At 38.3% G+C, this 56,146-nt stretch carries 65 protein-coding genes, 2 pseudogenes and 1 riboswitch; of the genes and pseudogenes, 40 read left to right on the top strand and 27 right to left on the bottom strand.

Going from position 1 to position 56,146, the window contains the following annotated elements; all coding sequences use genetic code 11:
- Nucleotides 1-207: 207 nt before the first annotated feature.
- The 3 genes from ACTJKA_RS16110 to ACTJKA_RS16100 are packed head-to-tail and all read right to left on the bottom strand — an operon-like array spanning nt 208 to nt 2,259.
- The gene (locus ACTJKA_RS16110; protein WP_035390643.1) at nt 208-1,128 is read right to left on the bottom strand and encodes an ABC transporter ATP-binding protein; all 921 of its coding nucleotides are present in this window, start codon (nt 1,126-1,128) and stop codon (nt 208-210) included.
- The gene (locus ACTJKA_RS16105) at nt 1,128-1,817 is read right to left on the bottom strand and encodes an ABC transporter permease subunit (RefSeq protein WP_035704355.1); all 690 of its coding nucleotides are present in this window, start codon (nt 1,815-1,817) and stop codon (nt 1,128-1,130) included. The genes ACTJKA_RS16110 and ACTJKA_RS16105 overlap by 1 nt, the downstream gene beginning before the upstream one ends.
- A 13-nt stretch (nt 1,818-1,830) precedes the next feature.
- Nucleotides 1,831-2,259, bottom strand: coding sequence for a DUF4064 domain-containing protein (locus ACTJKA_RS16100; RefSeq protein WP_035704358.1), 429 nt, complete (start codon nt 2,257-2,259; stop codon nt 1,831-1,833).
- Nucleotides 2,260-2,449: 190 nt separating this feature from the next.
- Here ACTJKA_RS16100 and ACTJKA_RS16095 point away from each other — a divergent pair, with 190 nt between their 5' ends.
- Together ACTJKA_RS16095 and ACTJKA_RS16090 are read left to right on the top strand one after the other, a co-directional pair.
- Nucleotides 2,450-2,746 carry a DUF2089 family protein gene (locus ACTJKA_RS16095; protein WP_017358893.1) on the top strand — a complete coding sequence of 99 codons (297 nt, stop codon included), beginning with the start codon at nt 2,450-2,452 and terminating at the stop codon, nt 2,744-2,746.
- On the top strand, nt 2,747-3,040 hold the full coding sequence (locus ACTJKA_RS16090; RefSeq protein WP_100325758.1) for a hypothetical protein: 294 nt from the start codon (nt 2,747-2,749) through the stop codon (nt 3,038-3,040).
- 102 nt (nt 3,041-3,142) lie between these two features.
- Here ACTJKA_RS16090 and ACTJKA_RS16085 read toward each other — a convergent pair whose 3' ends face one another.
- From ACTJKA_RS16085 to ACTJKA_RS16075, 3 genes are read right to left on the bottom strand one after another with little or no spacing between them, the layout of a single operon-like run.
- The gene (locus tag ACTJKA_RS16085; RefSeq protein WP_171464905.1) at nt 3,143-3,292 is read right to left on the bottom strand and encodes an aureocin A53 family class IId bacteriocin; all 150 of its coding nucleotides are present in this window, start codon (nt 3,290-3,292) and stop codon (nt 3,143-3,145) included.
- 25 nt (nt 3,293-3,317) lie between these two features.
- On the bottom strand, nt 3,318-3,467 hold the full coding sequence (locus tag ACTJKA_RS16080; protein ID WP_171464965.1) for an aureocin A53 family class IId bacteriocin: 150 nt from the start codon (nt 3,465-3,467) through the stop codon (nt 3,318-3,320).
- Nucleotides 3,468-3,510: 43 nt separating this feature from the next.
- Complete coding sequence (locus tag ACTJKA_RS16075) at nt 3,511-3,660, bottom strand: aureocin A53 family class IId bacteriocin (RefSeq protein WP_035390638.1); 150 nt, start codon at nt 3,658-3,660, stop codon at nt 3,511-3,513.
- Nucleotides 3,661-4,053: 393 nt separating this feature from the next.
- Here ACTJKA_RS16075 and ACTJKA_RS16070 point away from each other — a divergent pair, with 393 nt between their 5' ends.
- From ACTJKA_RS16070 to ACTJKA_RS16005, 14 genes are all read left to right on the top strand, one after another.
- A complete protein-coding gene (locus ACTJKA_RS16070; RefSeq protein WP_350386575.1) occupies nt 4,054-5,181 on the top strand; it encodes a DUF418 domain-containing protein in 1,128 nt (375 codons plus the stop codon).
- A gap of 174 nt (nt 5,182-5,355) precedes the next feature.
- Nucleotides 5,356-5,727 carry a GntR family transcriptional regulator gene (locus ACTJKA_RS16065; RefSeq protein ID WP_171464908.1) on the top strand — a complete coding sequence of 124 codons (372 nt, stop codon included), beginning with the start codon at nt 5,356-5,358 and terminating at the stop codon, nt 5,725-5,727.
- A gap of 5 nt (nt 5,728-5,732) precedes the next feature.
- Nucleotides 5,733-6,608, top strand: coding sequence for an ABC transporter ATP-binding protein (locus ACTJKA_RS16060; RefSeq protein ID WP_019744071.1), 876 nt, complete (start codon nt 5,733-5,735; stop codon nt 6,606-6,608).
- Nucleotides 6,592-7,197 (top strand): ABC-2 transporter permease, encoded by a 606-nt coding sequence (locus tag ACTJKA_RS16055; protein ID WP_035702971.1) that lies wholly within the window; start codon nt 6,592-6,594, stop codon nt 7,195-7,197. The genes ACTJKA_RS16060 and ACTJKA_RS16055 overlap by 17 nt, the downstream gene beginning before the upstream one ends.
- A gap of 184 nt (nt 7,198-7,381) precedes the next feature.
- Nucleotides 7,382-7,600: a helix-turn-helix transcriptional regulator gene (locus ACTJKA_RS16050; protein WP_048001364.1), complete on the top strand. Its 219-nt coding sequence runs from the start codon at nt 7,382-7,384 to the stop codon at nt 7,598-7,600.
- Nucleotides 7,597-7,896, top strand: coding sequence for a hypothetical protein (locus tag ACTJKA_RS16045; RefSeq protein WP_017366494.1), 300 nt, complete (start codon nt 7,597-7,599; stop codon nt 7,894-7,896). The genes ACTJKA_RS16050 and ACTJKA_RS16045 overlap by 4 nt, the downstream gene beginning before the upstream one ends.
- Before the next feature lie 55 nt (nt 7,897-7,951).
- Nucleotides 7,952-8,896: an alpha/beta fold hydrolase gene (locus ACTJKA_RS16040; protein WP_171464909.1), complete on the top strand. Its 945-nt coding sequence runs from the start codon at nt 7,952-7,954 to the stop codon at nt 8,894-8,896.
- A 105-nt stretch (nt 8,897-9,001) separates the two neighbouring features.
- Nucleotides 9,002-9,892 carry a helix-turn-helix domain-containing protein gene (locus ACTJKA_RS16035; RefSeq protein WP_171464910.1) on the top strand — a complete coding sequence of 297 codons (891 nt, stop codon included), beginning with the start codon at nt 9,002-9,004 and terminating at the stop codon, nt 9,890-9,892.
- A gap of 395 nt (nt 9,893-10,287) precedes the next feature.
- Nucleotides 10,288-10,587 carry a circular bacteriocin, circularin A/uberolysin family gene (locus ACTJKA_RS16030; RefSeq protein ID WP_017366497.1) on the top strand — a complete coding sequence of 100 codons (300 nt, stop codon included), beginning with the start codon at nt 10,288-10,290 and terminating at the stop codon, nt 10,585-10,587.
- Between the two features lie 41 nt (nt 10,588-10,628).
- Nucleotides 10,629-12,119, top strand: coding sequence for a hypothetical protein (locus ACTJKA_RS16025; protein ID WP_171464911.1), 1,491 nt, complete (start codon nt 10,629-10,631; stop codon nt 12,117-12,119).
- Nucleotides 12,109-12,717, top strand: coding sequence for an ATP-binding cassette domain-containing protein (locus ACTJKA_RS16020; protein ID WP_051626190.1), 609 nt, complete (start codon nt 12,109-12,111; stop codon nt 12,715-12,717). Before ACTJKA_RS16025 ends, ACTJKA_RS16020 begins: the two co-directional genes overlap by 11 nt.
- The gene (locus ACTJKA_RS16015; protein WP_017366500.1) at nt 12,695-13,210 is read left to right on the top strand and encodes a stage II sporulation protein M; all 516 of its coding nucleotides are present in this window, start codon (nt 12,695-12,697) and stop codon (nt 13,208-13,210) included. The genes ACTJKA_RS16020 and ACTJKA_RS16015 overlap by 23 nt, the downstream gene beginning before the upstream one ends.
- Nucleotides 13,211-13,240: 30 nt before the next feature.
- Nucleotides 13,241-13,750, top strand: a complete 510-nt coding sequence (locus tag ACTJKA_RS16010) for a hypothetical protein (RefSeq protein WP_017366501.1) — start codon at nt 13,241-13,243, stop codon at nt 13,748-13,750.
- A 573-nt stretch (nt 13,751-14,323) separates the two neighbouring features.
- Nucleotides 14,324-15,712: an amino acid permease gene (locus ACTJKA_RS16005; protein WP_171464912.1), complete on the top strand. Its 1,389-nt coding sequence runs from the start codon at nt 14,324-14,326 to the stop codon at nt 15,710-15,712.
- Nucleotides 15,713-15,752: 40 nt separating this feature from the next.
- Here the strand turns inward: ACTJKA_RS16005 and ACTJKA_RS16000 are convergent, their stop codons facing one another.
- The 5 genes and pseudogenes from ACTJKA_RS16000 to ACTJKA_RS15980 all read right to left on the bottom strand — a co-directional run.
- A complete protein-coding gene (locus tag ACTJKA_RS16000; protein ID WP_265153608.1) occupies nt 15,753-16,634 on the bottom strand; it encodes a glycerophosphodiester phosphodiesterase in 882 nt (293 codons plus the stop codon).
- A 92-nt stretch (nt 16,635-16,726) separates the two neighbouring features.
- The gene (glpT, locus tag ACTJKA_RS15995; RefSeq protein WP_008343899.1) at nt 16,727-18,061 is read right to left on the bottom strand and encodes a glycerol-3-phosphate transporter; all 1,335 of its coding nucleotides are present in this window, start codon (nt 18,059-18,061) and stop codon (nt 16,727-16,729) included.
- Nucleotides 18,062-18,279: 218 nt separating this feature from the next.
- Nucleotides 18,280-19,050, bottom strand: a complete 771-nt coding sequence (locus ACTJKA_RS15990) for a SurA N-terminal domain-containing protein (RefSeq protein ID WP_008359353.1) — start codon at nt 19,048-19,050, stop codon at nt 18,280-18,282.
- Nucleotides 19,051-19,202: 152 nt separating this feature from the next.
- Nucleotides 19,203-19,994: an AGE family epimerase/isomerase gene (locus tag ACTJKA_RS15985; RefSeq protein WP_268357680.1), complete on the bottom strand. Its 792-nt coding sequence runs from the start codon at nt 19,992-19,994 to the stop codon at nt 19,203-19,205.
- 780 nt (nt 19,995-20,774) lie between these two features.
- Nucleotides 20,775-21,266: pseudogene (locus ACTJKA_RS15980) on the bottom strand (thioredoxin domain-containing protein); the annotation flags it as partial.
- 401 nt (nt 21,267-21,667) lie between these two features.
- Here ACTJKA_RS15980 and ACTJKA_RS15975 point away from each other — a divergent pair.
- The 3 genes from ACTJKA_RS15975 to ACTJKA_RS15965 all read left to right on the top strand — a co-directional run bounded on the left by ACTJKA_RS15975 (nt 21,668) and on the right by ACTJKA_RS15965 (nt 23,964).
- Nucleotides 21,668-22,636 carry a S8 family peptidase gene (locus tag ACTJKA_RS15975; protein WP_265153607.1) on the top strand — a complete coding sequence of 323 codons (969 nt, stop codon included), beginning with the start codon at nt 21,668-21,670 and terminating at the stop codon, nt 22,634-22,636.
- Nucleotides 22,637-22,650: 14 nt separating this feature from the next.
- Entirely contained in the window at nt 22,651-23,430 is a 780-nt protein-coding gene (locus tag ACTJKA_RS15970) for an SAR2788 family putative toxin (RefSeq protein ID WP_171464915.1), read from the top strand.
- 75 nt (nt 23,431-23,505) lie between these two features.
- Nucleotides 23,506-23,964 carry a stage III sporulation protein AH gene (locus tag ACTJKA_RS15965; protein WP_171464916.1) on the top strand — a complete coding sequence of 153 codons (459 nt, stop codon included), beginning with the start codon at nt 23,506-23,508 and terminating at the stop codon, nt 23,962-23,964.
- A gap of 96 nt (nt 23,965-24,060) precedes the next feature.
- On the opposite strand, the gene ACTJKA_RS15960 is transcribed toward ACTJKA_RS15965, so the two are convergent.
- The 3 genes and pseudogenes from ACTJKA_RS15960 to fabF form a co-directional block, all read right to left on the bottom strand.
- Nucleotides 24,061-24,603 (bottom strand): hypothetical protein, encoded by a 543-nt coding sequence (locus ACTJKA_RS15960; RefSeq protein WP_171464917.1) that lies wholly within the window; start codon nt 24,601-24,603, stop codon nt 24,061-24,063.
- Nucleotides 24,604-24,733: 130 nt separating this feature from the next.
- Nucleotides 24,734-24,913 (bottom strand): annotated as a pseudogene (locus tag ACTJKA_RS15955) (DUF255 domain-containing protein); the annotation flags it as partial.
- Between the two features lie 157 nt (nt 24,914-25,070).
- The gene (fabF, locus tag ACTJKA_RS15950; RefSeq protein WP_411238487.1) at nt 25,071-26,303 is read right to left on the bottom strand and encodes a beta-ketoacyl-ACP synthase II; all 1,233 of its coding nucleotides are present in this window, start codon (nt 26,301-26,303) and stop codon (nt 25,071-25,073) included.
- Nucleotides 26,304-26,406: 103 nt separating this feature from the next.
- On the opposite strand from fabF, the gene ACTJKA_RS15945 reads away from it, so the two are divergent.
- Nucleotides 26,407-27,243 (top strand): helix-turn-helix transcriptional regulator, encoded by an 837-nt coding sequence (locus tag ACTJKA_RS15945; protein ID WP_008359338.1) that lies wholly within the window; start codon nt 26,407-26,409, stop codon nt 27,241-27,243.
- Between the two features lie 322 nt (nt 27,244-27,565).
- Here the strand turns inward: ACTJKA_RS15945 and ACTJKA_RS15940 are convergent, their stop codons facing one another.
- The 6 genes from ACTJKA_RS15940 to ACTJKA_RS15915 all read right to left on the bottom strand — a co-directional run bounded on the left by ACTJKA_RS15940 (nt 27,566) and on the right by ACTJKA_RS15915 (nt 31,491).
- Nucleotides 27,566-28,075, bottom strand: a complete 510-nt coding sequence (locus ACTJKA_RS15940) for a hypothetical protein (RefSeq protein WP_171464921.1) — start codon at nt 28,073-28,075, stop codon at nt 27,566-27,568.
- Nucleotides 28,072-28,740 carry an ATP-binding cassette domain-containing protein gene (locus tag ACTJKA_RS15935; protein WP_008359334.1) on the bottom strand — a complete coding sequence of 223 codons (669 nt, stop codon included), beginning with the start codon at nt 28,738-28,740 and terminating at the stop codon, nt 28,072-28,074. Before ACTJKA_RS15935 ends, ACTJKA_RS15940 begins: the two co-directional genes overlap by 4 nt.
- 14 nt (nt 28,741-28,754) lie before the next feature.
- A complete protein-coding gene (locus tag ACTJKA_RS15930; protein ID WP_440607842.1) occupies nt 28,755-29,567 on the bottom strand; it encodes a hypothetical protein in 813 nt (270 codons plus the stop codon).
- Complete coding sequence (locus ACTJKA_RS15925; RefSeq protein WP_008359329.1) at nt 29,554-30,360, bottom strand: hypothetical protein; 807 nt, start codon at nt 30,358-30,360, stop codon at nt 29,554-29,556. The genes ACTJKA_RS15930 and ACTJKA_RS15925 overlap by 14 nt, the downstream gene beginning before the upstream one ends.
- A gap of 106 nt (nt 30,361-30,466) precedes the next feature.
- Entirely contained in the window at nt 30,467-30,904 is a 438-nt protein-coding gene (locus ACTJKA_RS15920; RefSeq protein WP_008359326.1) for a hypothetical protein, read from the bottom strand.
- A gap of 11 nt (nt 30,905-30,915) precedes the next feature.
- A complete protein-coding gene (locus ACTJKA_RS15915) occupies nt 30,916-31,491 on the bottom strand; it encodes a hypothetical protein (protein ID WP_171464923.1) in 576 nt (191 codons plus the stop codon).
- Between the two features lie 147 nt (nt 31,492-31,638).
- Between ACTJKA_RS15915 and ACTJKA_RS15910 the strand changes: the two genes are divergently transcribed.
- The 8 genes from ACTJKA_RS15910 to ACTJKA_RS15875 all read left to right on the top strand — a co-directional run bounded on the left by ACTJKA_RS15910 (nt 31,639) and on the right by ACTJKA_RS15875 (nt 36,768).
- Entirely contained in the window at nt 31,639-32,472 is an 834-nt protein-coding gene (locus ACTJKA_RS15910; protein ID WP_268357677.1) for a hypothetical protein, read from the top strand.
- Between the two features lie 201 nt (nt 32,473-32,673).
- Entirely contained in the window at nt 32,674-32,934 is a 261-nt protein-coding gene (locus ACTJKA_RS15905; RefSeq protein WP_440607841.1) for a metal-sensitive transcriptional regulator, read from the top strand.
- A 127-nt stretch (nt 32,935-33,061) separates the two neighbouring features.
- Complete coding sequence (locus tag ACTJKA_RS15900; protein WP_052320710.1) at nt 33,062-33,544, top strand: DsrE/DsrF/DrsH-like family protein; 483 nt, start codon at nt 33,062-33,064, stop codon at nt 33,542-33,544.
- Between the two features lie 14 nt (nt 33,545-33,558).
- A complete protein-coding gene (locus tag ACTJKA_RS15895) occupies nt 33,559-33,915 on the top strand; it encodes a rhodanese-like domain-containing protein (protein WP_182489555.1) in 357 nt (118 codons plus the stop codon).
- A 52-nt stretch (nt 33,916-33,967) separates the two neighbouring features.
- Nucleotides 33,968-34,525, top strand: a complete 558-nt coding sequence (locus tag ACTJKA_RS15890; protein WP_008343883.1) for a sulfurtransferase TusA family protein — start codon at nt 33,968-33,970, stop codon at nt 34,523-34,525.
- Between the two features lie 15 nt (nt 34,526-34,540).
- Nucleotides 34,541-35,668 (top strand): MBL fold metallo-hydrolase, encoded by a 1,128-nt coding sequence (locus ACTJKA_RS15885; RefSeq protein ID WP_440607840.1) that lies wholly within the window; start codon nt 34,541-34,543, stop codon nt 35,666-35,668.
- 34 nt (nt 35,669-35,702) lie between these two features.
- Entirely contained in the window at nt 35,703-35,933 is a 231-nt protein-coding gene (locus ACTJKA_RS15880) for a sulfurtransferase TusA family protein (RefSeq protein ID WP_008343881.1), read from the top strand.
- Between the two features lie 58 nt (nt 35,934-35,991).
- Nucleotides 35,992-36,768 (top strand): sulfite exporter TauE/SafE family protein, encoded by a 777-nt coding sequence (locus ACTJKA_RS15875; RefSeq protein WP_060832026.1) that lies wholly within the window; start codon nt 35,992-35,994, stop codon nt 36,766-36,768.
- A gap of 52 nt (nt 36,769-36,820) precedes the next feature.
- Here ACTJKA_RS15875 and ACTJKA_RS15870 read toward each other — a convergent pair whose 3' ends face one another.
- Nucleotides 36,821-36,997, bottom strand: a complete 177-nt coding sequence (locus ACTJKA_RS15870) for a hypothetical protein (RefSeq protein ID WP_164071373.1) — start codon at nt 36,995-36,997, stop codon at nt 36,821-36,823.
- 175 nt (nt 36,998-37,172) lie between these two features.
- Complete coding sequence (gene proS, locus ACTJKA_RS15865; protein ID WP_008359313.1) at nt 37,173-38,606, bottom strand: proline--tRNA ligase; 1,434 nt, start codon at nt 38,604-38,606, stop codon at nt 37,173-37,175.
- 400 nt (nt 38,607-39,006) lie between these two features.
- Nucleotides 39,007-39,106, top strand: a riboswitch (purine riboswitch).
- Nucleotides 39,107-39,183: 77 nt separating this feature from the next.
- Here proS and ACTJKA_RS15860 point away from each other — a divergent pair.
- Entirely contained in the window at nt 39,184-40,356 is a 1,173-nt protein-coding gene (locus ACTJKA_RS15860; RefSeq protein WP_017358727.1) for an MFS transporter, read from the top strand.
- Between the two features lie 42 nt (nt 40,357-40,398).
- On the opposite strand, the gene ACTJKA_RS15855 is transcribed toward ACTJKA_RS15860, so the two are convergent.
- Nucleotides 40,399-40,776: a hotdog domain-containing protein gene (locus ACTJKA_RS15855; protein WP_017366518.1), complete on the bottom strand. Its 378-nt coding sequence runs from the start codon at nt 40,774-40,776 to the stop codon at nt 40,399-40,401.
- Between the two features lie 137 nt (nt 40,777-40,913).
- Nucleotides 40,914-41,681, bottom strand: a complete 768-nt coding sequence (locus tag ACTJKA_RS15850) for a GNAT family N-acetyltransferase (protein ID WP_017366519.1) — start codon at nt 41,679-41,681, stop codon at nt 40,914-40,916.
- 207 nt (nt 41,682-41,888) lie between these two features.
- On the opposite strand from ACTJKA_RS15850, the gene ACTJKA_RS15845 reads away from it, so the two are divergent.
- The 4 genes from ACTJKA_RS15845 to ACTJKA_RS15830 all read left to right on the top strand — a co-directional run bounded on the left by ACTJKA_RS15845 (nt 41,889) and on the right by ACTJKA_RS15830 (nt 44,728).
- Nucleotides 41,889-42,347: a MarR family transcriptional regulator gene (locus tag ACTJKA_RS15845; protein ID WP_024719151.1), complete on the top strand. Its 459-nt coding sequence runs from the start codon at nt 41,889-41,891 to the stop codon at nt 42,345-42,347.
- Nucleotides 42,348-42,695: 348 nt separating this feature from the next.
- Complete coding sequence (locus tag ACTJKA_RS15840; RefSeq protein ID WP_008359308.1) at nt 42,696-43,157, top strand: DUF523 domain-containing protein; 462 nt, start codon at nt 42,696-42,698, stop codon at nt 43,155-43,157.
- Between the two features lie 29 nt (nt 43,158-43,186).
- On the top strand, nt 43,187-43,603 hold the full coding sequence (locus tag ACTJKA_RS15835; RefSeq protein ID WP_171464931.1) for a DUF5301 domain-containing protein: 417 nt from the start codon (nt 43,187-43,189) through the stop codon (nt 43,601-43,603).
- 297 nt (nt 43,604-43,900) lie between these two features.
- Nucleotides 43,901-44,728, top strand: a complete 828-nt coding sequence (locus tag ACTJKA_RS15830; protein WP_017358734.1) for an aldo/keto reductase — start codon at nt 43,901-43,903, stop codon at nt 44,726-44,728.
- Between the two features lie 50 nt (nt 44,729-44,778).
- Here ACTJKA_RS15830 and ACTJKA_RS15825 read toward each other — a convergent pair whose 3' ends face one another.
- Nucleotides 44,779-45,861, bottom strand: a complete 1,083-nt coding sequence (locus tag ACTJKA_RS15825; RefSeq protein WP_171464932.1) for an iron-containing alcohol dehydrogenase family protein — start codon at nt 45,859-45,861, stop codon at nt 44,779-44,781.
- A gap of 199 nt (nt 45,862-46,060) precedes the next feature.
- Here ACTJKA_RS15825 and trhO point away from each other — a divergent pair, with 199 nt between their 5' ends.
- Together trhO and ACTJKA_RS15815 are read left to right on the top strand one after the other, a co-directional pair.
- Nucleotides 46,061-47,029 (top strand): oxygen-dependent tRNA uridine(34) hydroxylase TrhO, encoded by a 969-nt coding sequence (gene trhO / locus ACTJKA_RS15820; RefSeq protein ID WP_268359840.1) that lies wholly within the window; start codon nt 46,061-46,063, stop codon nt 47,027-47,029.
- 343 nt (nt 47,030-47,372) lie between these two features.
- Entirely contained in the window at nt 47,373-48,992 is a 1,620-nt protein-coding gene (locus tag ACTJKA_RS15815; protein WP_008343861.1) for an APC family permease, read from the top strand.
- Nucleotides 48,993-49,026: 34 nt separating this feature from the next.
- Here the strand turns inward: ACTJKA_RS15815 and ACTJKA_RS15810 are convergent, their stop codons facing one another.
- A complete protein-coding gene (locus tag ACTJKA_RS15810; protein WP_008343859.1) occupies nt 49,027-49,227 on the bottom strand; it encodes a hypothetical protein in 201 nt (66 codons plus the stop codon).
- 185 nt (nt 49,228-49,412) lie between these two features.
- Between ACTJKA_RS15810 and licT the strand changes: the two genes are divergently transcribed.
- The 5 genes from licT (at nt 49,413) to arr (ending at nt 54,667) form a co-directional block, all read left to right on the top strand.
- The gene (gene licT / locus ACTJKA_RS15805; RefSeq protein WP_008343858.1) at nt 49,413-50,249 is read left to right on the top strand and encodes a BglG family transcription antiterminator LicT; all 837 of its coding nucleotides are present in this window, start codon (nt 49,413-49,415) and stop codon (nt 50,247-50,249) included.
- A gap of 236 nt (nt 50,250-50,485) precedes the next feature.
- The gene (locus ACTJKA_RS15800) at nt 50,486-52,345 is read left to right on the top strand and encodes a beta-glucoside-specific PTS transporter subunit IIABC (RefSeq protein WP_008343857.1); all 1,860 of its coding nucleotides are present in this window, start codon (nt 50,486-50,488) and stop codon (nt 52,343-52,345) included.
- 19 nt (nt 52,346-52,364) lie between these two features.
- A complete protein-coding gene (locus tag ACTJKA_RS15795) occupies nt 52,365-53,786 on the top strand; it encodes a glycoside hydrolase family 1 protein (protein WP_008343856.1) in 1,422 nt (473 codons plus the stop codon).
- 158 nt (nt 53,787-53,944) lie between these two features.
- Nucleotides 53,945-54,130, top strand: coding sequence for a hypothetical protein (locus ACTJKA_RS15790; RefSeq protein ID WP_008343855.1), 186 nt, complete (start codon nt 53,945-53,947; stop codon nt 54,128-54,130).
- 120 nt (nt 54,131-54,250) lie between these two features.
- On the top strand, nt 54,251-54,667 hold the full coding sequence (gene arr / locus ACTJKA_RS15785; RefSeq protein ID WP_007498448.1) for an NAD(+)--rifampin ADP-ribosyltransferase: 417 nt from the start codon (nt 54,251-54,253) through the stop codon (nt 54,665-54,667).
- 74 nt (nt 54,668-54,741) lie between these two features.
- On the opposite strand, the gene ACTJKA_RS15780 is transcribed toward arr, so the two are convergent.
- Nucleotides 54,742-56,093 (bottom strand): IS3 family transposase gene (locus ACTJKA_RS15780; RefSeq protein ID WP_440607764.1). Its coding sequence is split into 2 segments (ribosomal slippage): nt 54,742-55,649 and nt 55,649-56,093, totalling 1,353 coding nucleotides; the frame shifts between segments, so codons are not numbered across the junction.
- Nucleotides 56,094-56,146: the final 53 nt, after the last annotated feature.

Genomic DNA, 56,146 nt, shown 5'->3' with positions numbered 1-56,146 from the left:
TAGATTTAAATTATGTTGGTTTCTGAACAGTAAATAGATCTAATGAATGATCATTAGGTATGTTGATAGAAGTTTGCTCTGCTATTCCTTTTGAATACCAATCATAATAATTTTTTGAGGGCTCCTTCAATTGATACAAATATAATCCTCCTTATCCTTTGTAGATTTAGTACCACTTGGATACTAAATCTACTTTTTATAGGATTCTTAATTATTATCTCCAATATTAAGAAATATTTCTTCTAATGATGGCTCATCGACTTCTATTCTAAATACATCAATGTTTTTAGAAATAAAAAGCTTGTTGATTAATGGTATAGATGATTCATCTTCAATGGTTATTTGAGATGATAGTTCACTGATTTCATTTTTTATAGAAAGACTCTTAAGGTCTACTTTTAATGACTCAATCTGTGCAATTGAAGCAACACTATGCTTAATATAAACGGTCATATTCTTTTTGTATGCTGTTCTTAACTCTTTCATACTTCCTTTAATTTGAATGACACCTTTGTTCATAATAGCAACTTCATCACATAATTTCTCAACTTCATCTAAATTGTGTGAGGTTAGAAATACGGTAGTACCGTTTGTGGCGATTTCTTTAATAATAGAATGGATATTTAATACTGAATTTGCATCTACCCCTGAAGTCGGTTCATCTAAAAAAATTAAATCAGGTTTATTTAATAATGCTTGGGCGATCCCTAGTTTTTTTTTCATTCCAAATGAAAAATTTTTAGTCTTTAACTTAGCTGCATCTTTTAACTCAACTTTATCTAGAAGTTCAATTAAATCTTCTTGTTTTAAATCTAATTTCAATATTTGACTAAAGTATTTCAAATGATCTAGTGCGGTCATATTTTCATAGAATGTAGAATAGTCAGGGAGAACCCCTATTTTACCCCAGATTGATTTTTGTTGATTCTTTTTATAGCCCAATACTTCATAAAGTCCTTCAGTTGGTTCAATTATACCTGTAATCATATTTATAAATGTTGATTTACCGGCACCATTCTTCCCTAGAAAACCAAATATTGTGCCTTTATCGATTGATAAGTTCATTTTATCAACAACAATTTTATTTCCATATCTCTTTGTTAGATTGGTCGTTTTGAGTGCATACACTATAAATCCCTCTTTCTAAAAAGCATTAAACTTACGATTATAAACAAAATTGGGAAAAGGATGACTATATATGTAAAAGCAGTCTGCTCTTGAGTGAAATAATAATAGGGTGTGATATAACTAATCATTTTAATGATAATATTATTTGACCCAATGCTAATCATACCGATAACAGGTAAAATAATCGACAATGTAATACCTAGAAACATTGTAATAGATGGGTTTGAAATGATAGTGGATAGTAATAGAGTTAACCCTAAGAAGTAAGAAATAAACACAATACATTGTATTAATTCTAGAAAATAAAAAGTGTTTGAAAACGGGATAATTAATATTAAGGAAATTGTTAAACATACAATCCAAAAAAGAAGATTACCTAAAAACTTTCCTAATAATATGTTATTTCTAGATGTTTTCGTCACTAAAAATCGAACAGTACGAGAGTATACCTCTTTATTGATTACATGATGGGCTAGACTGGTGACAAATAGTGGGGCAGCAATGAAAAGTAATACCATTAATCCACCCACATATGCATTATCACCTAGACCTAAAGATTTCAATTGGTCACTAAATTGGCTAAGAATTTTTGCCGTACCGGTTGTAATTCCAATTAGGACAATAATAATTAGGATAGAGCGTATACTTTTAAACAGTGCTTTGAATTCATTCAAACCAATTGCAAACATAGTTTCACCTCTTTTAGAATGACTGATCTGTCCCGTTTCTTGCTTTTTTATCTTTCACAATTATAGTAATTCCAGCAATTAGATACGCAATGCCGCCAAGTATGCCTAAAAAGATTGTTAATAAGGAGCCTAAAATAGAGGTAGTTATTAATAGAATACCGGCAGAGCGTGACCTGTTTTTTAATAATATTAATGAAAAAATTCCTGCTAGTATGCTCAATATCGTTATTGCGATCATATATAAAGAACCATTGGCAAGGATGTTAATTACTTGTTCCGGTGTGATATCTTGTACGTTTTCTTCATCAATAAAGTCTTGGATTAGTTTGTTAGTATCATTGTTATTTTTTGTTCCTTCATAAAACATAAAGCTCCCAATAAGTAAGGCTGTGAATAAAATAACACCTATAATAGTAAAAGTCTTTTCTAAAGTACGTTTCATGCTTAACCTCCACAAAATACAATTTATTGGTTAAATAACCTAAACTTACAATAACATATTTTGGATAGATTTTTCCACATAAATTTTAAAAAAGTTTAAAAAAAATAAACATTATTCATTTTTTTATTCATTTTTTGATTACATTTATTATTTATGTGTTATAATAATAAAAAAGCGGGGTGGCTGATATATGGAGAAAGATATTCCAACATGGATTTTATCTGTAGATTCTGAGGACAGAGAATTTATAAGAAAATTTATACTTAGTTCAGGTTCATTAAAACAAATGGCGAAAGATTATGATGTTTCTTATCCAACAGTTAGAACCCGATTAGACAGAATCATTCAATTGATTAGATTAAATGAAACTTTAGAGCAAGAAACTCTAATTAAATATGTAAAGAAACTCGCGATTGAGGAAAAAATTAGTTTAGAAGTTGCTAAAAACATTATTGAAAAATATAAAGCAGAAAGGGATGGTGATTAAATGAATGAATTAATGTATTTTATTTTAGTAGTTGTCGTTTTCGCAGTTCAGTATTTCCTTTCAACAAGAAACAACCTTTTGTGGGGAGCTTTAATCCCGATCGTCTTTATCGCTGGAATGTCATGGTTTTATTTAGAAAATAAAGTAAGTAATAATATAGGTTTTCTTATTATCGCGCTAGTTGGATTAGCTCTTTTAATTGAAGAGTGGAACCGCGGTCGTAGAATGCTCCACAAAAAAAGAGTCAAAGAAATTGAAAAGATGAAAACACAAGACATCACTATAAAAAAATAATCACAAAAATTATGATTTTTAGGTTTTAAATGTTTGATTTTTGGCTATAATAAAATAATAGGGATAGAGTGTTTACACTATCCCTATTGGGCTAACGAACAACTAGCCATTGATGATGCTGTCAATTTTATCGCTGAACCATTGGAACGTTGCACCGTTCTTGATCCAGTTGATAACAGTTGATTTGTTAGCCCAAGCCCATTTAGCTGCTTTAGTACCAAGTTGAGCAACAAGTCTTAAGAAAGCTACCATTATTTATTTCACCTCCTGAATTCGTTTAGCCTGCTAAAGCTCGGATAATTTGGTTTGAAATCCATTTAAAAGAAAAGCCTTGTCCTATCCATTCAAGTACCTTTTTTTTGTTAGCCCAAGCCCAAATCGCCTGTTTAGCTGTAAGTTGAGCAACAAGCCTCAAGAAAGCTACCATTGTTTTCACCTCCACCAAACTACTTTGAAAGATAATCTCAGAATTAGCCATTGATGATGCTGTCAATTTTATCACTGATCCATTGGAACGTTGCACCGTTCTTGATCCAGTTGATAACAGTTGATTTGTTGTCCCAAGCCCATTTAGCTGCTTTAGTACCAAGTTGAGCAACAAGCCTCAAGAAAGCTACCATTGTTTTCACCCCCTGTTAATTTGTGTATTAAATATCAAATCAAAATAATCCTAAATAAAACAATTTTTCATATTTTTTCATATTTTACATTAAATTGAAGCTTATGAACTATATTTTTCGGGTTTTTTATTGGATTTCATTTTCATGTAGTAAATAAGTCTTTGTTTTGTAGAGGGGCGAATAAAGTATATATAAAGATAATTATATTAGTTAAATGATGTATAAATTAAGTTTTATTTTTAAGAGTATGATTATTTCACTAATCTTACTTGTCTTATTGTTAAGTACAATTTTAGATAGTTTATAACTTTTGGGGATTTTATAACCTCTTTTTACATATATGGGTTATTATATTGTATGGTTGTATTTATATTTTCCGAAGGAGCTGTCGTGTTGAAGGGATCTAGGGTTGAATTTATTGATAGTTTACGTGGTTTTAGTTTATTAGGTATTTTGATTGTGAATATGCTTAATTTTCAATATGATTATGATTTTGAGAAGATGTTTGATCCGAGCATATGGGGACAGGAGTTTGGGGTATATGTGACGGAGATCTTGTTCCAGGGGTCATTTTATCCGATTTTCTCCTTTTTGTTTGGGTATTCTTTTATCAAGTTGATTGAATCCACAAAGGCAAAGGGGTTGAATACGAATGCTATCGTCGTTCGCCGCGGTTTTGGTCTTATTGTGCTTGGGATGCTGCATTACATATTCATTTGGAATGGTGATATTCTCTTATATTATGGAGCATGTACGTTTTTCTTGATGATGTTTTTGAGCAGCCGGATCAAAACAGTGTTTATATGGTCGGGTATTTTAGGTGCCGTATCTTTAGTGATTTATCCATCTCTAATGAATTTTATTTACGGAAATTCTGAATTATTAACAAATGTATATGGGACTGGTACATATGGCGATATTGTGTTGAGCCGGATTACAACTGAAGATGATATGGTCATCGTCTCCATCATTATGGCAATTGTAACACTTACTCTGACACCAATTTTAAGTCTTCTCTATGCTCCTATCATGATCGGTCCGTTTGCACTGCTTGGCATGGCGATCGGGAAAAAAGGTCATCTGACAGAAGAAGATCGAGGGATGGCGTATCGTAAAGGCTGGGTTTGGATGATTATCATCGGGCTCGCTTTAAAATGTGCAACGTTCAGTGATGCTCCTTGGAGTGAAATGGTGTTGACGTTAGGAGCCTATGTCCTGACGATCGGTTATATTCAAGCTTTCATTGTCTTTTACTATTCAAAGGCTGCACAAGGGTTGAAACGTCTGCTTGCAGGACTGGGCCGATTGTCTTTATCAAACTATTTAGCACAATCTATTATTTGTACAACGATTTTCTATTCTTACGGACTTGGGTTATTCGGACAAATGGGCTCAATGTTTGGGCTGCTACTTGCTGTTGGACTTTACACAGCTCAGCTGTTCATCAGCTATCTCTATTTGAAAAAGTGGAGAAGAGGGCCTGTGGAATGGCTTATGGGAAAATGGGTATATTGGAGATAAATTGATTTGTTGAGGAACCGCATGGCTGAAGAGCTGTGCGGTTTTTTAGTTGGATCGCATTCAAAAAAGTTAATAAAAGGAGTTGAATATTTTTTCAGTGTGTATATAATGTATATATAGTGTATATACAATATTTCATTGCGAATACCAGTACAGAAAAAAGAGGTTTTTTATATGCAAATTACGATTTCTAACCATTCTAAGGAGCCTATCTATGAGCAAATCACGACGCAAATCAAATCGTTGATCTTAACGGGTGAGCTTGCAGAAGGTGCGGGACTGCCGTCTATCCGAAAGCTGGCGAAGGATTTACAAATCAGCGTCATCACAACAAAACGTGCATATGAAGAGTTAGAGAAGGCAGGATTTATTTATTCGATTGTCGGTAAGGGATCATTTGTTGCCGAGCAAAACCTAGAGGTCATGAGAGAGAAAAAATTGAAGGTGATTGAGGAACAGCTTGGAGCGGTTGTTACAAACGGCAAGGAATTAGGCTTATCTTTTAATGAATTGCAGCAGTTATTAAAGTTCTTGTATGAGGAGTGAGATGAGTGGAGCATGTGATTGAATTCAAAGGCGTGTCAAAACGGTTCAAAGACTTTTCTGTGCAGAATCTCGATTTACAGGTCAAAAAGGGCTTTGTTACTGGGTTTATTGGAGAAAATGGAGCCGGTAAGTCGACCACGATTAAAATGATCATGAATTTGTTAAAACCAGATTCTGGTGAGGTTAAAATTTTTGGATTAGATTATCGCACCCATGAAAAAGAGATTAAGGAACGAATTGGCTTTGTTTACGATGCTAACGTTTTTTTCCCAGGATTGAATTTAAAAGACATCAAACGAATTGTGGCACCTGCCTATAAACGCTGGGATGATAGGCTATTTTATCAATATATTGAACAGTTTGGCTTGCCGCTTCATAAAGCGATTAAAACATTTTCAAAAGGGATGCAGATGAAGGCGTCACTTGCGATTGCGCTGTCGCATCATGCAGAGCTGATTATCATGGATGAACCAACTGCTGGGCTAGATCCGGTCTTTAGAAGAGAGCTGCTCAGTACGTTACAAGAATTGATGATTGATGGGAATCGAACGATTTTTTTCTCAACACATATGACGACTGATTTAGATCGCATCGCGGATTATATTGCGTTTATACAAAATGGAAGATTGGTCTTTCAACAGTCGATTCATGAGGTGGCGGAGAATTATGCGCTGGTGAAGGGGAGCCTGGATTTGCTGGATCGAGACACAGAAAAGGCGTTTATCCATATTCAGCGTACGGCAGCCGGATTTGAAGCATTAACAGATCGGATTGATGAGGTGAAACTTATTTTTGGGGATGCTGTTGTGATTGAACCGGCGTCGCTTGAGGATATCATGTTTTATTTGAAAGGCGGGGTTGCGCATGTTTCATTTAATTAAGCGTGATGTGATTTTGCAAAAGAAGCAGTTACTTATTTTTATTCCGTTTATCTTATTTTTTATTTTCATGGATGTCCATCCAGTATTAACGTTTCTAGTCGCTAGTGTCTTCATTCCATTTAACACATATGCTTATGATGAGAAGGCAGAAACGAATATTCTATTAAATTCCTTGCCCTATACACGTAAAGAAATTATCGCATCACGTTATCTTGGCGCCATTTTCTATATGAGTATTGCGATCGTGCTGACAAGTGCTGCATTATTTGTGTTTGGGAAGCTGTTTTCGCTGTCAGATATTGCGATTGGCAGTGGGTTGTTTTTATTGTTCGCAGCATGTACGTTTCCATTGTTTTATATCTTAAAGCCTGGTTATATCACAACGGCAGTGATCATTGGCTTTATCGTATTATCTGCTATGGGACCGCCTGTTGTTCTCTATTTAGCAGAGCAATTCAGTGGGATCACTGATTTTATCATGAATTTATCGATCCCTATTGTATATACGGGGTCAACTGTACTGATTATGCTCATCTACTTGCTATCTTGGGGATTTTCTACTGCGATTTACCAGAGGAAAGTGTTTTAAATCAGATGATCACATCATTTATAGAGAATCATTCATTTTGAGGTAGGTCTTTCAAAATGGATGATTCTTTTTTGCATCCGGTGAAATTGACATCCTGCAGAAAACAGGTTATTGTTATTTAACATAATGTTAATTATTTTTAACATTATGTTAAATAAAACATCCTTTAAGAAAGGAATCTGAAATGGAAATTAAAAATAGAATGAAAGTATTACGGGCAGAAAGAGACTGGACACAAAAGGATTTGGCAGAGAAGTTAGGTGTGACTCGTCAAACTGTGGCAGCGATTGAAAATGGTAAATATTCTTTGTCTTTAAAACTAGCATTTCAAATTGCGAGAACATTTGAAGTTGATTTATATGACGTTTTTCAAGAGGTCGACAAGGAGGAACAACAGCGATGATGACAACGATCATACTTTATTCTCTAATTATCCTTTCTATCTTAAGTACGGTCTTTCAATTTAAGAAAAGCCGTGAATATAAACAGGATGAACGGGGTCAATTTATTTTAGCGAAAGCTGGAAGTTTTTCAATTGTAGGTGTGGCATTAGCCTATATATTGGTGGCTGTCATTCAAGCTTTTGTTCATGAATTATCATCTCCAACGGAATGGTTTTATATAGCGATTACGTTTATGTATGTATCAAGTGTTTGCGCAAATACAATTGGCATTATCTATTGTGAAAGAAAATACTAATCTTTCATCTGCGGATGCAAGCTAGGGTACTTCATCATGAAGGGAAGAAAAAATATTGAAAAAATTACTGAAAATAATGCTGATTGCTCTATGTACCATTCTGACTGTCTTGGTTGTATTTGTATCAAGTGTTTATGTTGTTAATCTAATTAGTAAGGAAAGAGAACAGGGGAAAATAGAAGCTTATGGGCAAAAGGTCTTGGTGGATGGGAAGCAGATGAATGTGCTCATTCAAGGCGATGGGAAAGAAACGATTGTCCTTCTCCCAGGCTATGGAACTGCTTCACCCGTGCTTGATTTTAAACCGTTAGTCAAGGAGTTATCGCCATATTATAGAGTTGTTGTGATTGAACCGTTTGGTTATGGTTTAAGTGACGACACAGATAAAGTAAGGACAAGTCAAAACATTGTGGATGAGATTCATGAATGTTTGCAGAAACTTAACATTAAAAAATATACGCTGATGGGTCATTCGATTTCTGGCATTTATGGATTAGAATATGTGAATCAATACGAAAAAGAAGTCCAAGCCTTTGTCGGCATTGATACGAGTGTTCCTAAACAGGAAACGGATGAATTGCCGGTTTCTAGCTTGCAGCTGCTCAATCAATCTGGCTTTTACAGATTGTTATTGAAAGTGAATCCAGATCAACTGGTGATGCCTAACGTGGATCAACAAACGAAAGATCAAATCAAAATGCTGACCTTTCGAAATTTCTTGAATGAAAGCCAAGCGAGTGAGGCGGAAAATTTCACAAATAACTTTAAAACTGCAGAGCGTTTACATTTTCCTAAGCGTCTCCCTGTTGTTTTCTACCTAGCGGATCAAACGGAGGAAGAAACACCAAGCTGGAAACCAATGCATGAAGAGCTGCTGAAAAATGTAGACCACGGAAAAGTCGTTACTTTCAAAGGCGGCCATTATTTGCATCATACGAAATCAAAAGAAATCGCAGATGATGTGAGGGGGTTTCTATCGAACAACGAGCGCTCACGTTAGCGTTCTTCCCCCTCTGCTTCTGTTTGAGTTGAACAGATGAAACATCGCAATTTTGATCAAAACGAGTGAACTGATTTGTTTTATGATCAAGAAGAGGTGAGGGAGATGATGTATAGTCGGGTGACGCAAGAGGTGATTTCTTATTTGGAGTCGCATTTGATGGATGAGCTGTCGCTGAGACAGGTGCCTGAGAAAGTAGGATATTCACATTTTCATTTGCTGCGTGTGTTTAAACGAGAAACCGGGCTGTCGATGGGGGAATATGTGCGGAAACGAAGATTAGCTACGGCTGCACAGCTTCTTTTGTATACGGATCAGGGGATTTTAGACATCGCTTTTTCGTTACAATTCCAATCGCAGGAAGCCTTTACGCGTGCTTTTAAGCATCTGTATTCCTTACCTCCCGGAATGTACAGGTCGATGATGAGAGACATGCAAATGAAAAAGGAGGAAGATTCAATGACATTACATGAAGCAGTACCTGGCTGGGGTTTGAGTGGTTCACATCCGCATATGTATGAGATGGGTGTTGATACAGCAGAGTTCCATACGGGAAAGCAATCAGGTGTTTTATCATCTAAAGAAGGCGTACAAGAAGGACAGTTTGCGACAATGATGCAGGGGTTTCAAGCAAAAGAGTATGTAGGCAAGCGGTTGAAGCTCTCTGCTTTCTTGAAAACAGAGAATGTATCTTCAGCAGGAATTTGGATGCGGGTAGATGACGGAAAGGGTGATACGGTGCAGTTTGATAATATGCAGAATCGACCTGTGACAGATTCTACGGAATGGAATCAATATGCCATCGTATTAGATGTTCCTACGCGCAGTGAATCCATTCATTTTGGAGTGCTACTCAGCGGACATGGAACAGTCTGGGCTGACGGTTTTCGATTTGAGGAAGTGGATGAGAAAACACCTACAACGAATATGGTGGAGGCTTCGGCTCTGCCAGATGTGCCGATGAATTTGCATTTTGAGCTTGAGGAGACCGTGTGAGCGGTCTCAGCTCGTAGAGAAACAAAGATTCTCTACGAGTTTTTTTTGATATGATCTACCTTATGGAACTGATTGAAATTAACTAATCCGTGTTACAACTTTTTTAGGTATTATAAAAGGCTACTGTGAGCTGGACCTAGTAGTAAATACTAGAATTATAGTGTGTAGACAATCTTTTTGATGAAATGATTTCGGGGTCTTTAGGTTTATTTTTTACAATGTCTCCTATTTCAAGAACGGTCTTTATTCTTATTTCCATTTTAATTGATAGATCTAGCATAATAGTATTAATTTACTAATTATAATATAATTTGTATTTAATGTTGAAATTATACAATTTAAATGACAAGATATAAATAAGGGGGATAAAATAATCAAAGAAAAGGGGAAAACTTATGAGCTTAACAACACGTAAAAAATTATTTGGATTAGGTTTTATGTCATTAATCGCAACAGTCGCTGTAACTTCTGTTGCTTTTATGAGTATTAATCAGAACTTTTTAGTAGCGAAGCTTGGCATTGAACTAAGTACAGCTGAAAAAATTGCAGACCTTATTATGGCAGGCGGAACAATTGCATCTATTATTGGCATTGTTGGCGCAGCCACAGGTGTAGGACTTGCTCTAGCTGGAGCAATCGGTGCTTTAAAAGCAATAGCAAAGGCACAGGGAAGAAAAGCAGTTATTAACTACTAAGCTTTGTCTTCTCCCCCAATACACTATATTAGGTGATATATATGAGATTAGCTTTACTATTTGAAAAAATGTATCTTAGGAAGAAAATAGATGAAGCATCATTACCACAATGGTTAGGTCATGCTACATATTTATTTCTATCTTTAAGATTTTTCATCATTTATCCTGCAATAGGCATAGGTTTATTTTTTGTTTTAAAAGCTCGTATATTAGACATGACCCTTATAAGTACGTTATGTTGCATCTTAGCAATTATAGATGCGAGAGATTTCCCTATAAAGAATTATTTGATTTACACGTTACATCAAAATGTAATTGTGGATAGTACAGAATCATTTAGAAAAATTTATCGGCATATTTATTTTTATTTTTTCGGTAAAACTGTCTTTAAATTCTCCTTGGTTTTTTTTGTGCCTATGTTTATGGTTGAGAATCAATTAAACATTATTTATTTTGTGTTATTAGTGATAATCATCATTATAACAGTGATGAACTTTTCTTCTTATCATTTTTATAGAAGCTACTTTCAAAAAGGTATTGGCCAAAATATACGGTTAGTCAAGCTCATTTTAGTATGTTTTACTGCGTATATCGTACTGTTAGCCATGTTCCATTATTTTAAATCGGAGATTATACAAGTCTATAATCATTTTCAATTTGATCTATTCAACATCTTGACTGAACTATTAATTACCTGTTTAGTTCTATTTATTTTGTCTATGGTGTTTCACCATCATAAGGTGTTTCGAAAAATTGGTAAAGAAGAATTAAATGCAAAGGAAACTGTTGTTCAGCATAAGGTGGGGTTTAAAAAGAGAGTATTCTTTAACAAAGATATCTTACTTATAAAAAGAACTTACTACAATAAACTCAGGTTTTTGAAATATTTATATGTCCTACAAGTATGTGCCTTAGCGATAGTTCCGGTATTGGTTAGTTTATTATTAAAAGGGAATGATTCCTATATTCTGTTATCCATCATATTTATCGCTGTGGCTTTCTCAAATTTTATAACAGATTATTTAAAAAAGGTGATTAGCCCTGATATTGAATTTTTTGCATTGCCACCAAATACTGCATGGAATATTTCTTTAAATGAAATCTTGGTTCAGAAAGTATATATCTATTTGATTTTATCTGGAATTCCAGTAATCTTTAGTGTCATAACTATGGTCATCTTACATATTCCTTATTCATTCATTACTGGCGTTGCTCTTTTAATTGTTTTTGTATTTATCAACATGGGGCTAGCTGCTACGATTGGTGCCATACTCTTTCCGAAAATAAATCCAGAAAGTGATTATGAAATAGGAAACTCAAGTAAGGCAGTCGTATTTGAAAATGTTTATTTGTACATAATCTCTATTTTGCTTTCCTTTATATTCATCATGGAAATTTTTAGTCTGGAGATGCCATTTCAATTAGGAAAGTACATAGTGACGTTAATCGTGATCCAAATTTCAATTCTCGTCGTCGCGATCTTGTATTTGAGAAATACCAAGGTGAAGGATGTAATGAAAAATGCAAATTAAGAAAGCATCTTTTAGTTATGGAAACAGTTTGATCTTTGAAAAGATCAATTTAGAGTTAATACCAGGCGAAATTGTTGCTGTAGTTGGTTCTAATGGCTCGGGTAAATCGACATTATTAAAATGTTTAGCTGGTATTTATGAGTTACATAGTGGTGATATCGTGAAAGAGGCCGAGGAAAATGTAGTGTTTGTGCCTGACGTACCTAGATCATATGAATATTTAACAGGATATGAATACCTTGTATTTATACAATCTGTTTCTAAGAAAAAAGATGTTGCAAAGATTCATAGTATTTTAAAGGACTATACTCTATATCCGAATAAGGATAAATTGATCAAACATTATTCTCACGGAATGAAACAAAAATTGGCGCTTTGTGCCGCACTCATCAATGAAGATATTCATTATTTATTATTAGATGAACCACTTACAGGTATTGATGAGAAAAGTCAAAAAGTGATCATTGAAAAATTTAAAGAACTTGCGAGCAAACAATGTTCGATTATATTCTCAACACATCAAATTGAAACATTAAGAGGGATATGTGATAAGGTTTTTTATTTAGAGGAGCAGTATGAAGAAATTGTTCATAAATAAAATTAAAGTTAGACTTTCAGCAGTCTCTACTCTATCATTTATACTCCTTCATGTAGTATTCGGTGTTATTGGTTTTATAATAACTAAAAAAGCACCCTCGGATGTCATGTATGTAGAGGATAGTGTGTTCCTTTATTTTACTAACAATTTTTTATACTGTATGGTTCTTGTCGTTGGTGTCGTTACAGCAGGCCTGCTCACCACCTTTCTCATCGCTTCAAATGCATATCTGCTTGGAGTGACAATGAAGGGAGCTCTATTGTTAGGGCATGATATAGGATACGTTCTTTATCATATTTTGCATGGAGTGATTGAACTTCCTGCAATTTATTTTTTCTTTAAAATCGGTATTTATCCAGTCAGTTTGTTTTTGAAATATTTCGTTTTTGATCACAGATTTGATTTTTGGAGAGATATTTATACAGTCATCCGATACTTTATTTATGGGACAGCTTTATTGTTATTAGCTGCAGTGGTTGAATTCTTATTATAGTGAACTTCTTTTGTTTATAGGGAGATGGACATGTTAAAAAAAGAAAAGCTTAATTTACTATTCATTTGGAGCGTCATTATATTCATTCATTTCATTGTATCGCTTTACATTACAGATGCTATTTCTGCCCCCTTATTAAAAAAATCATCTATCAATGTAGGGGAAAATACGGTGATTTTAATGACAATTATACTATTAATTTTAGCGTCATTAATAGATGTTGTGATTGTTTCTTTACTCATTCATATTAGCTCTGTCATGATGAACATTAGAGTAAATATGATGAAAAGCTTTTTCATTGCTAGTTTATTTAATCTCATTTTAAATGTAAACCAAGTGTTAGACACTATTGTGTTATCAAACGCAAATAATTTGACAGCAGAAAATTTCTCAACGAATATCTTCTTCAATCCGTTCTTTTATCTAGGTTTAGTTGTTGTTAGTCTGTGGTTAAGATATGTTGAGAAGAAACCAAATGTACAAATAATTGTGATTGCGGCTGTTATTTGTATATATAAATCTTTAACTGTATTTATTTAAATATACAAAAAAGGAGATTTAGTATATGTCGAATTCATCAAAAAAAAATAATAATTTAATCTTTTATATAGGTGTTGGAATGGTTATTCTACTTATAGCCTTTTTGAAGTTTAGTCATATTTCCGGTACGATGGAGGTCGTGTTGATATTAATCGGCTTAGTCTCCTTATTTACAATAAAGATTCTTACTAGAGAAAAAAAAGATAAAAAGCAGTAGAGTCTTTATTAAGCGTACGGTGTTTTAGAAATATTATGAGAATATGATTGAAGGGCATAGTCATTTGATTATGTCTTTTTGATTATCGTTGTTCGGTCTTTATTTAGTAGAAGAAGGTCGTGTTTTAAAAATATGTTTAGTTATAAAAGGTTCCTAACTTTTTATATGCAAATAACAAAATTTAAGGAATTTAAATATCTGAATATTATAATAACGGTGTTTTCCTCAAAAAAACAATTGTTTTTTAAGGGTAGATTTATTATGATAATATACATCGAAAGATTGAAGATTTTGAATCAGAATGAAAATTCTGATTTTTTATTTTTTATGTTGTTTGTTGATGAGGGGGAATAGAAGTGGCTCAAAAGGAATTAAAGAGAGGGTTAAGTGCTCGTCATATTCAAATGATTGCGCTTGGCGGCACAATTGGTGTTGGCTTATTTATGGGGTCAGCTAAAGCCATTCAATGGACAGGTCCATCGGTTCTTCTAGCGTACGCAGTGTGTGGTATTTTTATCTTTTTTATTATGCGTGCGATGGGAGAAATGTTGTATCTTGAACCGAGTACGGGATCGTTTGCTACATTTGGGCATCAATATATTCATCCGCTTGCGGGGTATATGACAGCTTGGAGTAACTGGTTCCAGTGGGTCATTGTTGGAATGTCTGAGATTATCGCCGTAGGCGCTTATATGAAATATTGGTTCCCGGAGTTACCGGCGTGGATTCCCGGATTAATCGCCATGATCATTTTAGGTGCGGCCAACTTGATTTCGGTTAAGTCATTCGGTGAGTTTGAATTCTGGTTTGCGATGATCAAGATTGTGACGATTATTTTAATGATCATTGCAGGTTTAGGCATTATTTTCTTTGGGTTTGGCAATGGTGGAACAGCGATTGGTTTGTCTAACCTTTGGGCGCACGGCGGATTCTTTACAGGTGGATTTAGTGGTTTCTTGTTTGCATTGTCCCTAGTGATTGCTGCCTATCAAGGGGTAGAGCTCATTGGGATTACTGCAGGTGAGGCGCAAAATCCGCAAAAGACGCTTACAAATGCCATCAAAAGCATCATCTGGCGTATTTTGATTTTCTATATCGGTGCGATCTTTGTCATCGTAACGGTGTATCCGTGGGATCAGCTGAATACGCTCGGCAGTCCATTTGTGGCGACGTTTGCGAAAATTGGAATTACGGCAGCAGCAGGTATTATTAACTTTGTTGTCATTACAGCAGCGATGTCCGGCTGTAATAGTGGAATCTTCAGTGCGGGACGTATGCTTTATACATTAGGTGTGAATGGACAGGCACCTGCTTTCTTTACAAAAATTTCGAAGAATGGTGTACCGTATTTTGGGACATTTGCTGTGCTGATTGGTTTAGCGGTTGGGGTGGTCTTAAACTATGTTTCTCCACCAAACATATTCGTTTATGTGTATAGTGCGAGTGTCCTTCCTGGTATGGTGCCTTGGTTTGTGATTTTAATTAGTCACATTGGCTTCAGAAAGGCGAAGGGGGCAGCGCTTGATCAGCATCCGTTTAAGTTGCCGCTTGCGCCATTTTCTAACTATTTGACAATCGGATTCTTGCTGATGGTGCTTGTGTTTATGCTGATTAATCAGGATACACGAATTTCTCTTATTGTGGCAATTGGGTTCCTGATTTTAGTGGCGCTTAGCTTTTTTGTATTTGGAATTGGTAAACGAAAACCGATTGAAACAGCTTCTTGTGATCAAACGGTGAAATAATCAAAAGCCTTGCGGAGTCGACCCGCAAGGCTTTTGTCGTTTACAGAGAAGCTTTGACACGCTGAAAGACATCTGGAAAGTTGGTGAAAAGACCGGTGACGCCGTATTGTAGAAGACGTGTCATGTCTGCTTCGCTGTTTACCGTATATGGGTGAAGGAGGAGTCCGTGGCTTCTGACCTGCTGGACATTTTCAAGTGTCAAAGCTCTAAAATTCGGTCCGACCCCCACTGCATATGATTTGATGAAGTCGAGCTGATCATCTGTAATAGACGTCATTTGCGCTCTATCTAATAGCTGTACTTTTGGAAGCCGAGGGGCGAGTTTCTGCAATTTTAATAGACTTTCTTGGCTGAAAGATTGGATGATGACCTGCCCTTTTCTCGTATGTTTTCCAAGAAGGTGATGTTTCTTTAAGACGGCCAATAGCTTTTCTTCCATTTGTGGATAGATGTCTGGTTTTTTGGTTTCAATATAATAATTTTCTCGTTTACCGAAGTAGCGTAATACCTCATCTAATGTGAGGACTTGCTGTCCAATATAGTGGGTATTTTGTTTGTCGGGGTTGGCTTCGTTAAACCATGCACCGGCATCGAGCTGTTTGATTTCGGCAAGTGTAAGGTCTTTGACCCAGCCGGTTCCGTTTGTCGTCCGGTCAACCGTTTCATCGTGCATGACGATGAGGTGCCCATCCTTTGTCATTTGAAGGTCGAGTTCGAGGTAATCTGCATTCATCTTTGAGGCGAGCTTGTAGGAAGCTAGGGTATGCTCTGGGGCATACCCTGATGCTCCGCGGTGTGCAACGGTTAAAATGCGATCTGGAGATAAAAGATGTTCATGTGCCGATATGGTGGTCGGCACCCAACCAAAAGACAGTAAAGCAAAAGAGAGTAACACGAAAGCAAGTAATCTACTTTTCTTCATATTTTATCCTCCTTTTACGGTAACTGCCTCCATCATAAGAAATAGATGTAAAGGGCATGTTGGGCGGAGATGAATCTTTTATGTGATTTTCATTAAGCTTGCTCTACGCGTTTTCCTGTATTCCATGTCATGGCGAGGAACACAATCGCAAGGATACAAGAACCAACTAGTAAAATGAAACCTCCTGTCCAGTCATAGTGATCGACGACGACACCCATCATGGCATTAGCAAAAGCAGAGCCACCAATATATCCAAAGAATCCTGTCAGCCCGGCAGCAGTGCCAGCGGCTTTTTTCGGAGCGAGATCAATGGCTTGCAGTCCAATGAGCATGACGGGTCCGTAAATTAAAAACCCGATGCTGATGAGGGCAATATTATCAACCATTGGATTGCCAGCAGGGTTTAACCAGTACACAAGAACCGCAATTAACACGCCAATCATAAAGAGGACGCCAGCAGGTGCGCGGCGGCTTCTAAAGAAGCGGTCACTAATCCACCCGCACAATAATGTACCAGGGATGCCTGCATATTCATAAAGGAAATAAGACCAGCGTGAATGCTCTGGTGAGAATCCTTTTGCTTCTGTTAAATAGGTAGGTGCCCAGTCTACGACCCCATAACGGACAAAGTACACAAAGACGTTGGCAATGGCGATATACCAAAGGAATTTGTTGTTGAGTACATATTTAAACAAAATCTCTTTTACGGTTAATTCTTTTTCTTGATCTTCATATTGTTGTGCCGGATAGTCATTTCGGTATTCTTCAATTGGCGGAAGACCAGCGGATTGCGGGGTGTCCCGTACGAGAAGAATGATGACGAAGGAGACGATAATGGCGATGATGGCAGGGAAGAAAAAGATACTTTTCCACGTCGCAAACAAAACAATTCCTAATGTAATAAGCGGTGCAAGAATCCCCCCGCCGATATTGTGAGCGACGTTCCAAATCGACATTTTCGTTCCACGTTCACTCACCGAAAACCAATGCGCCATCGTTCGTCCGCATGGCGGCCACCCCATTCCTTGAAACCAGCCGTTTAAGAACATGAATAAAAACATGATCCATACACTGGATGTCACCCATGGAAATGAGACAAATAGAATATTGATAAGAGCTGATAGAAAGAGTCCAGCGGCTAAAAAGTATCTTGGGTTACACCGGTCTGAGATCATCCCCATAATGAATTTACTAAAGCCATAAGCGATTGAAACGGCCGCTAGTACAAAGCCTAATTCACTTTTTGTGAACCCCTCTTCCTGTAAATAAGGGATGGCAAATGCGAAATTTTTGCGCAGCAAATAGTAGCCCGCATATCCGATAAAGATCCCCAAAAAGACTTGCAGACGCAGCCGTTTATAGGTTTCGTCTGTTTTGGCATCATCGAGCCTGTCGATATGCGGAGCTGGTTTGAACCATTTGAACATAAACATCCTCCTCTTGTAGATATGACTGAAACAAAAGTACGAGGTCTGTCTTTGATCTTGTACTTTTTCAGAGACAAAAGAATTGATAACGCTTTCTTTTGTACTCCCATCATATCGGATGGAGAAGATGTTTATGATGAGGCTTTTGTCATTATTTTGGAAAAACAGTTCATGAAGTGATGAAAAAAATCCGCACAATGGCGGATTTTTAATAGTGGTTAAATTGATACATCAATTTTTGCAGATTTCTTTAGTTGATCAATTTCTTTTTGTACTTCTTTTTGCTTTTCTTGAGATTCTAACTGCTTCTTGATTTGTGATTTGACGTCTTTGAAATCAGGTGCTTTTTGTTTTTGTTTTTTCATTTGTTCGGCGTATTGGTCATAGTACGCTTTGACGTCTTTTTCAGACACAGAGGCTGATTTGATTTCTTTGTCGACATATTGGCTGTATTTGATGCTGTCGGCAATATCACTTTTCAGCTGATCCATTGTCAGTCCGCTCTTTTTGAGTGCTTCTTCAAATTGAGCATTGTCTTTAAATTGTTTCTTTTCTTCTTTTAGCTGCTTATCGACTTGCTTGTCAGAGGCTTTATAGCCCTTCTTCTCAGCATCTTGCAGGATGAGCTCTTGACCTACTAGCGCATCAATGGTTTGCTTCTTGACAGCTTTTGCGCCTTCTTTAGATGTTGGGTCTTGTCCTGACTGCTGAAGTTGACCTTGAATGGTCGATAGGGCGCTATTGTATTCACTTCCTGTGATTTTATCTTTGTTGACGGTCGCAACGACCTTTTGATCATCAATTTTTTGTGCGTCTAATTTCTTTTGCATCTCTTCCATTTGCTTTTGCTGCTCTTTTTGGTCAGCCTGTGTTGTTTCCTTGCTTTTTGCTGAATCGTTTTGCTTATCCTGTTTCGCATCGTTTGATGAGCAGGCTGCAAGCCCCACTGATAACAGACAAGCAATGAGTGTATATGATACTTTTTTCAATTATTTTCTCTCCCTTCGGTATGAGAACATCTAGTGCGCATTCTAACCGTTTTTTAGGAAAAATAAAACCGTACAGACAATTTGTTAGCGGATTGACATGTTTTTTATCTGTTTGTCCTCATTTTGTCTTCTCATAGTCATCATATGACAGCTTAAATTTGAAATAATTGTTCCATCGCTTCGTCGAGATTGGTGATCGGCTGGCGGCAACTGTAGTTCTCGCAAATATAGACTGTCATGCTGTCGTTGATCGTTTTGTAATTTTTTGCAAAAGGTGCGAGTTTTGCTAGTTCTTGCCCTGTTTCGGCAGTTAAAATGAGATCAAATGGCATGAATCGTTTTTGCAATGCTTGTAGAAGCTGTTCTTTTTGCGGGTCGCCCTTTTTCCCAAGAATAATGATTTCTCGGTTTGCGGCATATTGGCTCAATAGTCCTTGTAAAAAGGCGGTATGTCCGCTTGGATAGGAAGAGACATCAACGTAAAAGGCGCTGAACATCTTCTCTAGTGTTTCGATCCAGTCTTGACGTCCGATCATTCTGCTTAGTTTCAGAAGGTGTTGGAGTGCAGTACTGTTACCAGACGGCATGGCCCCGTCGTATACTTCTTTTTCACGAACGATAAGCGCTTCTGCATCTGAGCCTGAGAAGAAAAAGCCCCCGATTTGCTCATCCCAAAACAGTTCAAACATATTTTCAGCAACGGCTCTGGCTTTTGTCAGCCAATCTAGGTCAAAGGTCGCTTCGTATAAAGACATATATGCTGTGAGCATGTGCGCATAATCTTCGATAAAGCCTAGATGCTTCACGTCCCCTTCCCTGTAGCGGACCATGAGCCGTTCCTGCTGGACGAGGTGTGTTTCGAGAAAAGACATCGCCTGTTTTGCCATGCGTATGGCCTCTTTTTCATGAAAGACACTTCCTGCTTTGGCAAGTGCGGAGATCATCAGCGCATTCCACGAGGTGAGTACCTTGTCATCGATTAGCGGTGCAGGTCGCTGCTGTCTTACAGTGAGTAAGATGTGTCGAGCGGATTGCAGTTTAGAATAAAGGGTTTGGTCGTCGATTGAATATGCTGCCTTGATGTCATCAAATGAGGTGGAAATGGTATGAGGGATGTTCTGTCCTTCAAAATTTCCTTCCTCTGTGATGTGATAGACCGCACAAAATAAAGTGCCGAGGTCATCGCCTAAATGGGTCATGATCTCCTTTTTTGTCCAAACGTAATATTGCCCTTCTTTTCCTTCTGAATCGGCATCGATTGCCGAATAAAAAGAGCCGTCACGATTCATCATGTCTCGTTTGATAAATTGAATGAGGTCCTGGACAAGCTTTTCGTACTCATGATGTTGAGTGATTTGATAGGCTTCGGTGTAGGCATCTATTAGCAAGGCGTTATCATACAGCATCTTTTCAAAATGCGGCACAAGCCATTTTTCATCAGTTGAATACCGAGTAAATCCAGAACCAATATGATCATAAATACCGCCGTTTGCCATGCCGTTTAACGTTTTTGTGACGGCATATAACGCATTTTCTTGCCCTGTCCATGCAAAATAACGCATGAGAAACGTGAGCATATGAGGTGCGGGAAATTTAGGTGCAGAACCGAAGCCGCCATACAGCGTATCAAAGCTGCTCATGAGCTGATAATAGGCTTTGTGAATCGACTCCTGAGTGAGCGTATTTTCTGTCTGCCCTGCTGCCTTGATCCGCAAATTATTTGTTGCCTTTTCTGCCAATGATTCAATATGATCTCGGTCGTTATGGTACGCATCGAGCAATTGCGTCAGTGCTTCAATGAAGCCAGGACGTCCGTAAGCACTTCTTTTTGGAAAATAAGTCCCCGCATAAAACGGCTTTTGATCAGGCGTGACAAACACGTTGAGCGGCCAGCCGCCTTGCCCAGTCATCATCTGACAAACGGACATATACATCGAGTCAATATCTGGACGCTCCTCACGATCGACTTTGATTGAAATGAAATGCTCGTTTAGGATGTCAGCGACTTGTGGATCTTCAAAGCTTTCGTGTGCCATGACGTGGCACCAGTGACAAGTGGCATAGCCGATGCTGACAAGCACCGGTTTATTTTCACGTTTCGCTTTATCAAATGCTTCTTTTTCCCATGGATACCAGTTAACTGGGTTATGGGAGTGTTGGAGAAGGTATGGAGATTTTTCAGTGATTAATCTGTTGGGTTTATTGTTAGTAGACATGGAATCTCCTTCTTTCATTTATTTATCAATTGAGTAAATAAATTAATTGATCAAATCTTTTTGAGTGTAAAGGGTGATGGGATTAAGGAATTTTCGTTTGAACTTAAATGGTACTACTTCAATAAAAGTACGTAGAAAAATAACCGACAGTTCTTTATTTTCTAAAATTTTGAAGTTGAGCAAAAATCAAAAAACTATTATTAGATCCAATATTTATAGGAATTGCTGTGGGAATTTTACCTTTCAATAGATTCGCTTTCAAGTCTTTTCTTAATTTCATTAATTATATAAAACCTCTATTAACGTCTTCGAAATGGGATTTATCAAAAAAATTTCCTTTTATGTATTTTATTATTAATAACAAGCTGTTATAATAGCTTTTTGTGTTTTTGTGAAAATATGTGTTAAAAGTGGTGTTGGAAATAAGAAAAATATATATACTATTAATTCTAGTAATCTCTTCGTTAGGTCTTTTGATACTCTTTTTATTTAATCATCAGGAGAAAAATAAAACAAAAAAAATTAATCATAATTTAGTACAAGAAGTACCATGGGGTGTTGAAAAAATTAATGCTAATTCAATATGGGGTTTAAGAGGAAAAGAGAAAATAAGAGTTGCTGTATTAGATAGTGGTATTGATAAAGAGCACAAAGATCTAAAAGGAAAAATTAAGGGGGAATATAATGCAATAAACAAGACATCATCAACCTCAAATGACAAAGTAGGGCATGGAACTGCTATTGCAGGTATTATAGCTGCTAAAGATAATAGCTTTGGATTAGTTGGAATTGCTCCAGAAACTGAAATATATTCAGTTAAAGTATTAAACGATAAAGGAAAAGGTTCAATAGATAAACTTGTTACAGCTATTGAATGGTGCATCGATAATAACATTCATGTCATAAATTTAAGTTTTGGTTTATCTAAGGATAAATCAATATTAAGAAATGTAATTGATAAAGCAGTTAACAGAGGAATAATAGTTATTGCAGCCGCAGGAAACAATTATGGTGGACCAGCTGATTATCCAGCTGCCTATAAAAAAGTTATTTCTATTAATGCAGTAGATAGGAATAATCAACTAGCTGTTTTTTCTTCTAAAGGAAAGATTGATTTTTCTGCACCTGGCGTAGATATCCCTATATTATCTATTAATAATGGGTATGAAACTGAAAGTGGTACATCTTTAGCAGCTGCTCATGTTACCGGTATAGTGTCATTAATTCTACAGAATAAAGATAAATTTGGGATAAATTCAAAAGATAATATATATTATCAAGTGAAGCATAGATTGTCTGAATTATCTATAGATCTTGGTGAAGAAGGAAAAGATGAAACATATGGAGAAGGATTGATAATTTTTAAGTAAAGGGGATATTTTCAATGAAATTTATTAAGAAGAGTATTTCAATTTTTTTGAGCTTGTTAATAATGTTTACTTTTATTTCAGAATCAAAAACTGAGGCTTTGGGTAATAAAGATTATCAAATTCTCATTAACAATGAAGAAAAATTAGTAATTGCAGCAGAAAAAGGCGAAGTTAGAGGTGTAATGACTCTAGACAAAAAGAATATGGAGTTCTCATTAGAAACCGATGAGCTTTCTGAGGTTACTGGTGAAAAAGGTAAAGAATATAAAATTAAAGTTGAAAATGCAACAGATGATAAGATAGAAGGAACTTTTATTGACACCGAAACAAATGAAAAATATAAAATTAATTCAGATGAGATAACAGCTTCATTTGTTTGGTTTATACCGGTAGGGATTGTTATTGGAGAAGCACTTTTAGTACATTTAATTTCAATGGGTCTAGCGGTGACTATTTTAGGAGTTACTTATGTTGCATATTCTGAGTTTAAGAAGCATAAAAGAACATACACTCATTACATGGCAGTTAGAAAGTCTAAAGGATTATTTATTGGTAATGGGTTAAAAAGGTCTGCGGCAATTGCACGACTTAAAAAAGGTGAAGATACATGGTCTACTTCAAAGAACAATGCAAAATCTATTGCTAAAGCTGCTAGCCCAATTAAGAAAATTACTGGTGCAGAGATAGATAAAAAGGGTAAAGGTAAACATTATCATTATCATCCTATCTCTGGATATAGGCAGGGGAAAGGCATCCGTATGGCATCACATGCTTTTTATGGTGCAGCAAGATAATTGAGAACAGTCTTGAAAATATGAACTTCTAATATTAAAAAAATCTAAAAAATGGGTATATGAGAAGGTGTAAATATGTTAGTTATTGATGAAAATCCAAAAGGCGAGCAGTACTCCAAATTAATTGATTTGGCTTTCGAAATTTGTGATGAGTTTCATTTAGTTTTGAGAAAAGATATGGGATCTTTAAAATCTTTTGATCCCTTCCTAAAAAAACTCGAAAGTTCATTGAAAGAGATGAAAGAACAATCAGAATGGGCTAGCACAATTCTAGGAGACAATAAAACAGCGAAAGTTTATTACTACTATACAGATGAAAATGCGAAGAGTATTTTAAAAGAATTTGCAAATTCTTTATATGATTGGGAGCAACCAAATTTACCAGAAGACTTGTCCTTCTTCAAAAATGGAGAAGAATGGCTGGTTACCTCTTCACATGAAGAAGAAAGTTATATAGAAACGGAAAATGATACAGAGATACAAAGGATATTAAGTATACCAGAATTAAAAGTACATATGGAAAAATGGGATTAAGGCTATTTAGTATTCAATAATAGTGTTTAGATATAAAAGTAAGGAGGCTAATAATATAGTTTCCTTACTTTTAAAATGATATGGGCGTTCTCATCTTTATATCTTAATTAAGATGTATTGTTTGTCTTCCAAATAGAAGATTTGACTAAGATGATTTATGTCTTTAAACTTTAAATGTTTCCCAAATTGTTTAGTCTTTAGATTAATAACTAAATCCAAACTTTCATCCTTATCTTCATCCTCATAACCGTCTAAACAGGAATATAATTCAACTGAGTCACCTTTTGATATGTGTTCTTCAATATAAAAAAAAAGGGATTGAATAGATTTTCGTTGACCAGTTGTATTATTTGAGTGTAGATATCCTTGTATTTCATATATATAAGGGTGTGTAAATTTGTTTGAGACTGCTTCATATTCATGTGATAAATGAATGATATCTATTCCGTATGCATCTTCTTCGGTTTCATAGACTTTTAAAAGTGAATGTTCATTTTTATATCGATTTTTCTTAAACAATTTTTTGTTGAAAGAAACTCCTTTAATCTTTAATTCAGAAATTGGTTTAAATGTTGGGCTATAGCCAAACTCACCAATAGGAAGTTTTTCATTAGCCGCAATAAAATGATGTAAAGTCAATTTGGCTCCTCCTCTATTATATCTACAAAATATTTTATGTGAATTTGAATAATACAGTTCTGACAAGCATTTCGTAAAATAGCATATAAAGCCTAAGAATAGAATAACATATTTTATGTGTAGCTGTGCAAACATGGCACCAGTGGCAAGTGGCATAGCCGATGCTGACAAGCACCGGTTTATTTTCACGTTTCGCTTTGTCGAAGGCTTCTTGCCCCCACGGGTACCAGTGAACTGGGTTGTGGGCGTGTTGAAGGAGGTAGGGTGATTTTTCCGTGATGAGTGGGGTGGGTGTTTGGTTGTTTGGCATGGGTCACCTGCTCTTTCAATTTTTTAAGTATTTTCTTTTCTCCATTTAATATATCAGATTGCTGAGGCTCGTCATCATTTATCTGTTAGGTATTCCCATCATAAAAAAACAAGGGTCATAAACCCTTGTCATTTCAGTATTTCACCTTTTTCCTACTTCAATCGTAATGTTTTAACAAGATGGCTGAATTATGTCCTCCAAAACCAAAAGAATTGGATAGCCCATATTTCAATGGAAGCTGTCTCGCTTCTAATACAACATCTAAATTGCAATCTGGATCTTGTTTCTCTACATTAATAGTTGGCGGAATCATTCCTCGTCTCAAACTTTCCACTAAAGCAATCGCTTCTACTCCGCCAGCAGCACCAAACATGTGCCCAGTCATTGACTTGTTCGCCGTTGTTGGAATTTCGCCTGAAAGATCACCAAATAATTTCTTAATGGCTAGAACTTCTGAACGATCACCTACTTGTGTACTTGTTGCATGAGCACTAATAACATCGATTTCACTTGTTGATATATCTGCACTTCTCAATGCTTTCTTCATGGCTAAGTAGGCACCCCTACCTTCTGGGTGTGAAGCGACCATATGATGTGCATCTGAACTAGCCCCGTATCCCACTACTTCACATAATATCGGCGCATCTCTATGAATTGCGTTGTCTAATGATTCTAATACTAAGATACCTGCGCCTTCACTCATCACAAAGCCATCTCTATCTGTATCGAATGGGCGGCTGGCTCTACTTGGGTCTTGGTTTCTAGTAGATAGTGCATGTGCGTTTCCAAAGCTAGCCAAAGATATCTGATTGACGGCAGCTTCTGCTCCACCGGCAAATATAATATCTGCTTCATCGTTTCGGATCGCATTGAAAGCTTCACCAATAGAGGTGTTCCCAATAGAGCAAGCTGTGACTGGTGACAATGATGGCCCTTGTGCGCCCAATTTGATGCTGATTTGGGCCGCAGCTGCATTTGAAATCATCATGGGGACAAGGCTAGGGCTTACTCTCGATGGACCTCGTTTATCTAATACATTCACATTATCAACAAGCGATTGTATGCCCCCGATTCCTGAACCAACATATACGCCTAAACGTTCAAGATCTACTTGATCTAACTGTAATTGTGAATGTTCTAATGCTTGTTCGGCGGCTGCTAAGGCAAACTGACTAAAACGATCTAATCGTTTTGCTTCTTTTCTCCCTAATATTTCATCTGCATCGAAATCACGAACGATTCCAGCTATTTTTGTTTTATAATCAGTCGTATCAAAAGAATCAATGAGAGATATTCCTGATTGTCCTTTAACTAATTGATTCCAAAAGCTATCTATATCATTTCCTAGCGGGGAAATAACTCCCATTCCAGTAATGACAACTCTTTTCATGATCATTCCCTCCTTGTTTTTATTAACTTTAGCCATTGTGTTATCCTATTACAAGTTGTTGTTTATCCTAGTATAATGAATAATATTTTAAAAGGAGACCTTAATGAAACCTGAAACAAGACTTCAAGCATTATCAGAATTTCTAAAAAACCAACGTTCAAAAATTACGCCTCAAATGGTTGGTTTACCTGTAGGAACCCGCCGAAGAACACCAGGACTCAGAAGAGAAGAAGTGGCTCAACTAGCCGGTGTGAGTCTTACTTGGTATACATGGTTAGAGCAAGGCAGAGATATAAAAGTATCTACTTCGGTATTAGATGCGATTTCTAGTGCATTACAATTAAATAACGATGAAAGGAGATATTTGTACGCTTTAGCGTTAGAGGAAGGTGTGAAACAATCCTATATCATTGAGAATGAGAAGGAAATCAGTCCGGCTTTAGTGAAAATTTTGCAGGAACTTCGTTATTGCCCAACAATTATATCTGATAGAAGAAGTCAGATTGTTGGGTGGAATCAAGCAGCAGCTAATGTATTTTTGGACTTTGAACAAATCATCCCGGCAGAAAGAAATATCATCCGCTTACTATTCGCAAGAAAGGAATTTAAAAGTTTAGCCGTGAATTGGGAGCATTTTGTAAGAGGCTATATCGCCATATTTAGAACGTATTATGGACAGTATGTGGCGGATGACTGGTATGAGCAATTTATAGAAGAAATGGAGCAGGCATATCCTGAGTTTCGTAAAATATGGAATGAAAATGAGATCAGTTATGCACCTGAAGTATTAATTGAATTTCGTCATGCTAAGGTAGGGAAAATGTTGTTTAATCTCACTTCATTACAAGTGTACGGGGATACTGACTTAAGATGCAGTGTCTATACTCCAGTTGAGGATACTGAAACGGAGCTTAAGTTGAAACGTTTAATTGAAGGGTAGCTGTTGTTTGGAGAGAAGAATAGGGCTGATTCAAAGAATACTTCTTTAACTTTGTGTAGATTTTAAAAAACAACTAGTATAGTAGCAATTGGTTATTTGTATTTGGATGAAGGCATTGTGTGTGTGCTGTGCTGAAGGAGGTATGGTGATTTTTCAGTGGAGTGGGGTGGATTTTTGATTGTTTGGCATGAATTCATCTGCTTTCATATATTAATTTCCTTCGTACTTTAACTTTAGTAAAACTTCGCCTTTTTATATAAAAAATCCTCTTAAAGTAGAAGAGGACAAAAGGACGTATTTCTTGTGATTTGAATAGTATATGCTACTTGAAGTAATCAATTTTCACAATGAATTTCTCAACTGATATTCCATCACTCCCGATCATATGGAGTTTAGGCGTTTTAAAATTTCCCTCACCATTATTTGCAAATGTAAAGGTGACGGTACCGCTTATATATTGATGAGGCTTAATATCTTTAACTCTTTTGCCTGTTTTATTATTAATAAAGTCTATGGTCTGGGTTTCTTCCTCTCCCCTCATCATTCTATAAAATTCAGGATGTAGGGGAAGTTTATCGTTTGTTTTATTTTTTAATGTAAATGGTATGCGGTATTCAGTTATTTTATTTCTCATTTCATCAATGGTATTAATTTTCTTAGCTTTTTTAAACGTATGACTTATTTTTAGAAATTCAAACGTTTCATTTGTCGTAAGGTTTTTTTCTGTTACTTTATAGTTGGAGTATTCACTATTCACTTGTTGATAGCGGAACATGCTGATTAAGATAAAAATTATAGTCATCACTGAAATTACTATTACTTTTTTTCTCATTTTTCTTTATCCCTATCAACAATCGTTTCTTTTATAATTTCACCAGATTCAATATCATAAATCGTATCTGAAACCTTTTGAAGAGTTTCTTTATCATGGCTAGCGATCAAAATTGTTTTACCTTCATTTTTTAATGTTACGAGTAATTGATGTACTATTTCGACTGCTTTCTCATCTAAAGCATTAGTAGGTTCGTCTAAAATGAGCAAATCCGGTTTTTCCATAATTGCTTGAGCTATTCCCAAACGTTGTTTCATCCCAAGAGAATATTTTTTAAACTTTCTTTTGTCATTTGGATCAAGCCCTACACGAGAAATCACAGCAGAAATTTCGTTATCGTTAATTTTATTCTGAATCATAGAGAGTAATTTTAGGTTAGCAAAACCAGTATATTCTGGGATAAAACCAGGATACTCTATTAATATTCCAACATTTTCGGGAAATGAGATGTCTCTGTGTAATTGTTTCCCACCTACAGTTACTTTTCCATCACTTGGTTTTACTAATCCGGATAATACACGAAACAACATTGTTTTTCCGGATCCATTAGGTCCACGAAAACCATAAATATTCCCCTTTTGTAATGATAAGTTAATATTCTTAAGGACTTGGTTTTTTTTAATAAATTTGTTTAATGCCTCAATTTTAATATATTCTTCTGACATGAGTTTCACCTCGATTAATATTCTTTTTCATGATCATTGCCGTATTCAGTTAAAAAATCTTGTTTGATAAAAATTTTATATGCTAGAAAAGTAAAAAGTAATCCAAAACCACTAAATAAATAAATCATTCTAGAAAATAAACCTGGTATAAGCCAAGATGTCATTTCTAATGACAGTGAGTCATTAATGAAAGAAAAACCAAAATAAATATTAAGCATTTTATCAAGAATCACAGCAGATGAAATGATAATAAAGCTGTATATATATTTTTTACTTAACAAATAGCAAACCACAACAAATAGTCCAATCAGATAGAATGCCAATAAACTTGTAATCAAATATCTCAATAACATGATATTAGATGAAAAGTATTCATCTAAAGGTAGTTGATCTCCATATATTAAGTATGGAGATCCTTTTGTAGATAGCCAAACGTTGTCCCATCTTCCTGACAGGAACCCACCCAAAAGGAAACCACCGATTAGATATACTAGAGTGAATATCAGACAGATCCAAAAGACACGTAATAATAACGATAAAAATACTCTTTCTCTTTTTTGATAACGAACAAAACGAGAAGAGTCAAAAAAAGGTACGAATCCAAATGAAAAAAACATTAGAAAAAGAGGTAATACGGGGAAAACAAATGTATAGGAAGAGAAAAATAAATTTAAAGATTGTGGTATTCCCATTATTCCTTGTTGCGGTATACTTTCTTTGACTAAATATAAAATACAGAGCAAATAACAAAAAAACCAGATGAATAATCGCACTTTATAACGGTATATGTCGAGTAAAACGATATGTAGTTCTTTAACGAATAACATTCTTTTTAACCCCTAGAATGTATAATGAAAAACTTAACATAAATCCGATAAACAAGTGTAAAACAAGACTTGCTAGACTCACACCATCTGTAGCCTGTTGTTGCAAGAAGCTTGTTGATATCATTTCCTGATGCCCTAGTGTTGAAAGTACCATGTTTATGACATATAAACTTGCAAAAGGTGTAATTAGAACAACAAATGATTTTTTAATAAACATTCCAAATCCCAAAGCTATACTTGCGAACATACCAGAGAAAATACCAATCAATATGACATATAAAAGCATATGAACAAAGGGATGTGTATAATATAGATCTGGTAAGAAAGTATTATCAGAGTCTAAAGGCATCTCATTGTTAATCGCTCTATCAGGTTTTATATTTGGAAGTCTCATGAAAGACAAATAAATATTTAATAATAGAGGAAAGACAGCTGTGAGCATACCTGCTAAAAAGTTTATAAGAAACAAACTAAAGAAATATTGTTTTTGTTTTCCTCTAATAATTAAAAAGCGAAAAAAACCAGTTGACCGATCTCTTGAGTACAGATCTGAAAATGGGAGTGTTGCCAAAATTGGTAATAAGAACATGTAAAGTGCTGGATAATCTGATATTCCACCGATCCCCATCCATTTTGTATAAGGGGTAAAAGAAATTCCTCCTGTAAGTTCTAAATGTTCTTTGAGTGGCATTTCTTCTGTCCAAAAATAAGCAATCGCTAAAATTGCACCAATGGCTAATGATATGTAAAAAGAAGGGCGCTTTATTAATCGTAATATAAGCAAATAAAACATGTTTCTCTCCATTTCGTTTATTTAAAACTAAATATAGAAGCGACTCAGTTAATTCTGAGTCGCTGTGTCACATAGTTCTCTTTTGAATTTAAAGAGCCTAATAGAATCAAGGGCTTTTTGGATCGTAATCGGGACTCCATTTGCCATTAGCATGACCAGCTGCATTCTTCTTAGCACCTATCGAAACAGGCGGATATCCTATTCCCAAGAATGTTTTTTCAACTGCCAAATTGTATAGGAGTTGTACCCCTTTATAATTTTTCTTAATTGTATAATAGTGGCCATCTGAAACATCTTTTCCTTTAGATCTGGCCCAGGCTACATAAGAAGTATTATTCTTTTCACTGTTCATATAATACCAAGATTTAGTAAATTTTGTTCTAGATGTTGTCTCATCGTATGGATTTCCTTTTAGAAATCTAAAATTATAATTAGTATCTTTATAGTTGCCACTTGGTTCTCCTGCATAGACATGCACAATTCCTATAGTAGAAAAGGTTACTCCTAAAATTAAAGTTAGGCTAATGATTATTTTGTTTTTCAACTGTCTTCACCTCATTGTTTACTTACAATTAAGTATTTATCTGCGACACCTATGCAATTATTATCTTTATTTAGCCAAATCATTCTTAATGCTATTTCTGCTTTCTGGCCTTTGAATGTTGGTAAATTAATTAAATAATCGTGATCTACATCTGATCTATCATAAGGTTGTTCCCATTGATGAGTAACTCCTCTATCATCTTTCAATTTTCCCAAGATTTTTGATGGGGGAGGTTCTTTTTGACTAAAGGTCATCGCTAATTCATAATTTTTAGGAAGTGGTCCAACTTCAATGTCCTCTCCTTTGAAAACATTTTCAATTGCCACATCATTATTCTTTATCTGACCTTGATAATAATGATCCTCTTTCAACTTTTCCCAAAATATAACTTTAAAAAGACTTTGCTTTTGTTCGGTATCAAAATAGAATATTCTAGAATCATCCTTTGTGCTATTATCCAAATCTTCTATACTTACAGAAGGATCTGGAGCTTTGTCTTTTATGGTGTTATTGAAATTATTTGATTGACAAGCACTAATCAAAGATATCATTATTAAAATTAAAAAAAATGTAAATAACTTTTTCACTATTTTCCCCACTAAAACCATAATTTGTACCGGTACGTGAGGATTATACAATAAAATAAAGAAAAATACACCTTTTTTTGTATTTTTTTATTTAAAATGCTATGTTATGCTATGTTCTAGTTAGTTGATAAGAGAGGGCTTTTTTACATGATTGGTTTATTATTACTTTTTAAAAGAGATATGATTCTTGGGTTTCATAGAACTACAAAAACTTTTATCATTATATCTATTCTAGGGTTGTTTAATTTCCTATACTACCTTTATTTTCTGCATATTAGTTTAACTAAAAGTAATGTTGCATTTTGGGATGTTATTGGTAAAACCTTTGCAGGTGTTCCCTTTGAACTTGTCGAACAACAAACAATTGAATTTCCTTTTGGATGGATTATATTTCAATTAAGTGGTGCAATATTGGTCAATACTTTTATAAAAGAAGATCTATTTGCCCATAGTGCCTTTATTAGAGTTAGAACAAAGTCAATATTTAAAATGTGGGTAAGCAAACTATTATTTTGTTGTGCCGCAATATTTATCTTCTACATATTAATATTGTCCCTTACCTGGTTTGTTTGGAAATTGAGTGGGGGGACAGTAAATAACTTGACAGATTACGGCGAAAGTATTTTAAGATATTCCTCTTTTCAATTCTCTTATAGTCAAATTATTGTTTATTCAATTCTCTTAAATATAGCGGGGACATTTCTTTTCACTTTTATCTTTGCTTTATTATCATTAATTTTTAAAACAATTTATAGTTTCGTAGTTTGTATCTGTATATTATTTCTTTCCATTTTCTCAGACAACCCAATGCTGCTTGGAAATGCATTTATGCTGATTAGGCATCCTATGTTTGGTTTATCTCCAGTTGTCTCTATTAGTATTACACTAATAATAGTACCTATTCTTTGTACTATTATCTTGATAGTTGGAGGAATATATCTATCTAAGTATGATTTAATAAGTAATATGGAAACGGAATGATTTTGTAAATGTGTATATTATCCTGTAGTGTTGAAATCTACACATTTATCCGCTCTAAGAAAGGAAACAAGTTTAAAAATGAGAAGCTGCTGTGACATTTCATCTCAGCAGTTTTTCTTTTTTACTGAATCATCATGATTGACTAAATACCTCTAAGGGTATACTATCGTCCATAGGAATCCAATAGAAAGGAGTGTTTGCATGGAATATAATAAGCAGATGAAGAATCGTCTTCGCCGGATTGAGGGGCAGATTAAAGGGGTTCTTGCGATGATGGAGCAGGGAAAGGATTGCCGTGAGGTGGTGACGCAGCTATCTGCATCACGCAATGCCATTGATCGGGCGATGGGTGTGATTGTGAGTACAAACCTTGAACAATGTGTCCGTGAAAGTCTTGAGCAAGGCAAGGATACAGAGGGGCTTGTCAAAGAAGCGGTTGAGCTCTTGGTGAAAAGCCGGTAAGAAATTCCTCAGCCTTTGGAGGTTGACGAATTTTTTTACTTGTTATAATATACCCTTACCGGTATGTGTATATATTTTTTGTTTTCAATATACCCCCATGGGTAATTTATATATAAGGAGGATCATGATGGAGGAACAGAAAAAACGAACAACAATTGTTTTATTTAGTGGAGATTATGATAAAGCGATGGCCGCTTATATTATTGCAAATGGTGCAGCAGCTTATGATCACGAGGTGACGATTTTTCATACTTTTTGGGGGCTGAATGCCTTGCGTCAGGAAGAGATGGTGCCACTGAAGAAGGGATTTTTAGAAAAAATGTTTGGCAAAATGATGCCGCGTGGCGCTGATCGAATGGGGCTGTCAAAGATGAATTTTGCAGGAATGGGACCGAAGATGATCAAGCATGTGATTAATAAACACAATGCCATGACCCTGCCGCAGCTCATTGATATGGCGAAGGAACAAGACATCAACCTCGTGGCATGTACGATGACGATGGATCTATTAGGGCTACAGGAGAACGAGTTACTAGCAGACATTCAATATGCCGGTGTGGCAGCGTATTTAGCAGAGGCAGAAATCGGGAATGTGAACTTATTTATCTAGGGGGGCGTCCATACATGATTCAAATGCTTTTGCTCATCATTGTGATCGCTTTGCTTGTGAGCCGTTTTCTTCCCGTACGGGGTGTGAAACAAATGGACGCAGCTCATCTGAAATCTAAATTGCATAGTCGGCATCAACAGCTGATAGACGTGCGATCACCTTTAGAGTTTCAAACAAATCATATAAAAGGATTTCAAAATATCCCCTTACCACAGTTAAGGAATCGAGCGCATGAGCTTGAGAAAGACAAAGAAGTGTATGTGATCTGCCAAAGCGGGATGAGAAGTATGCAGGCGGCTAAATTATTAAAAAAACAGGGATTTACCCACATTACGAATATCAAGGGTGGCATGAATGCTTGGCGATTATAGGTATCAATAGGCTTTAAAATATACCCCCACCCCTATAAAAGGAGGAAAAACAATGCAGCAACCAACAGCAATTCTAGATGCAAAAGGATTGGCATGCCCAATGCCCATTGTCAAAACGAAAAAACAAATGAATGAGCTCTTGCCAGGAGATGTGCTTGAAGTGCAAGCAACCGATAAAGGGTCTACAGCGGATTTAGCAGCTTGGTCAAAAAGCGCCGGTCATGAATTTTTAGGAACAAAAGTAGAAGGACAGGTGCTTCATCATTTGATTCGTAAAGGTGGAGCGAAACAGGAGGAGCAGTCAATGATTTCGGAAATGTCGTTGAACATGTTTCAACAGAAGGTAAAAGAAGATCAGTCATTGTTTATTTTAGATGTACGAGAGCCGGATGAATACGAAGCGGGTCATATTCCAGGAGCTGTTCACATCCCTCTCGGTGAGGTGGAACAACGTGCTGAAGAATTGAACCGAGAGACGCTCATTTACCTCATCTGTCATTCAGGCAGAAGAAGTGAATTAGCCGCACAAAAGTTAAAAGAAAAAGGATTCCATCAATTGATCAATGTAGTGCCAGGCATGAACAGCTGGACAGGAGAGATTGAAAAATAGGAGCTGAATGAAACGATGACTGTAAAAGCAATGACAGCAGAACAGTTAACAAAAAAGATCATCAACAAAGAGCCGATCTTTTTGTTGGATGTACGAAACGAATCAGATGTGCAGGACTGGAAAATTGAAGGGAAAGCCGTTGAATATTTAAACGTGCCTTACTTTGAGCTTCTTGATGGCGTAGAGGATATGGTGGAGAACATACCGGATGACCTAGATGTACTGGTCGTTTGTGCGAAAGAAGGCTCCTCTATTATGGTGGCAAAGATGCTGTCAGAGGCAGGCAGAACGGTCCATTATTTGCAAGGCGGCATGAAGGCATGGAGTGAGCATTTAGAGCCAGTGAAGATCGGTGATTTAACTGGCGGTGGAGAGTTGTACCAATTTGTGCGAATGGGCAAGGGGTGCTTGTCCTATATGATCATGTCGAATGGGGAAGCTGCGATTATTGATGCAGCTAGAATGACGGAGGTCTATACGCAATTTGCTAAAAAACACCAAGTTACAGTGACGCATGCGTTTGATACGCACCTTCATGCGGACCATATATCTGGCGGGAAAAAGCTGTCTGAACAGACTGGTGCTATCTATTGGCTACCGCCAAAAGACGCCGAAGAGGTGACATTTGATTACAATCACCTTGAAGAAGGACAGCGTGTGACGATTGGAGCGACGGAGATTGATATTCATGCCTTTTATTCACCGGGCCATACGATTGGTTCAACCTCTTTTATCGTAGACGGCCGTTACCTCCTTTCAGGTGATATTTTGTTCATTGATTCGATCGGAAGACCTGACCTAGCCGGTATGGCGGAGGACTGGGTAGGTGATTTGAGAGAAACCCTTTATACACGATATACGGCGCTTTCGGCAGAATTGATTGTGCTGCCTGCACATTTTATGATCGTGGATGAGCTGAATGAAGACGGGAGCGTTTGGAAGGAACTAGGCGCTTTGTTTGAAGAAAATCACGGGCTGAACATTGAAGATGAAGACGTATTTAGACAAATGGTCACGCAGCATCTACCTGCACAGCCAAACGCTTATCAAGACATTCGGTCTACCAATATGGGGAAGCTGCATCCAGACGAGGAAGCGCAGCGAGACATGGAAATTGGTCCAAACCGTTGTGCGATTCGATAATGTTCAATAAAATAAAGAAGCGAGGGATGATCAGATGACATCAGATCACATTTTAGACGTAACCGGGCTTGCATGCCCAATGCCGATTATTCGGACGAAGAAAAAAATGAACGACTTGGCAGAAGGCCAAGTATTAGAAATACATGCAACAGATAAAGGGGCCAAAGCTGATTTGGCTGCATGGGCTAAGTCAAGCGGACATGAATTGATCACGCAGACAGATGAAGGGCATGTGCTGAAGTTCTGGGTGAGAAAAGGGTCCTAAAGGGGAGAGGGGTATCTATGAGGGAGCCCCTTTTCCTTTTGCAAAGGAGGAGACCAGCGTGGATTTTGCATTTTTCATTACTTTATTTATCATCGGATTTATTGGTTCCTTCTTATCAGGAATGGTCGGAATAGGAGGATCGGTGATCAACTATCCCATGCTGCTTTATATCCCACCTCTTGTCGGAGTGATGGCATTATCGGCTCACGAGGTTTCAGGGATTGGTGCCATTCAAGTACTGTTTTCGACACTCGGCGGTGTGCTGGCGTATCGAAAAAGCGGATTTTTACATCGTCCATTGATTTTATATATGGGGAGCAGTATATTGGCAGGGAGTTTATTAGGCAGCTATTTATCACATTTCCTTCCAGAGAAAGGCATCAATGTAGTCTATGGTCTGCTTGCCATTGTCGCTGTCATTTTAATGCTTGTTCCGAAAAAAGGTCAGCGGGCAGAAGCAGATGGAGAGGTGACCTTTCATAAAGGATTGGCGGCTGGTATTGCCTTTGTGATCGGAAGTGTATCCGGTGTATTAGGTGCAGGCGGTGCCTTTATTTTAGTGCCGGTGATGCTATCGATTCTCAAAATCCCTGTGCGGATGACGATTGCCTCGTCTCTGGCGATTACGTTTCTCTCTGCGATCGGCGCATCGGCTGGGAAAGTGCTGACTGGTCAAGTCATGTTCATGCCTGCTCTTGTCTTAATGGCGGCCAGTCTGATTGCTGCGCCGATTGGGGCGAAAATTGGTCAGAAAATCAATGCCGTTTATTTGCAATGGGCGCTTGCCGTGATGATTACAGCCACAGCAATCAAAATCTGGGTGGATTTATTATAAGAAAAAGACCAACAACTGAGAGCAAGGGCTCTTTTCCATGTGTTGGTCTTTTTTATTTTATGTCATCGTGCTCGATATACGTTTCAAGTGCAGGGTGGTACTCTTTTTGATAATGAAGATTGGGGCATGTTTTCACGACTTTGCCTTGCAAGGCATTGGACTTCGAGACATCTAATGCTGTTTTACATTTTGGACAGCGTTCGTTAAATATTGAGAGCCAGCGCTTCATAGATCACCACTCCAGTTAAAGTCTTAAAAACCGATTATATTAATATGAATTATAGGGGATTGTGTGAATGAGGTCAATGGATATTTGGCTCTTTTTAACAAAAAAGAAGCATCGTATAAGATGCTTCAGCGTGTAGACAAACCCCTGTATTATTTGTAAAAAATTTGAAATATGATTAGTAGGCTTTCGCCCAGAACACCATATCAGAAGCAGGTTTCCCGCAGCAGACACATGTGTCAGAAACGGATTCTTGTTCAAACGGGATACAGCGTGATGTCGCCCCTGTTCTCTCTTTGATGTCGTTTTCACAGTCTTCATCGCCGCACCACATGGCTTTGATCAACCTGTTTTCTTCGGCAAGAAGCTGCTCGATGTCTCCGATTGTATGGGCGTTTGATGTTTTTTCATGTAATCGTTCTTTTGCTTTTTCGTACATCGTCTGCTGAATGTCTTCAAGCGTGGACGTGATGGTTTGTTCAAGTGCATCTAATGTGACGGCTTGCTTTTCACCAGTGTCTCGTCTTGCGAGCATCACCTGACCTTTTTCCATATCCTTTGGTCCTACTTCTACGCGTAATGGGATGCCCTGCATTTCACATTCGTTGAATTTCCAGCCTGGCTGTTTATCACTTGCATCGATGTCAGCGCGTGCGATGCGGGCGAGTCGATCCTTTAATTCATAGGCATGATCGAGGACACCTTCTTTATGGGAAGCAATTGGCACAACACGTACTTGGGTTGGCGCAATGTTTGGCGGCAGGACTAGTCCTCTGTCATCGCCATGCACCATGATCATAGCGCCAATGATTCTTGTGGTGAAGCCCCATGATGTTTGCTGGACATGCTCTAATTTTCCTTCTCGATTTAAAAATTCAATGCCAAACGCCTTGGCAAATCCGTTGCCGAAGAAGTGAGAAGTGGCGGTTTGCAGGGCTTTTCCGTCATGCATCAAGCTTTCAACCGTATAGGTGAAGCGGGCGCCAGCGAATTTTTCTTTCTCTGTTTTTCTGCCTTTAATGACAGGGATCGCTAGAAGCTCTTCACAAATAGACGCATAGACATGGAGCATTTTTTCTGTTTCTTCAATCGCTTCTTGCTCTGTCTCATGACAAGTGTGCCCTTCCTGCCAGAGGAATTCAAGGGTTCTAAGGAATGGACGTGTTGTCTTTTCCCAGCGGACGACATTGGCCCATTGGTTATATAGCTTCGGTAAATCACGATAGGAATGAATGATGTTTTTATAATGCTCGGCGAACAGCACCTCAGACGTTGGTCTGACGCAGAGTCTTTCTTGTAATTCCGAATCACCGCCATGTGTCACCCACGCCACTTCAGGAGCAAAGCCTTCGATATGATCCTTTTCTTGCTGGAGAAGGCTTTCTGGGATAAAGAGCGGCATATAGACATTCTCGTGACCCGTTTCTTTGATTTGACGATCAAGTTCGTCGCGAATATTCTCCCAAATTTTAAAACCGTATGGCTGAATAATCATACTGCCTCTAACGCTTGAATAATCGACGAGACGCGCCTTTGTGACAACATCTGTATACCACTGGGCAAAGTCGTCTTCCATGCTTGTAATTTTCTCAACAAATTGTTTCTTTGACATCGTCTTTTTCCTCCTTTTAAAAAAACAAAAAAGCTGTGCTTTAAGTTAGGGACCATTCCTGGTGGTACCACCCTAATTTAAAGCACAGCTTTACACTCGATCATGATAACGGTATGAACCGCTGTATGAAACAGAACTAAATCGGCAGGTTCACTTGAAGATGTCAGTAGGAACTTCTCAGCACCGTTCCCTCTCTGGTAAAGATCGATTCAAGCTACTATTCCAGATCTACGTTGATTCTTGTTCGTTGATTTTTCATCAGTTTACCTGTAAATGGGGGAGAAAGCAAGTTGGTCTGCAAGTTCATTTTATGCCTTTCTGAGGTCGTTTATGTCGAAGAGCCATTGGCAGATATTTTCTATTTTTGCAGCTTGCACGTTATGGAAGGCTATGCTAATATATTTGAAGAAAAAAATAGACTTGTATAACCTCAATAATATGGTTTGAGGGTTTCTACCAGGATCCGATAAATCCTGATTACAAAAGCGCGCTTTCCTTTTTTGTAATCAGGGTTTTTTTGTTTGTCTGCACCCTGTATCAAAAGTGAAAGCCATGATATAGAGAAGGGATGTTAGACATGAACTGGAGAGTTTATTTATTAGCTGTTTCTACTTTTGCGGTTGGATTAGTTGAGCTTGTGGTCGGGGGCATTTTGCCAAGTTTAGCAGAGGATCTCAATGTGTCTCTTGCGACAGCTGGGCAGCTTATTACGGTATTTGCGATTGTGTATGCTATTTCAGCACCGGTGCTACTGACCGTCACAGCCAAAATCGAACGAAAGCGTCTTTATTTAATCGCATTATTGGTCTTTACATTAGGCAATGTATTCACATATTTTAGTTCCACCTTTGCCCTTGTCATGATTTCTAGGGTCTTGATTGCCATGAGTACGGCGCTTGTTGTGGTGTTATCACTAACGATTACCGCCAAGCTGGTGGAACCGGCGCATCGAGCGAAAGCATTAGGTCTGATTTTTATTGGGATTAGCTCATCACTTGTTCTCGGTGTACCGATCGGTATTTTTATTACAGAGAGCTTTGGCTGGAGAGTGATGTTTTTAGGAATCAGTATTCTGTCAGCTATATCAATGGTACTCATTTATTTTCTATTGGAGAAAATGCCTGTTGAAAAAGTCACACCGCTTAAAGAACAAATTCGTTCTTTAGGGCATCCGAAAATTTTCAGTGCGCATTTGATTAGCTTGTTCATGCTTGCTGGTCATTATATGCTGTATTCTTATTTCACGCCATTTCTGATGGAAGTTCTGCATATGACTCCGTTTTGGATTAGTATTTGTTATTTGGTCTTCGGACTTGCGTCGATTGGCGGGAATGGGTTTGGCGGCTGGCTGAGTGACAAACTAGGATCAGGAAAAGCCATTTTGCTTGTGACCATGGCGTTTGCCATTGTGATGTTTATCCTTCCTTATACAGCGGGAGTGTTTATGCTCTTTATGGTGATGGTTGTCCTATGGGGTGCTCTTAGCTGGGCACTGACACCTGCTTTGCAGAGCTATTTGATTCAAACAGACCCTGTGACATCTGATATTCAGCAAAGTTTAAATACATCCGCTTTGCAAATTGGGATTTCCATTGGATCAGCAGTGGGCGGCGTCATGTTTACAATGACCGGTTCATCTGTTGATTTGGCTAAATTCGGTGCTGTTTTTGTGCTGATTGCCTTTAGCTGTGCAGTGATTTCATTAAAGAGACCGCCGCTTTATATGGATCGTCAGCATCATGCTGAATAGAAGAGAATTAGATCGTTTAGCTGCCTCATCATAGGCAGCTTTTTATTTTTTGAAAACCACACCTTCACTTTTACCAGTAATGACTTCTTCTCCATGCTGATTGATATACCGGGAAAAAAGGTGGACACGATGGTATTTTTCAAGGGGTTCTACCTTGGTGACGGCCATCTGACAGGTAATGGTGTCACCTGTATAAACAGGGCGTATGAAGGTACATGTCATCTCTTGACCGATAAAATGAAACTGCCCGCCAAGCTTCGTGGCTAGACTTGCTGTGAGAAAACCGTGTACCATGAGCCTGCCTTGATCATCTAGCTCGATATGATGTTTGCCAAGATCACCTGTCATCTCGCCAAATTGGATCACATCTTCATGCGTATAGGTTTTGCTTGTTTGAAATTGATCGCCTGGTTGAACCATCTGTTTTTCAGCTCCTTTTTTTAAATGTACCAAAGGAGTGAATGAATGTACATTCATTTTTATGGTGAGATGTTGGAGGCAAAGAAGAGACAGGCTACCTTTCTTTGCCCTTGATAAGTCAGGAAAAATGTCATCTTCTATTCAAAAACAACCATTTCTCCAATTGGATGAAATCCGGCACGCTGATAGATATGTTTGCCGTCATTTGAGGCTTGTAACATCACACACTTTTGTTTGTTATCTGTCTGGGTCAGAAGGTAATGAAACATGTCACTGCCAAGTCCTCTTCCGCGGTGTTCTGCCTTTGTGATGACATCATAAATACCGTAGCTGTCTGCTGTTTCAATCAATAAGCCCGTTGTGACCGGTTTGTTGAGTTCATATCCAACGAACATGCGGGTACTCGGGTGTAATCGTTCAATCGAAAAGCGCTGGAAATAGCTGTTTAAAGCGATTTCCTCAGGTGATCCTTCGAAAAGTTCGATAAATAAATGTTGATAATCGAGAAAAGTTTGATCGTCAGTCACTTCCTTGATCGTAAGCGATTGAGAGGTCCTTTGATCGATGTCGTTTGTATGTTCAAGCATCATGATGGTATTGCGTTCCACTTCTTGAAGCCCATATTTCTGCATGATATTCGACCAATCTGGGTGGAGCAGGCTTTGAGTGATCCATGTGCTGAATGCTAGCTGCTGTTGCTGCATTTGTTCGATGGCAGCTTCCACTTTTTGTTGATCTTGTATGTGCGCTGAAATGGGTAATAACAAATTGAACGTGTCAGTTGATATATGCGTGTTTGATAGAACGAAATCCTCCGTTGATAGGAACGATCCGTTGACAACAGAAGTAAACAAATTTATTTTTTCTTCTAACTGGCGAATGGCCATTTGCTGCTCTGTTTTCATTCTCTCACCTTCTTTTTTTGATTGAGGGGTACCTATCATAAATAATAGCAAAGAAAAGGAAATTGTGCCGTCTCTTGTAATCTAGTAAAAAAGTTCTTTTATTTATCAGGTCTGATGACCCATTCTTTTCATCATCCCCACATTTCTTTTGACTCCTTTATTGATTATTAGTACCATTTTATTAACCAGTTAAGAGTGGAGGTTCAGATGGAAACAAACGAGCAGATTGTCTTAAAAGCGATTCAAGATTTGATTATGCATAGGGAAAAGAAACGGAACGATCCAACAGATCCACTGATTACCACGACTGATACACTCAAGCAAGATTGGACACTTACACAGCTTCATATTTTATCTATGATTCAAGCAAACCCTAACGAATCCAATAATACATTTCTTTCACAACAACTAAAACTATCAAAACCAGCCATTACAAAGGCTGTGAAAAAGCTCATCGAAAAAGGCATGGTCGACTATTGCCACCGGCAAGGTGACAAGAAATCCGTCTATTATTCACTCACAGAGGAAGGCACACAGCTTGCGGCACTGCATGATGAGCTTCATGAACAGGCAGTCTCCTCCTATTTAGAATTCCTCCATGAATTTAATGAAGACGAACTACAGGTTATTGAGCGCTTCTTAAAGGCTTGGAAGGAAAAGATATAAATAACGGACCGAAAGCTTTCTATAAACTAGATGCTTTCGGTTTTTTTATGGTAAAATTAACATATATTGACGTTGTTCGTGAGGATGATTGAGGGAGGGAACCGTGTTGGTGGAAGAGATGATGGGAAATTTCAAAAAATATGTATTTATCATGCCGTTCGTCGGATTGTTTGTCAGCTTGCTATTATTTGTTTATTTTTTTGGGATCACAGGAGTTGAAGGGTCCATGTGGGCGGCTGTTTTGTATTGTGCTCTGCCCTTTCTGATGTACACGATACTCTGTTTGCCTTTATGGATTTATTTTAAAGTCAGCAAAAAACGTTCAATACATAGAAATGAGGAACATACATGATCGTTGTCAGCGCTTGTCTTGCGGGATTAAAGGTCCGTTATAATGGCAGCCATCGATTAGATCAACGTATCGAGGAGCTTGTGCAGGAAGGAAAGGCGGTAACAGTTTGCCCTGAGCTGCTTGGCGGTTTCTCTACACCAAGACCTCCCGCAGAAATTATTGGTGGAGATGGTCATGATGTCTTACGGGGGCAGGCTTCTGTTGTTGATGTTCATGGAACAGATGTGACAGAGATGTATGTAAATGGTGCACAAGCCACGCTTAAGCAGATTCAGACTCTTGGCGCAACATCCGTCGTGTTAAAAGAGTACAGCCCTTCTTGCGGAAGCCGGATGATCTATCGGGGAGAGTTTAACGGGAAGACAAAGGCTGGGGACGGTGTGACGTCTGCCTTGCTGAAACAGCATGGGATTCAAGTATTCTCTGAGGAGGATGATTGGACCTCACTGTTTGTATAGGGATGGCGTGAATTGAAGGAGGAGTTAGGTTGAAGAAGTGGATCATTGGTTTAGTAGTCATTATTTTCATCGGAATAGGTCTTTATTTTATGATCAATGCCAAAACATATGCTTTTGATGATGTGGTCTCGATTGATAAAGATAAAGTGACTTCTATTCAAATTGAGCATGATGATGAGCGCGTTGTGGTGGATAAGAAAGAGGATATTCAAAAGTTGCTGAAGAAATTTTCGGGTATTCAATTAAAGAAAATAAACGAGGCTAAAAAAGCCTCAAAAGAATCTTATTGGATCAGAGTGTACGAGAACGAAAAGCAAATGTATGGTCTGACTTTTTATGACCAAAGCTTTTTAGAGACGTATGATGGTTCTAAAACAAAAAATCGAATCAGTGAATACCAAATCGTTGATGCAAATCAAGTCGATATGGGACAATACATCAAATAAGATCATTCAGTCTATGAATGGTTTCAGCGTGTAGACAAACCCTCGCATTCTTTGTCAGTCCTGCGTGCCGGTGCTCACGAATGTGAAATTCGCTCCGCGCCAGTACTCGTCCTTCCTAGGGCTGCAAAGGTTTTCTATCACGCTGAAAAGAAGACAAAGGGCTAAAATCAAGTTCATTTTAGCCCTTTGTCAACTATCTGAGATCATTCAGTCTATGAATGGTTTATCTTCATGCATGATCTTTCGCACATTCGGGTATAGTGCATGGTAAGCAAAAATGAAGCGGAGGTTTGTTTGATGAGTGGATTAACAGATACAGTCACATTAGCAAACGGAGTGAAAATGCCGAAGCTTGGCTTTGGTGTATGGCAAGTAAAAGATGGGGATGAGGCTGTAAATGCAGTCAAAGACGCACTTGAAGCTGGCTATCGCAGTATAGATACAGCAGCGGCCTATCAAAATGAAGAAGGTGTTGGCAAAGCCATTCAGCAATCAGGCATCTCTCGCGATGAGCTGTTCATTACGACAAAAGTGTGGAATAGTGATCAAGGATATGAGTCAACGCTTGAAGCCTTTGAAACGAGTATGAACAAACTAGGTCTGGATGTATTGGATCTTTATTTAATCCATTGGCCGGTTGAAGGCAAATATAAAGAAACGTGGAAGGCGCTAGAAAAGCTTTATAAGGATGGCCGTGTGAAAGCCATTGGCGTGTGTAACTTCCATCAGCACCATTTAGAAGATTTATTAGAAGAGGCAGAAGTGGTGCCAATGGTCAATCAAATTGAACTGCATCCGAAGCTGACGCAAGAGCCTTTACGTGACTACTGCAAGGCAAAAGGCATTCATGTAGAAGCATGGTCGCCATTAGGCAGCGGGAAACTTCTTAACCATCCGGTGCTTCAAGATATTGCAAAAAAACATGAGAAGTCAGTAGCGCAAGTCATTCTTCGCTGGGACTTGCAGCATGGCATTATCACCATTCCGAAATCGGTGACGAAGAGCCGAATCATCGAAAACACAAACGTATTTGATTTCGAGTTGTCCGCCCATGAAATGAGTGTCATTGATCAGCTCAATGAAGATGAGCGCACGGGTCCAGACCCAGATAACTTCGATTTTTAATAGAAAGAAAGCACAGGCGGGATGCCTGTGCTTTTTATTTGCCCCTATGTTCAGACCGTCTTTTGAGGCTGATAGGTTTCAATGATTTGAATGGCGTCGACAATTTGCTCTTTCGTATAGTCTCCAATCAAACAAAAGGTTTCATCTTTACGTGCAGCATGGTTTGCCACTGTATGTGCTGCTTCCTCTAGCTGAGCTGTGATGCCAAGCTCACGCATCGTTCTAGGTAATCCGAGTGTTTGATAGAGCTCAAGTAATTCTTCTACTTCCGTCATACGGTTTTCTGCGGCAAGCTGGACGAGAATGCCATAGGCCACTTTTTGTCCATGTAACACATGATGTGTTTCATCAATAAATGTTAATCCATTATGAACAGCATGGGCTCCTGCCATTCTGCCATAACGTCCTCCATAGCCGCCGACTGTTCCGGCTAACGTAATGATCGTATCTGTTACATCTGCAAAGGCTTGAGAAAACTGACCTGTTTTTAAACTGCTAACGGCTTCTTCACTATGAGTCAGAAGAATGTCACGAACGTACACTGCCTGCTTTAATGCAGCATGTACCATGAGCGGCAAGGTGTCTTTTGTGTTACGAATAATGGCTTCCGCTTCATACCATTTTGCGAGCGTATCCCCAATTCCGCTTTGGAGATAGGAAAGAGGAGATGAAAGCAAAAAAGTATGATCAATTAACGTGAGATAGCTAGACCGCTTATGATAGTCGACCCTCATAAAATTTCCCTTGTCATCATAAATGACGCTGAGCGGTGTAGAAGCCGCACATGTCCCAGGAATCGTCGGCACCATAATCACTTCAATTTGGAGAGCGTCGGCAACAGACTTCGCTGTATCTAAAATCGTGCCACCACCGATCCCGATGATCACGTCTGAACTCTTGAGTTCTTCCGCAATTCGTGTGATCGCATTTGGTGAACTGTAACCTTTATGCTGAACAACAGGCCACTCGGATGGAAGCTTTGTGTACTGTGAAAAGGCTTGATATGAGTCATATCCTGTCACTATAGCTGGTGACTGAAAGGGAGTAACAAGTGACTCGATTTCATGATAAATCCCCTTTTGAGAAATAAACTGGTTAGGACCGCTTCTGACGATCTCTTCTGGTTGGATCATGGACTTATGCTCCTTTATGAAATCATATAGTTCTTAAATCATCTCATTTTACAGAAAGTTCTGTCAAATAAACGGACAATATGAGACCATAGACCCTTCCGTTTTATGGAATTGAACTGCTGACATTGCCTTAAGGTATGTATTTCCTGTATGATATAAAATGGTATGTTTTGATTAAATTTAAGAGGTGTTTATATATATGGAAAAACAATATCGTGTATTACTTTACTATCAATATGTCCCCATTGAGGATCCAGAAACGTTTACAGCAGAGCATCTAGCATTCTGTAAGGAACTTGGTTTGTTAGGTCGTATTCTTGTTTCATCTGAAGGCATAAACGGAACCGTTTCTGGTACCATTGAGCAAACGGACAAGTACATGCAAGCATTGAAAGAAGATCCACGCTTTGCGTCCATGCCAATTAAAATTGACGAAGCAGATGGTCATGCGTTTAAGAAAATGCACGTCCGCCACCGAAATGAATTGGTGAATTTAAGTCTTGAAGATGATGTGAATCCGCTAGAATTAACGGGGAAACATCTCAGCCCAGTTGAATTTTACGAGCAAATGCAATCACCTGATACGGTCGTGATTGATGCACGTAATGATTATGAGTTTGATGTCGGTCACTTCAGAGGTGCTGTGCGCCCTGACATTGAGACATTCCGTGAATTGCCTGAGTGGATTCGTGACAATAAAGAGATTCTTGAAGGGAAAAAAATTCTGACGTATTGCACAGGCGGCGTACGCTGTGAGAAATTCTCAGGATGGTTAAAGCGTGAAGGCTTTGAAGATGTATCCCAGCTTGACGGTGGAATTGTCACGTACGGAAAAGACCCGGAAGTTCAAGGAAAGCTATGGGACGGTCAATGTTATGTGTTTGATAACCGCCTAACGGTTCCAGTCAATCAAACAGAGCACGTCGTGGTAGGAAAAGATTTCTTCACTGGCGAACCTTGCGAGCGTTATGTGAACTGTGCGAACCCTGCATGTAACCGCAAAATGATTGCAACAGAAGAAAGCGAGCATAAATATATGCGCAGCTGCAGCCATGAATGCCGCACAAGCGAACGTAACCTTTATGTGAAACTGCACAATTTATCTGAGGAAGAAGTTCAAGAAAGACTAGCTGTCATTGAAAAAGAACAAGCAATCTCACAAGGATAAGAGGGTTTCCCTTTTATCCTTTTTTCTTTGAATGATACGTGTTCAAAGGGAAGAGGAAGTCATTTCCTCTTTCTTTTTTGTTTTGTTTTTTTCAAAATAAGGGTAAAGGTAGTTAATCAGTCTAATAGATTGAACAGTTGAAAAAGCGCTTTCTTTTGAAATAAGCATGTTCGACTATTTCAGAAAATGGAGAATTGAGAGATAATATAACAGGTAAAAAAATGAACAAAGATAAAAGTTCAGATCAGAAAGTATTTGCCAATGGAATGAAAGGTGAGCTGCTATAAAAGAAATGCGCTTGCTCGACACATGCTCTGTATTTTAATCGAAAGGTGTTATGAACATGAATCATTTGCATCGTAGGATGGGAACTTTCGCTTTAATGATGGTAGGTCTTGGCTCAATCATTGGTTCAGGATGGCTCTTTGGTGCGTGGCGGGCTGCTCAAATCGCCGGCCCTGCTGCTATTTTGTCATGGTTGATCGGGATGGTTGTTATTTTATTTATCGCATTGTCTTATAGTGAACTCGGGTCGATGTTTCCAGAGGCAGGCGGAATGGTCAAATATACGCAATATTCACACGGCTCTTTTATTGGATTTATCGCCGCTTGGGCAAACTGGATTGCGATTGTCTCAGTGATTCCTGTTGAGGCAGTGGCCTCCGTTCAATACATGAGCTCATGGCCTTGGGAGTGGGCAAAGTGGACAAGCCATTTGGTCACAAAAGGGGTTTTGACGACCGAGGGGCTCATGGTGGCAAGTGTGCTGCTGGTGATTTATTTTCTGCTCAATTATTGGACAGTTGGGTTGTTTTCAAAGGCGAATACATTCATTACGATTTTTAAAATCGTCATTCCAGGATTAACAATTGGTGCGCTCTTATTCGTAGGTTTTCATAGTGAGAATTTTACTTCTGGAACAAGTATTGCGCCGAACGGCTGGGCGAGTGTGCTCACAGCTGTGGCAACATCGGGGATTGTGTTTGCTTTTAATGGCTTCCAAAGCCCGATTAATATGGCAGGAGAAGCGAAAAATCCAGGGCGTTCGATTCCAATCGCCATTGTTGGATCGATTTTGATTGCAACGGTCATTTATGTGCTGCTGCAAATCGCTTTTATTGGCGCTGTCGATCCATCAATGATTGTGAATGGCTGGGGGCATTTGAATTTCAACTCGCCATTTGCTGACCTTGCCATTGCGCTAGGGATTAACTGGCTTGTCCTTATTTTATATGCAGATGCGTTCGTTTCTCCTTCTGGCACAGGGATTACGTATACGGCGACGACGTCTCGTATGATTTATGGGATGGAAAAAAACAAGTACATGCCGAGTGTACTTGGCCGTCTGCACCCAATTTATGGTGTGCCTCGTCCAGCGATGTTTTTTAACTTAGGCGTATCGTTTATCTTTCTGTTTTTGTTTAGAGGATGGGGGGTTCTCGCTGAAATTATTTCTGTGGCGACCCTGATTTCCTATTTGACAGGACCTGTGACAGTGATGACGCTGAGAAAGACGGGCACAGATTTATATCGTCCACTGCGAATTAAAGGACTCAGCATCATTGCTCCGCTTGGTTTTGTCTTTGCATCATTGACACTGTACTGGGCGAGATGGCCGCTGACGGGTCAGGTGTTGTTCATTATTCTCATCGGTTTGCCAATCTATTTTTACTATCAAGCAAAAGCGAAGTGGAAGGGCTTTGGTCGTCACTTTAAAGCAGGTGCTTGGATGGTTGTGTATTTGCTTGTGATGATGACGATTTCCTGTCTCGGCAGTGATAAATTTGGCGGGTATAACGTCATTCATTATGGTTGGGATATGGCACTTATTGCAGTTGTGGCGTTGTTATTTTATATGTGGGCACTCAAAAGTGGATTTGAAACAGAGTTTTTAGAAGATGCGAAAAAAATTAATGATGAACTGCGTGCTTCTCAGAAAGAAGCCGCCTCATCTAAGGAATAACGGAAGGGCTGCCTGAATACTGAGGGCAGCCTTTTTATTTGGATGGATGATCCATGACATGCTGCTTTAGCCAGGTGGTAACGCCGTGTAGAACGGTGGCTGTCACAAGACAGATAAGCGCATATCTCCATAGCTGATCTAAGCCTTGTCCACTAAGCCAAAAAACAATACCTAGAATAAAGAGAGTCAGAATGAACATGAATAAAAAAGATGCTGACCAGAAAAAAGCCTTCATCGAAGGTCACCTCCTCGGGGTATTGTATGCAGGCCGAGGGAGGATCAGACCAGCAAGAAAGAAGGAAAAATATCGTGAAATCTATTTCAAAAGTCAGATAAAAGCGCCAAGTGATTTGACAGTTGTGTTAAGATGAGAGCATATTTTGAGTGTAGATGGCTGGTTATAGACGGAGGTGTTTGGAGATGCAGATTCAAAAGGTTCTAAACAATAATGTCATTAGTGTGATAGATGAACAAGGAAAAGAAATCGTCGTCATGGGCAGAGGCATCGCTTTTCAAAGACGTCCCGGAGACCCGGTGGACGAGGCGTTAATTGATAAAGTGTTCCGATTAGAGGATCATTCCGTACATGAGCGGATGAAAATGCTGCTTCAAGAGGTTCCGTATGATGTCGTCAAGGTGACCGAGGAAATGATCCAATACGCACATACAAAGCTGAACCGAAGATTAAACGAAAGTCTGCATGTATCGCTGGCAGACCATATTCATTACGCCATCGAACGATTAAAGAAAAACCACTTGATTGAGAATTCGCTGATTTGGGAGATTAAACGTTTATACAAAGATGAGTTTCTCGTGGCGAAGGAATGCCTTGAGATGATTGAAGATCGTCTTCATATTGAACTGCCTGAAGATGAAGCGGGCTTTATTGCCATGCATATTATTAATGCAGAGCTCAATGAAGACATGAATACAACGGTCAATATCACAAAAGAAGTGAATGCCATACTGACCATTGTGAAATATCATCTAAACATGGAATTTGATGAAGACTCGCTCAACTTTTATCGTTTTCTCACACATTTACGCTTTTTCGTACAGCGTCTCATCAACGAAACGTTACTCGTCAGTGAAGATCAAGATTTATATCAGCTGATTAAAGTGAAATATCCGAAGGCGTACGAATGCGCAAAGAAAATCGCGGAATATGTGTATCAAACGTATCATCGCGACCTGACATCAGAGGAGATGCTCTATCTATCAATTCATTTGAATCGACTCATCAAACGAGAAAAATAAAGATAGAATTTTAAAAGAAAGCGTTGACATCACAAAAAGTGAGTGGTACTATTTGCTCATAAACATAAAAGAATACGGTTTCACAATGATCGTCTTAGAGGATTGTGACTGTTCGGCAGGCAAAACCTAAACGTTCACTGAAAAAGCGCAATAGCAAGTTGCGACTATTTTTGGTGCCCGTTTAGGTTTTTATTTTGCCTAAAAACGTATTTTTTTGAAAAAAAGGGGGTTTTTGTATGAGTCATCGTCAATTAGCAGAAGACATTATCAAACATATCGGTACAGAGAAAAATGTTCATTCATTGGTTCACTGTGCCACAAGACTTCGCTTCACACTAAATGACAGATCAAAAGCAGATAAAGCAGCCATTGAAAAATTAAATGGTGTGGTGACTGTCATGGAAAGCGGCGGCCAGTTTCAGGTGGTCATTGGCAACACCGTACCAGAGGTATATCGAGAGATTGGGGAGTTTACGAATCTATTAGAGGATTCCACTTCTTCATCTGCTAGATCAAGTGAAGAAAGTACAAGTCTTTTTGGAAAATTCGTCGACATTGTTTCTGGAATTTTCACACCGCTTCTAGGTGTCATGGCGGGTGCCGGTATTTTAAAAGGACTTCTAGGCATCTGTATCAATGCAAAATGGTTATCTCCTGAAGATACGTCGTATCAAATTTTATTTGCCGCATCAGACAGCTTGTTCTACTTCCTGCCGCTGCTGCTCGCATTCACTTCTGCTAGGAAGTTTAAAGCGAATCCATTTGTCGCTGTGACGATTGCAGGTGCACTGATCTACCCGACTATTCAAGAGCTCACAAAAGGCGGCGGAGATGTGTCGTTCTTCGGCATTCCGGTTGTCTTAATGTCTTATACATCAACGGTTATCCCGATTATTTTGGCAGTGTTTGTGATGGGATATATCGAACGTTTCTTTAACAAAGTCATTCATGAAAGTGTGAAAAACTTTATTACACCACTGATTTTACTGGTCACGGTCGTTCCACTGACACTGATCGTATTTGGACCATTTGGTGTGTATGCAGGGAATGGAATTGCAGCCGTCCTGCTGAAAGTATTCTCCTTTAGCCCTACACTTGCCGGTGCTTTAATTGCGATGGCATGGCAGGTTCTTGTCATCTTCGGTATCCATTGGGGGCTTGTGCCAGTCATTTTAAATAATATTGCGGTCCATGGAAAAGATCATATCAAGCCGGCGACTGCGCCAGCTGTATTTTCACAAGCCGGTGCTTCCATCGGTGTTATGCTGAAAACAAAGAACAAAAAGCTGAAATCATTAGCTGGATCGACAGCGGTTTCTGCTGTATTTGGAATTACAGAACCTGCTGTATACGGCGTCACACTTCGTTTGAAAAAACCATTTATTGCAGCGGTGATCTCTGCCGGTGTCGGTGGTGCCATTATCGGTTATTCACAAAGTATTGCGATTGCATCAGGTCTTCCGAGTTTACTGACACTTCCGATCTTCTATGGTCAAGGGTTTACAGGATTCTTAATCGGAATTTCCGTTTCATTTGTCCTTTCAATCGTCTTAACCTATTTGATTGGATTCAAAGATCCTGTGGATGAAGAAGATGCTCCTGCAGCTAGTTCTGCACCAGCATCTGAAAATGAACATGGTGTCAAAGCAGCTCATGTGAAAAGTCCTTTATCTGGCGAAGTCATCAAGCTAGAAGAGGTGCAAGATAAAGCCTTCTCATCTGGCGCATTAGGTAAGGGCGCAGCCATTATTCCATCAGAAGGCAAGCTGTTTGCACCAGTAACTGGAGTCGTGACAACGGTATTCCCAACAGGACATGCATACGGTCTCACCTCTGAAAGCGGAGCAGAAGTACTCATTCATATTGGACTGGATACTGTACAACTTGGGGGCCGTCATTTTACGCCGAAGGTTGAGCAGGGCCAAACGATTACAGAAGGTGAACTGCTTGCGGAGTTTGATATTGAGGCCATTCAAGCAGCAGGTCTTTCTGTCACAACACCTGTGATTATTACCAATTCCGGTGAATTTAGCGATATCATTGAGACAGAAGAAAAACAAGTGACACCAGGACAATCATTTTTACACTTAGTTTAAGAAAAGGGAGGACATAATCATGAGATATTCAACACTAGCACCATTTCCAAAAGACTTTTTCTGGGGCGGATCGACTTCCGCCTATCAAGTAGAAGGTGCGTGGAACGAGGATGGCAAGGGACCTTCAGTCATTGATATGAGAGAAAGCTATCCTGAAGGAACAACTGATTTTAAGGTAGCCAGCGATCACTATCATCGATATAAAGAGGACGTGAAGATGTTTGCAGAAATGGGCTTGAAGGCTTATCGTTTCTCTATTGCATGGACACGTATCATTCCAGATGGAGATGGGGAGATCAATCAAAAGGGAATTGACTTCTACCATTCTCTCATTGATGAATTACGCCGCTATGACATTGAACCAATTGTGACGATGTATCACTTTGATTTACCTCATGCGCTTCAAGTGAAAGGCGGCTGGTCAAATCGTTCGACAGTCGATGCGTTTGAACGTTATGCGGAGGTTTTGTTCCAGGAGTATGGCGAGAAGGTAAAATATTGGCTGACGATTAATGAACAAAACATGATGATCTTACATGGATCAGCATTAGGTACACTGGATCCAAATTTAGAAAATCCGAAAAAAGAACTATATCAGCAGAACCACCATATGCTTGTGGCACAGGCGAAAGCCATGACGCTTTGTCATCGTTTGCTGCCTGAGGCGAAAATCGGACCAGCGCCAAACATCGCCCTTATTTACCCGGCATCTCCAAAACCTGAGGATGTCATTGCTGCGGCTAATTACAATGCAATCCGCAACTGGCTATATCTTGATATGGCGGTATTCGGTCGTTATAACAACCTTGCATGGGCATACATGAAGGAAAAAGACATTCTTCCTGTGATTGAAGAGGGAGATATGGATATTTTGAAAAGTGCAAAACCAGACTTCATTGCCTTTAACTACTACACATCTCAAACGGTTGAAGCGAGTAAAGGAGATGGCAATGATGAATTTGCCCGTGGCGGAGATCAGCATTTAAAATCCGGTGAAGATGGCGTCTACAAAGGCGGCAACAACCCGTTTTTAAGTAAAAATGCATTTGGCTGGGAGATTGACCCTACCGGTTTCCGATCAACGATGCGTGAGATTTACGATCGCTATCAGTTGCCTCTTATTATTACGGAAAACGGGTTAGGCGCTTTTGACAAGTTAGAAGCGGATGGATCGATTCAGGATGATTATCGAATTGATTATTTAGAAAAACATATTGAACAAATCAAATGGGCGATCACTGACGGTGTAGAGGTATTCGGGTACTGCCCGTGGTCAGCCATCGACTTAATCAGTACACACCAAGGCTGCTCAAAACGCTACGGTTTTATCTACGTCAATCGTGATGAATTTGACCTGAAAGACCTGAAGAGAATTCGGAAAAAGAGCTCTTATTGGTATGAAACATTGATCGAGCAAAATGGAGAGAACATCGGGAAGTAACAGGAAAAAAGCCAGTCACCTTATTAGCGGGTGGCTGGCTTTTTTGTTCGTTCACTTTATTGGCAAGAGCATATTGTTCGAGTTGTTCTAAAATGTTAGTCTAATGATATATTGTAAAAATTGGTTGATTATCCATTATAAGAAAGAGGGTTATGTAGATGATGACGATCCTTTATTTGTTTTTCTTATTGTTCTTTCTTTTTTACGCTTTAAACTATATTGGTCAGAAATTAATTGCGAAGGAACACCCAATGAACCACGGATTGATTGTGACGCTGTCAGCAGTGGAAGGTATTCTTGTTTTTGTTCTTGTTGGAATCAATGAGAAATTTCCTTTTTTTTAAACGATCTTACTCTCTACTATCATTATACCCCGAATTTAATCTCATTTATAGACTGTTTTCCGCCCGCATCAGCCCGTATACTGTTATACGCAAGTCAATAACGATAAGGGATGTGGCTGTATGAATGACAAGAAAGATGTTTTAGATCCTGGGCCGTTTTTTCATGGGACGAAAGCAGAATTGAAGATTGGGGACCTGCTTGAACCGTTGCATTTATCCAATTATCAGGATAAACAATCGAACCACATCTATTTCACCGGAACATTAAATGCAGCCAAATGGGGAGCTGAATTAGCCCGGTCTGATTCCAAAGAGAGAATTTATGTTGTAGAACCGACAGGCGAGTTTGAAGATGATCCGAATTTGACGGATCAAAAGTTTCCAGGGAATCCGACCCGTTCTTATCGGTCGACATCTCCTTTGAAAATAGTCGCAGAACTAGGTGCGTGGGAAAGACATTCCGATGAAGAAATCAACCATATGCTGACGTCGTTAAAAAAGTTAAGGGAAGAAGGAAAAAATGTCATATATGATTGATTCGTATGTGAGGAATAGATGAATAAAAGGCCGCCCGATTTTGAAGTGACCCCCTAAATTTAGACGCGGTTTTTTTATGAGACAGCTTTCGAGGCATGAGTTCTATATTGTATCGGACTCATGCCTTTTAGTTTTGTCTTTATACGTGTGTGATTGTAGTAGTCAATATATTGTTCAAGTTCTTGCTTGAAGTGTTCGATGTTCTCAAATTTTTTTAGGTATAGAAATTCAGACTTTAAGATACCAAAAAAGTTCTCGATAACTGCGTTATCGTAACAGTTACCTTTTCGGGACATAATCTGTGTAATCCCACGCTTTTTTAAGGCGTGTCTATATTGCTTCATTTGGTAATGCCATCCTTGATCAGAATGTATCATTGGTTTCTCCTCTTCATTTAAACGGTTGAACGCCTGATGAAGCATCGTTGAGACGAGTGAATAAACAGGTCTTGAACCGACTGTATAGGTAATGATCTCACCATTAAATAGATCTAATATGGGCGAAAGATAGAGCTTCTGACCAAATAACTTGAACTCCGTTATATCTGTGACCCATTTCTCATTTGGTCTATCAGCTTGAAAATGCCGAGCCAAAATATTAGGCGCTATTTTGTTCACTGTGCCTCTGTATGAACGATATTTCTTCACTCGGACCATGCATTTTAGCCCTAGAGCTTTCATGATGCGCTGGACTTTTTTGTGATTCACCTTTTGTCCCCGGTTGATTAGTTCATCACGAATCCGGCGATATCCATAACGTCCTTGATGTTCCTGATAAATGGTTTGAATCATCTTTTTCAGTTCGACATCCTGATCAGGACGGTCTAAATGCTTGATCAAGTAATAGTAGGTACTGCGTGGAATACATGCGAGCTTAAGAAGTGATTTCACCGGATATTGATGCCTTAAATCATAGACTACTTGCGCTTTGTCTTGTTTGGTGATTGTTCCTTGTTTTGAACTAAGGCATTCAACTTTTTTAAATACTCATTTTCCATGCGCAAATGTTCTACTTCTGCCTGTAACGCTTCCATTGATCCTTTCGTTATGTCTTGTTTTCCAGTTTTCTTTTTCATAGACGGACGCCCCTTTTTCTTAGATTGAAGGGCGTCTACTCCTTGTGTTTTCAAGATGCGCTTCCAGTTCCAAAGCGTGGTATCAGAAGGCAGGTTAAAGAGTGCAGCTGTTTCCAAGATAGACGTCCCATGTTCATTCATATAATCAAGTACGTCTAGTTTATATTGGACTGGATAATTTGTATATGACTTTGAAAAAGCTTTTTCGCCATGATATTGATACTTTCTGACCCAATATTGAAGTATGCTTTTGTGCACGCCAATCTGTTTTGCAATTCCAAGCAGGGGTTCGCGGTCAACGAGGTATCGTTTTACAGCTTTGATTTTATCTTCAATTGTAAATTTAGCCAAAAGAAAAGCACCTCCAAATGTTAGACTGTGTCTAATATTTGGGGTGCACTTCA

Origin of the sequence: Bacillus sp. 22190 (genome assembly GCF_052045575.1) — a bacterium.
Taxonomy (GTDB): domain Bacteria; phylum Bacillota; class Bacilli; order Bacillales; family Bacillaceae; genus Bacillus; species Bacillus altitudinis.
Note: the sequence above shows the minus strand (reverse complement) of the source record. Positions and strands in the feature narration are given on the sequence as shown.

Coding starts and splice junctions, on each gene's coding strand:
- ACTJKA_RS16035 (WP_171464910.1), top strand. CDS start 9,002: ATGATGTATAGTCGGGTGACGCAAGAGGTGATTTCTTATTTGGAGTCG.
- ACTJKA_RS15825 (WP_171464932.1), bottom strand. CDS start 45,861: ATGATCCAACCAGAAGAGATCGTCAGAAGCGGTCCTAACCAGTTTATT.
- ACTJKA_RS15890 (WP_008343883.1), top strand. CDS start 33,968: ATGCAGCAACCAACAGCAATTCTAGATGCAAAAGGATTGGCATGCCCA.
- ACTJKA_RS15895 (WP_182489555.1), top strand. CDS start 33,559: ATGATTCAAATGCTTTTGCTCATCATTGTGATCGCTTTGCTTGTGAGC.
- ACTJKA_RS16100 (WP_035704358.1), bottom strand. CDS start 2,259: ATGAAACGTACTTTAGAAAAGACTTTTACTATTATAGGTGTTATTTTA.
- ACTJKA_RS15840 (WP_008359308.1), top strand. CDS start 42,696: ATGATCGTTGTCAGCGCTTGTCTTGCGGGATTAAAGGTCCGTTATAAT.
- ACTJKA_RS16085 (WP_171464905.1), bottom strand. CDS start 3,292: ATGGTAGCTTTCTTAAGACTTGTTGCTCAACTTGGTACTAAAGCAGCT.
- ACTJKA_RS15815 (WP_008343861.1), top strand. CDS start 47,373: ATGAATCATTTGCATCGTAGGATGGGAACTTTCGCTTTAATGATGGTA.
- ACTJKA_RS15860 (WP_017358727.1), top strand. CDS start 39,184: ATGAACTGGAGAGTTTATTTATTAGCTGTTTCTACTTTTGCGGTTGGA.
- ACTJKA_RS15905 (WP_440607841.1), top strand. CDS start 32,674: ATGGAATATAATAAGCAGATGAAGAATCGTCTTCGCCGGATTGAGGGG.
- ACTJKA_RS15900 (WP_052320710.1), top strand. CDS start 33,062: ATGGAGGAACAGAAAAAACGAACAACAATTGTTTTATTTAGTGGAGAT.
- ACTJKA_RS15880 (WP_008343881.1), top strand. CDS start 35,703: ATGACATCAGATCACATTTTAGACGTAACCGGGCTTGCATGCCCAATG.
- fabF (WP_411238487.1), bottom strand. CDS start 26,303: ATGAAAAGAGTTGTCATTACTGGAATGGGAGTTATTTCCCCGCTAGGA.
- glpT (WP_008343899.1), bottom strand. CDS start 18,061: ATGTTCAAATGGTTCAAACCAGCTCCGCATATCGACAGGCTCGATGAT.
- ACTJKA_RS15970 (WP_171464915.1), top strand. CDS start 22,651: ATGAAATTTATTAAGAAGAGTATTTCAATTTTTTTGAGCTTGTTAATA.
- licT (WP_008343858.1), top strand. CDS start 49,413: ATGCAGATTCAAAAGGTTCTAAACAATAATGTCATTAGTGTGATAGAT.
- ACTJKA_RS16000 (WP_265153608.1), bottom strand. CDS start 16,634: ATGAAGAAAAGTAGATTACTTGCTTTCGTGTTACTCTCTTTTGCTTTA.
- ACTJKA_RS15935 (WP_008359334.1), bottom strand. CDS start 28,740: ATGTCAGAAGAATATATTAAAATTGAGGCATTAAACAAATTTATTAAA.
- ACTJKA_RS15940 (WP_171464921.1), bottom strand. CDS start 28,075: ATGAGAAAAAAAGTAATAGTAATTTCAGTGATGACTATAATTTTTATC.
- ACTJKA_RS15885 (WP_440607840.1), top strand. CDS start 34,541: ATGACTGTAAAAGCAATGACAGCAGAACAGTTAACAAAAAAGATCATC.
- ACTJKA_RS15870 (WP_164071373.1), bottom strand. CDS start 36,997: ATGAAGCGCTGGCTCTCAATATTTAACGAACGCTGTCCAAAATGTAAA.
- ACTJKA_RS15965 (WP_171464916.1), top strand. CDS start 23,506: ATGTTAGTTATTGATGAAAATCCAAAAGGCGAGCAGTACTCCAAATTA.
- ACTJKA_RS15800 (WP_008343857.1), top strand. CDS start 50,486: ATGAGTCATCGTCAATTAGCAGAAGACATTATCAAACATATCGGTACA.
- ACTJKA_RS16030 (WP_017366497.1), top strand. CDS start 10,288: ATGAGCTTAACAACACGTAAAAAATTATTTGGATTAGGTTTTATGTCA.
- ACTJKA_RS15850 (WP_017366519.1), bottom strand. CDS start 41,681: ATGAAAACAGAGCAGCAAATGGCCATTCGCCAGTTAGAAGAAAAAATA.
- ACTJKA_RS15810 (WP_008343859.1), bottom strand. CDS start 49,227: ATGAAGGCTTTTTTCTGGTCAGCATCTTTTTTATTCATGTTCATTCTG.
- trhO (WP_268359840.1), top strand. CDS start 46,061: ATGGAAAAACAATATCGTGTATTACTTTACTATCAATATGTCCCCATT.
- ACTJKA_RS16055 (WP_035702971.1), top strand. CDS start 6,592: ATGTTTCATTTAATTAAGCGTGATGTGATTTTGCAAAAGAAGCAGTTA.
- ACTJKA_RS15910 (WP_268357677.1), top strand. CDS start 31,639: ATGATTGGTTTATTATTACTTTTTAAAAGAGATATGATTCTTGGGTTT.
- ACTJKA_RS16015 (WP_017366500.1), top strand. CDS start 12,695: ATGAAGAAATTGTTCATAAATAAAATTAAAGTTAGACTTTCAGCAGTC.
- proS (WP_008359313.1), bottom strand. CDS start 38,606: ATGTCAAAGAAACAATTTGTTGAGAAAATTACAAGCATGGAAGACGAC.
- ACTJKA_RS15930 (WP_440607842.1), bottom strand. CDS start 29,567: ATGTTATTCGTTAAAGAACTACATATCGTTTTACTCGACATATACCGT.
- ACTJKA_RS15790 (WP_008343855.1), top strand. CDS start 53,945: ATGATGACGATCCTTTATTTGTTTTTCTTATTGTTCTTTCTTTTTTAC.
- ACTJKA_RS15985 (WP_268357680.1), bottom strand. CDS start 19,994: ATGATCTCCGCACTTGCCAAAGCAGGAAGTGTCTTTCATGAAAAAGAG.
- ACTJKA_RS15855 (WP_017366518.1), bottom strand. CDS start 40,776: ATGGTTCAACCAGGCGATCAATTTCAAACAAGCAAAACCTATACGCAT.
- ACTJKA_RS16045 (WP_017366494.1), top strand. CDS start 7,597: ATGATGACAACGATCATACTTTATTCTCTAATTATCCTTTCTATCTTA.
- ACTJKA_RS16020 (WP_051626190.1), top strand. CDS start 12,109: ATGCAAATTAAGAAAGCATCTTTTAGTTATGGAAACAGTTTGATCTTT.
- ACTJKA_RS16095 (WP_017358893.1), top strand. CDS start 2,450: ATGGAGAAAGATATTCCAACATGGATTTTATCTGTAGATTCTGAGGAC.
- ACTJKA_RS16080 (WP_171464965.1), bottom strand. CDS start 3,467: ATGGTAGCTTTCTTGAGGCTTGTTGCTCAACTTACAGCTAAACAGGCG.
- ACTJKA_RS15925 (WP_008359329.1), bottom strand. CDS start 30,360: ATGTTTTATTTGCTTATATTACGATTAATAAAGCGCCCTTCTTTTTAC.
- ACTJKA_RS16090 (WP_100325758.1), top strand. CDS start 2,747: ATGAATGAATTAATGTATTTTATTTTAGTAGTTGTCGTTTTCGCAGTT.
- arr (WP_007498448.1), top strand. CDS start 54,251: ATGAATGACAAGAAAGATGTTTTAGATCCTGGGCCGTTTTTTCATGGG.
- ACTJKA_RS16105 (WP_035704355.1), bottom strand. CDS start 1,817: ATGTTTGCAATTGGTTTGAATGAATTCAAAGCACTGTTTAAAAGTATA.
- ACTJKA_RS16065 (WP_171464908.1), top strand. CDS start 5,356: ATGCAAATTACGATTTCTAACCATTCTAAGGAGCCTATCTATGAGCAA.
- ACTJKA_RS15830 (WP_017358734.1), top strand. CDS start 43,901: ATGAGTGGATTAACAGATACAGTCACATTAGCAAACGGAGTGAAAATG.
- ACTJKA_RS15845 (WP_024719151.1), top strand. CDS start 41,889: ATGGAAACAAACGAGCAGATTGTCTTAAAAGCGATTCAAGATTTGATT.
- ACTJKA_RS16050 (WP_048001364.1), top strand. CDS start 7,382: ATGGAAATTAAAAATAGAATGAAAGTATTACGGGCAGAAAGAGACTGG.
- ACTJKA_RS16010 (WP_017366501.1), top strand. CDS start 13,241: ATGTTAAAAAAAGAAAAGCTTAATTTACTATTCATTTGGAGCGTCATT.
- ACTJKA_RS15795 (WP_008343856.1), top strand. CDS start 52,365: ATGAGATATTCAACACTAGCACCATTTCCAAAAGACTTTTTCTGGGGC.
- ACTJKA_RS15945 (WP_008359338.1), top strand. CDS start 26,407: ATGAAACCTGAAACAAGACTTCAAGCATTATCAGAATTTCTAAAAAAC.
- ACTJKA_RS16075 (WP_035390638.1), bottom strand. CDS start 3,660: ATGGTAGCTTTCTTGAGGCTTGTTGCTCAACTTGGTACTAAAGCAGCT.
- ACTJKA_RS16025 (WP_171464911.1), top strand. CDS start 10,629: ATGAGATTAGCTTTACTATTTGAAAAAATGTATCTTAGGAAGAAAATA.